The following is a 54,150-nucleotide window of genomic DNA, read 5'->3' as shown; positions in this document are numbered from 1 at the left end:
CGGATGGTGAGCTGGAGGATCGAGCGGATGTTGTCCGCCACCGTCAGCCCGCGGAAGATCGAGGCCTCCTGCGGCAGATAGCCGATGCCGATCCGCGCCCGGCGATACATCGGCAGCCAGGTGACATCGCGCCCGTCGACCATGACCGTGCCCGCATCGGGTGGCACGAGACCGGCGATGGCGTAGAAGCAGGTCGTCTTGCCCGCACCGTTCGGCCCGAGCAGCGCGGCCACCTCGCCGCGGTGTACCGAGAGCGAGACATCGCGCAGCACCGGCCGCCGCCGGTAGCTCTTGGCAAGCCCGATGACATGGAGGCCGCCGTCGGCCGCGTGGCTTTCCACCACCGGGTCGGGAACAGCCCTCATTGCGTGGTGCCCGGATTGAAGACGGTGCGCACCCGCCCCTCGAACCGCGCCGTGCCGGAGGTGAGATCGAGCTGCATCGATTCGCTTGCCAGTGCGTTCGGCCCCTGGGTCAGCAGGACATTGCCCTGCATGTCGATGACCCCCCGGGCCACCTCGTAGGTCGCGCGATCGGCCTCCGCCGCCTCCTGGCCATTGGTGACGGTGACCGTCCCTTCGGCCTCCAGCCGCGAGATCTGCCCGCCCTGGCCCGCCTCGGTCTCGGCATATTCGACCTGGATGCGATCGGCGCCCATCTTCAGAACCCCCTGCGCCACCCGCACGGTGCCGGTGAAGACCGCGGTTCCGGCGGCCTGATCGAGGTCGAGATGCTCGGCCGAGACCTCGACCGGCTTGCTCGTGTCGATCTTCTCCGTCCCGAAGGCGACCGATGTCTGCTGCGCGGCGACAGGGCCCCCGAGCAGGGAGAGCAGGGCAAGCGGGAGAAGGGCGTGTCGGGCGATCATCTGGGCGTATCCGTGTCCTGAGCTCCGGCGTCGGGCGGATCGTATATGACACGCACGCCATTTCCGAATGAAAAGAGGCGGATATCCTTTTCCGCCCCCGAGGGCGCGATCCGAAGCGTGCCCGAGGCGATATCGCCGAACGGCCCGGTGGTCTGGACCTCGTCGCTGCCCTCGATGATGCCCTTCGCGAGGTCGATCGAGAGCCGGTCGGCGGCGAGATCGTAGCCATTCGCGCCCTGGAGGCGCACATCGCCCGCAAGCTCCAGGATCTGGCTTGCGATCTCGAGTTCGCCGCCCTGCGCGGTCACGTCGAGCCGCTGGCCGTCGGCGAAGGTGATCTCGCCCGCGAGATTGGTGATCGAGGCCCGCGTCGGCGGCGCGGCATCAGGCTGCACCAGATCGGCGGTGAACCGGAACCGGTCGCCGGAGCGGGTGGTGCCGGTGAAGGTCGGGTTGCTGATCTGCAGACCCTGGCCGAGCCGGTCGAGATCGGTCTCGGAAAAGATGATCTCCCCACCCTGATCCCCATCCGGCTGGATCAGGAAGATGCTCAGCAGCATGGCTGCGGCGATGAGCGGAAGGCCCACCTTCAGGATGGCGACGATCCGTGTGTGCAGCCCCGGCCCCTGCGCCATGGCTCAGGTCACGCCGGCGCGCAGGCAGTCGTGCACATGCAGGATGCCCACCGGACGCTTGGGCGCGTCGCCGGCGACGGCGAAGAGACAGGTGATCTTCTTCGCGTTCATGACCCCAAGCGCCTCGGAGGCCAGCGCCTCGGCCGTGATCGTCGAGGGATGGCGCGTCATCACGTCCTCGACCCGCCGCTCGAGCAGCCCGTCGAGATTGCGCCGCAGGTCGCCGTCGGTGACGATCCCGGCCAGCGCCCCCGCGCCATCGGTGACGCCGACGACGCCGAAGCCCTTGCGCGTCATCTCGATCAGCGCCTCGCCCATGCCGGTGCCCGCGGGCACGAGCGGCAGTTCCTCGCCGCTGTGCATGAGATGGCCGACCGTCGCGAGCCGCGCTCCGAGCCGACCGCCGGGATGGAAGGCGCGGAAATCCTCCGGGGTGAACTCGCGATGCTCCATGAGGGCGACCGCGAGCGCATCGCCGAGCGCGAGCGTCATCGTCGTCGAGGTGGTGGGGGCGAGCCCGACCGAACAGGCCTCGGCTGCGGGCGGCAGGGTGAGCCGGATGTCCGACTGGCGCATGAGCGTGCTCTCGGCCCGGCTCGCGATGCCGATGAGCGGGATCCCGAAGCGGCGGCAATAGGCGATCATGTCGGAAAGCTCGGCCGTCTCACCCGAATTGGAGAGCAGCATCACCACGTCATCGGTGGTGATCATGCCGAGATCGCCGTGGCTCGCCTCCGCGGGATGGACGAACATCGCCGGCGTGCCGGTCGAGGCGAAGGTCGCGGCGATCTTGCGCGCGACATGCCCCGACTTGCCCATGCCCGAGACGATGAGCCGCCCCGGCGCGCGCAGCACGGCCTCGATCGCGCGGGCAAACGGTGCGCCGAGCCCGTCCGCCAGCGATTCGCTCAAGAGCTCGAGCGCAGAGGCTTCGACATCGATCACGCGGCGCCCGGTCGCGATGAGCCGTTCGGGATCGGGCAGGGTGGGCGCGTGCTTCATCGGCCCCGCTCCTTCAGGAATGTGCGAAGATGTCCTGCTCGTCCCAGCCCGCAATGTCGAGCGCGGCGCGATGGGGCAGGAAGTCGAAACAGGCCCGCGCGAGCTCCGTGCGGCCCTCGCGGGCGAGGCGGGCATCGAGCACCGCCTTCAGCCGGTGAAGGTAGAGCACGTCCGAGGCGGCATACTCGAGCTGCGCAGCCGTCAGATCCTTCGCGCCCCAGTCGCTCGACTGCTGCTGTTTCGAGATATCGACCTCGATGAGCTCGCGGGTGAGCTCCTTGAGCCCGTGCCGGTCGGTATAGGTCCGCACGAGCTTCGAGGCGATCTTGGTGCAGTAGACCGGCGTGGTCAGCACACCGAAGCGGTGCAGCAGCACCGCGATGTCGAACCGGCCGAAATGGAAGAGCTTGAGCTGCTTCGGATTGGCCAGCATCCTGCAGAGATTCGGCGCCTCGGTCTGGCCCTGACGGATCTGGACCATGTGCGCATCGCCGTCACCGGCGGAAAGCTGGACGAGGCAGAGACGGTCGCGGTGCGGCACGAGCCCCATGGTCTCGCTGTCGATCGCAACGACGGGGCTGAGATCGAGCCCGTCCGGCAGATCGCCCTTGTGAAGGTGGTTTGCCATGGAGGTCTCCGTCCGCTCCCTGTCGCCGCGCCCGTAATCAGCGGCGCGCGGGCCCGCGCGGAGATCTTGGTGCCCAGGAGAAGACTCGAACTTCCACTTCCTTTCGGAAACTGGCACCTGAAGCCAGCGCGTCTACCAATTCCGCCACCTGGGCAGGTGCCGTCAGTGGCGGGGATGTATCGCCCGCGCCGGGCAGTGTCAACGGGCCGCGCCCGGCTTCGCGCGGAAAAATCGTGCCTTTCCGCGGCGGGATTGACAGGCCGCCGGCTGCCGGCCCAGCCTCTGCGTCATGACGGATCACGAACTTCATTCGGCCTGGATCGATACGAGCGGCCGGACGGGCGGCGAAACCGGCGACCGGCCGGTCTTTCCCTGGTGGAGCCTCACGAAAACCGCGATCGCAACCTGCGTGATGCAGCGCGCGGAGGCGGGCAAGGCCGATCTCGATGCCGCGCTGCCCGATGCGCCCTATAGCCTGCGCCAGCTCCTCCAGCACCGCGCGGGCCTGCCCGATTATGGCGGGCTCGCGGCCTATCACCTCGCGGTGCGGCGTGGCGACCTGCCCTGGCAGCGCTGGCAGCTCCTCGCCGCCGCGGGCGCGGAAACGCAGGCCTGGCCCCCCGGCACGCGCTTTGCCTATTCCAACATTGGCTATCTCTACCTGCGCGAATGGCTCGAGGAACAGGAGAGCGCTCCGCTTGCCGAGATCCTTGCCCGCAGGATCGCGGCGCCGCTCGGGCTCGCTTCCACCCGACTGGCCGAAACGCCGGAAGCGTTTGCCGCGGTCCACTGGCCCGCGCTCGAAGGCTACGATCCCGGCTGGGTCTACCACGGCTGCCTGATCGGCCCGGCGCTCGAGGCGGCGCGTTTCGTGCACGGCCTTGCCACGGGCGCGCTGGTCGCGCCCGAAACCCTGGAGGAGATGCGCCGCCCGCTGCCCGTCGGCGGCCCGATGGGTGCACGGCCCTGGCGCACGCCCGGCTACGGCCTCGGGCTCATGGCGGGTGGCATGAGCGGGGCAGGGCGCGTCTTCGGTCATTCAGGCGGCGGCCCGTTCTCGACGAACGCGGTCTATCACCTGATGGACGCCACCCCGCCCCTCACCATCGCCTGTTTCGCAGGGGAAGAGGACGAGAGCTCCGCCGAGGCCGGCGTCGTGCGGGTGGGCCGCGCCATCGGCGCGCTCGCCTGAGCTCAGCGGCCGAAGAGCTTCATCACCGGCGGCACCAGCACATGCAGGATCGGGATCAGCAGCAGCCCGACCGCAAGCCCGATCGCACCGGCAGCCGCAGCCCCCACCAGCCATTCGACCACGGGTGTGAGTGATTCGGGCACGGCATGGCCCGCCTTCACCGCAAGCTCATGGATGAAATGCGCCGGGGCCGTGAGCCCGAAGGCCTCAACCCCATGGAGCAGGATGCCGCCGCCGACCCAGATCATGGCGGCGGTGCCGACCACCGCGAGCACGCGGAGGAAGACCGGCATCCCCCGCACCAGACCCACGCCCACCGCGCGCCCGATCCGGGTGAAGATCCCGTCCCCCTCGCGCCGCGCCAGCGCCAGCCCGATGTCGTCGGCCTTCACGATCAGCGCGACAGAGCCATAGACCCCGAGCGTGACGAATATCCCGACCAGCGCCAGCGCCGCGGCGCGGACGAGAAAGCTGCCGTCGGGGATCGCCGAAAGCGTGATCGCCATGATCTCGGCGGAGAGGATGAAATCGGTGTTGATCGCGCTCTTGACCTTCTGATCCTCGAGCGCTGCGGCATCCGCAGGCGCGGGTTCGGTCTTCGCCTCATGCGCATGGGCCTTGTGCGGCACCACCACCTCGTAGACCTTTTCCGCCCCTTCATAGGACAGGTAGAGCCCGCCGAGCATCAGAAGCGGCGTGATCGCCCAGGGCGCGAAGAGTGCGAGCAGGAGCGCGATGGGCAGCAGGAAGACGAGCTTGTTGCGCAGCGAGCCCTTGGTGATCTTCACGATGATCGGCAGTTCGCGTTCGGCGGCAAAGCCCACGACATAGCGCGGCGTGACCGCGGCGTCGTCGATCAGGACCCCGGCGGATTTCGCGCCAGCCTTGGCCGCATGGCCGATCACGTCGTCGACCGAGGCGGCCGCGACCTTGGCGAGCCCTGCGACATCATCGAGTAGCGCGAGCAGTCCGACGCTCATTCCTGTCCCTTCCCTCTTGCCCTCATGCCGAGCGCCCCGGCCCGCCGGTGGCGAGACTAGACCACCGCTCCGTCCCGAACCATATGGCGCGGGTTTTTCTTCCCGGCCGGCGTGCGCCCCGCTAGGCTGCCGAAGCTGCCGCCTGGCATCGAAAGGGAGAACGACGATGGGCCTTACAAAGTTTCTTGCTGCCGGAACGGCGGCGCTCACCCTTGCCGCCTGTGCGGGCGGTGGCGGCGCGGATGGCGCCAGCGGCCAGCAGGCCTGCACGGACCGATTCTCCGAATCGGTCAACATCCCGGCAAGCCACGTTCTTGCGACGTTCCTCGAGACGAATCAGGAAGGCAACGCCGTCTACAACCTGCAGAACACGGATGGCGACGAGCGCGGCACCTGCGAGGTCGACAGCTCGGGCACTGTGGTGAATCTCAGTCTGGGCGGCTGATCCGGATCGGTTGCGGCGGGGGCCTTCGGGCCTTCGGGCCTGCGCCGCTCCGGCGCAGGGCGCCGGACATGCGTCGGGGGGAATTCCCCCCTCAAGGAACCCCCCCGACAGCAACGTGCGGACTATAGACCCCAGTACGCGGCTTTCCAGGTGCGCGGCACAAGCTCGGCGAACCCCACACCCGCAGAGCTGCGCACATTCGCTTTTCCTGAAATTCCGCAGGCCCGCACGACCCTCGGATCCGAAGATCCTCGGTGCAATGGAATAGGCAATCCGTGCTGCTGTGGAGGGCGATGGTATGATAACAGGCTCTTCTGCCTTGGCCATCGATGCTGCCGACTATGCCAGAATCCGCAGAACAGTCAATGAACATCTCTCCGGCATTCGCGTCAAAATTGCGCTTTCGCAGCTGCATCAAATCGGCTTTCGGAAAGGTGTTGTTTGCTTCCACGCGCTAACGGTTTTCCGACAACGAACCGCGCCGGGGGCTGCCGGAAATGACGAGACGAAAACGACAAGGCTGCACGCGTGCCTTCCTTCGGGCACTGCGAACGCGCCCGGAGCCGCGCGACCTGCGGGCCGTGATGGCGCGGGTTCCCCAGGGGACAGCTGTCGGCGCGATCTCGGTGCTGGTCTTCGTCACATATGCCTGGCCGTCGGTCGGGGGTGGGCCGCTGGCGATCTGGGGCGGGCTGACACTCATCTGCGGCGCGCTGGCCGCCAGTGTCGCCTTGTCGCTTGCCCGCTATGACGACGATATCGTCTCGCGCCGCCTCTTGCGGAAGCTCGTCTTCGCCGCGATCCTGACGGCTTCGCCCTGGGCCGTGCTCGCGCTCGTCACCGCGACCGCCGGCACGCCGTCCGAGCTGCGCATGCTCGCGATCGTGCTCTGTATCGGCAGGGTTGCTGGCGCGACGCTCATCCTCCACCGGTTCTTTGCGGCCTGCCTCGCCTATCAGACAACGGTGCTCGCGGCCCTGCTCCTCTCTACCCTGCACGTGGGCCTTGCCACCGAATGGGCGCTCGCGGCGGTCTCGATGCTGCTCGGCGGGTATCTCGCGATCACGGCCTGGTGCGTCGGCGAGACCTCGCGCGAGCGGGATGCGTCGCACAAGGCGCTCGAGGAGGCCAATGACCGCATCGCGCGTCTCGCCTATGTCGATCACGTCACCGGCCTTCCCAACCGCAAGGCCTTCATGGACCGGCTCGTCGAAGCGATCGCGGAGGCCGAGGTCACCGGCACGAAATTCGCCGTCTTCATGCTCGATCTCGACCGGTTCAAGAACATCAACGACACGTTCGGCCACCAGATCGGCGACGCGCTGCTTGCGCTCGTCGGCCGGAGGCTTGCCGCCCGCCTCGGGCCGCGTGACGTGCTCGCCCGCCTCGGCGGCGACGAATTCGCCATCATCGTGCAGGACCGCTCCGATCCGGACGCCATAACCGCGCTTGCGCATAACCTCATCGAGGGCCTTGCGGAGCCCGCCTGGCTCGACAGCCGCCAGGTCTTTCCGGGCACCTCGATCGGTGGCGTGGTCTATCCCGGCAATGGTCGGGAGCCCGGCATGCTGCTGGCCAAGGCCGACATGGCGCTGGCGCGGGCCAAGGAGGCCGGGCGCGGGCATTTCACCCTCTTCGATGCCAGGCTGCGCGCCCATATCGAGCGGCAGGACTGGGTCGAGGTGCAGCTCCAGCAGGCGCTCGACCGCCGCGAGATCCGCCTCGCCTACCAGCCGATCTTCGAGCTCGCGACCGGCGCCTATGCCGGGGCCGAGGCGCTGGTGCGCTGGGAGCATCCCGAACGCGGGCCGATCACGCCCGCCGAGTTCCTGCCGGTCGCCGCCGAGCGCGGCCTGCTGCCCGCGGTCACCAATGCCGTGCTGCAGACGATCGGCGGCGACATTCTCGGCTGGCAGGCGGCCGGGATCGACCTCGGTCGCATCGCGATCAACCTCCACCCGCTCGACCTGAAATCACCGGTCGATCTGCTCGCAAGCCTCCGTGCGCTGGCTGTCAGCGGCGTCGGGCCCGAGCGCGTGGTGATCGAGGTGACGGAGGAAGCCTTCATGGGCCGCGGCACAGACACCGTGCCGCTCATTCTCGATGCCATTGCCGATCTCGGCTTCGAGATCTCGCTCGACGATTTCGGCATGGGTCACGCCTCGCTCGCACATCTCAGGAAGCTGCCGGTGAGCGAGATCAAGCTCGACCGCAGCTTCGTGATAGGCCTCGTCTCGAGCCGCCCGGACCGTGCTGTGGTGGCCGCGACCGTCGAGATCGCCCGAATCATGGGGATGCGTGTGGTGGCCGAAGGCGTCGAGACCGAGGGCCAGCGCCTCGCGCTCGAAACCCACGGTGTCGGCTTCGGCCAGGGTTTTCTCTGGAGCGGCGCCTTCGATGCCGCCAGCCTCGCCGACCTCTTCGGCCGCACCGCGGAGATGCCGGCGGAAACCGGTGCCGTGCCCGGCCCGAGACCCCGCCGCCGCGTGCGCGACGGCGGTGCCCTGGCCGCTCAGTAGCGGTAGTGTTCGGGCTTGAACGGGCCGTCCGGCGTCACGCCGATATAGGCGGCCTGTTCGGGTGAGAGCGTCGAGAGCTTCACGCCGATCTTGCCGAGATGCAGCCGCGCCACCTTCTCGTCGAGGTGCTTGGGCAGCACATAGACCCGGTTCTCGTACTGACCGCCCTTGGTGAAGAGCTCGATCTGCGCCAGCGTCTGGTTGGTGAAGCTCGCCGACATGACGAACGAGGGATGCCCGGTCGCGTTGCCGAGATTGAGCAGCCGCCCCTCGGAGAGCAGGATGATGCGCTTCCCGTCGGGAAACCCGATCATGTCCACCTGATCCTTGATGTTGGTCCAGACCATGTTGCGCAGCGCGGCAACCTGGATCTCGTTGTCGAAATGCCCGATGTTGCCGACGATCGCCATGTCCTTCATCGCCCGCATGTGATCGAGGGTGATGACATCCTTGTTGCCGGTGCAGGTGATGAAGATGTCGGCGCGCGGCGCGGCATCGTCCATCGTCACCACTTCATAGCCGTCCATCGCCGCCTGCAGCGCGCAGATCGGGTCGACTTCCGTCACCATCACCCGCGCGCCCGCGCCGCGCAGCGAGGCGGCCGAGCCCTTGCCCACGTCGCCGTAGCCGAGCACGACCGCGGTCTTGCCCGCCATCATCGTGTCGGTCGCGCGCCGGATGCCGTCGACGAGGCTTTCCTTGCAGCCGTACTTGTTGTCGAACTTCGACTTCGTCACGCTGTCGTTCACGTTGATCGCCGGGAAGGGCAGCAGGCCCTGTTCCATCAGGTGATAGAGCCGGTGAACCCCGGTGGTGGTCTCTTCCGAAACGCCGAGGATCTTGCCGCGCTGTTCGGTGAACCAGCCCGGCGTCTCGGCCATGCGCTTCCTGATCTGGGCGAAGAAGTGAATCTCCTCCTCCGAGCCCGGCGTCTCGATCAGCGCCGTCTCGCCCGCCTCGACCCGCGCACCGGTGAGGATATACATCGTCGCGTCGCCGCCATCGTCGAGGATGAGGTTGGCGCCGTCGGGAAACTGGAAGATCCGGTCGGTATAGGTCCAGTAGTCCGCAAGGCTCTCGCCCTTCACCGCAAAGACCGGAATGCCGGCCTTCGCGATCGCCGCCGCGGCGTGATCCTGGGTCGAGAAGATGTTGCACGAGGCCCAGCGGATGTCCGCGCCGAGCTCGCGGAGCGTCTCGATCAGCACCGCGGTCTGGATCGTCATGTGCAGCGATCCGGCGATCCGGGCGCCCTTCAGCGGCTTCGCTGCGCCGAACTCCGCGCGGAGCGCCATGAGGCCCGGCATCTCGGTCTCGGCGATATCGAGCTCCTTGCGCCCGAACTCCGCCAGCGCGATGTCCTTCACGACGTAATCTTGGCTCATGGAAAACTCCGTTCCTGGCAGTCCTCTGCTCCGCTCCGGCACCTAGCAGCCCCCGCCGCGCTCGACAACAGCCGCGGGGTTGTTTAGCACCCGTAACGCAACGACCCCCGCGCGGACCGGAGCAGCCATGACAACCACGCTCGATGCCTCACGCCCCGCCCGCCACGACAAGGCGATCGTCTTTGCGGCCGATGGCAAATATGAGAAGTTCGCGCTCTTCGCCGCCGAACAGATTGCCCGCCTGCATCCCGAGCGCGATTTCGACATCTGCCTCTGCGCCATGGGCGAGCAGACGCCGCTGCCCCCGAGCCTCGCCCATCTCGACATCCGCTACTGCCGCATCACCACCGGTGATCTCTTCGACGGCCTCCGCCTCGACGAGGGCCGGACCCAGGTGGTCTATCTCCGCCTCGCGCTCCCCCTCGCGCTCCGGGCCGACTACCGCCGGATGCTCTATCTCGACAGCGACATCTTCGTGCAGGGCGGCGATTTCTCCGCGCTGCTGGATGTCGATCTCGGGCCGCACATCCTCGGCGCGGTGCGCGACAACATGCAGTGGCGCACGCCCTCGCGCCGGCCGCTCCAGTTCCGCCGCCTGGGCCTGCCGGGGGTGCGCTACTTCAACGCGGGCGTGCTCCTCATCGACGTCGCGCGCTTCAACGACGGCGACCTTCTCGGCCGCTGCACCGCCTTCGGGCGCGAGAACCGCGAGAAGATGATCCGCCACGACCAGAATCTGCTCAATGGCACGCTTCAGGGCGCCTGGGCCGAGCTCAACCCGGTCTGGAACTGGCAGTACACCCGCTCCTCGCTGTTCTTCGAGGCGATGGAGGGGGCGAATGTCGTGCATTTCATTGGCCCGAAGAAGCCCTGGACCCATAGCGGAGGGGCGCTCCCGCGCCGTTTCCGCCGCGCCTACCGCGCCTTCTTCGCCGCGCATTTCCCCGACGCGCCGCCGATCGGCCCCGATGGCAAGGCGCCGCACGAGAACCGCGAATTCCTGCGCAGCGCCTTCTGGCGCCATCTGCTCGCCACCGGCCGCTTCTGCGACTATCTCGACCGCTTCCCCGACGAGCTGACCGTCCACCACTGATCCCGCCCGCAAACCCTTCCCGCCGCGGCCCCGCTTCGGCTATCAGCGGGCGTCCGGCCGCGCGGCGGCGATCAGGACGGGGGAAACAGGGATGGCGACGGCAGACGCGCAGGGTGGTGCAGAGACCTCCGGGCCGCAGACGGCGACGGGCATCGTGCTGATGCTGGCCGGCGTCATGTGCCTCTGTGGCAACGACACCTTCGCCAAGATCCTCACCGAGCGCTATTCGCCGCTCCAGATCCTCTTCATGCGCAACATCATCGCGCTGCCCTTCGCGCTCCTCCTGACGCTGCGGATGGGCGGGCCGGCCGCGCTGCGCTCCTACCGCCCGGCCGCGCATCTGCTGCGCGGGGTGCTCTGGATCGCCACCACGATCCTCTTCTTCTCGAGCCTCAGGCTGCTCGGCCTCGCCGAGGCGACCGCGCTCATCTTCGTCGCGCCCGTCTTCATCACCGCGCTCTCGGCGCTCTTCCTCGCCGAGGATGTCGGCTGGCGGCGCTGGCTCGCGGTCCTTGCGGGCCTTGCGGGCGTGCTGATCGTCGTCCGTCCGGGCGGCGCGACCTTCCAGCCCGCCTCGCTGCTGCCGGTGGCGGCGGCACTCGGCTATGCGCTGCTGATGCTCGGCAGCCGCTGGGTGGACCGCCGCGAGAGCATCTGGACCGTGCTCCTCTACCTCACCGGGGCGAGCGCGCTGCTGAGCGCCTTCATCGTGCCCTTCGTCTGGGTGCCGATCCGCCCCGGCGACCTCTGGCTCTTCGCCGGGATTGCCCTCTTCGGCACGGCGGGCATGACGATGATGACCCAGGCCTTCCGTGTGGCGCCCGCCGTCGTGGTCGCTCCGCTCGATTACAGCGCCCTCATCTGGGCCACGGCGCTCGGCTGGCTGATCTGGGGCGAGATCCCCGATCTCGCGACCTACATCGGCGCGGCGGTCATCATCGCGAGCGGCATCTATATTGTCGTGCGCGAATGGAAGGCGAAGCAGGCGGGCCGCCGGACCGCCGGCTTGATCTCGCCCCGGAAACAGGTTTAGCCCTCGTTCGCACAACCATCGGACGAAAACGGGAGGCAGCGGATGGCCAAGGCGCGGGCATGGCAAAGGATGCTGTCGGGGCGCAGGCTCGACCTGCTCGATCCCTCGCCGCTCGACATCGAGATCGAGGACATCGCCCATGGCCTCGCCTTCGTCGCGCGCTGGAACGGCCAGACCTTCGGCGAGCATCCCTATTCGGTCGCGGAACATTCCCTGCTTGTCGAGCGCATCTTCTGCGCGCTCTACCCCCGCGCGCCCGCCTGCTGGCGCCTCGCGGCCCTGCTCCATGATGCGCCCGAATACGTGATCGGCGACATGATCACCCCGGTGAAGGCCGCGATCGGCGCCGACTACGCCGCGCTCGACGCCCGCCTCGCGGCGGCGGTGCACCTCCGCTTCGGCCTGCCGGCGACGCTGCCGCGCACGGTCAAGACCCAGATCAAGCGGGCCGACCGCATCTCCGCCTTCGTGGAGGCGACCCGCATCGCGGGCTTCACCCAGGCCGAGGCGACCCGGCTCTTCGGTGCCCCGAAGCTCGAGGACGACGCCCTGCTCGCGGTGCATCTGCGGCCGCCCGCCGAGACCAAGCGCGATTTCCTCGCCCGCCACGCCGCCCTGCTCGACGAATCGGCCCTGCCGGGCTGAGGGGAAAGGCGCCGACCGGAGTTTCCCCGGTGCCGTCGCGCCTCGGCCCTCTTACGAGAACGTGGAGGGGCGGGGAGAAGACCGGGATCGGCAACGCTCGTCCGCAGAGCTGCCCACGCTTCCATGTATCGTCACAGAGGGGCAGGGCAGGCGAACATCGGGAAGGGCCGGGCCGCGCAAGGCGGGGCGCCGCGCGCCGATGGCGCACCGATCACGACTGCGCGCGGCACGACACCCCGAAACCGGTCAACCGACAGGCAGAAGGGGCGTCCTGCCGGATTTTCAGACGGCGCAAGCGGCGCGGAGTCGGGCAGAACCGGCGGATTGGGCGCCCGGGTGCAGCCGTGATTCGTGCATTGCGCTTGACGGGTGCCGGACGCTACACCACGTAGATCCTGCAGGAACGCGTCTCCGGCGCCCGGCGATGCGCCGGACCCCGGAAGGGAAGGAAGTCCGATGGAATTGAACCTTGCACCCCAGGGCAAGACCGACCTCATCAAGGAGGGCACCGAGGCCACCTTCATGGCCGACGTGATCGAGGCCTCCCGCGAGGTTCCGGTCATAGTGGACTTCTGGGCCACCTGGTGCGGCCCGTGCAAGTCGCTCGGCCCTGTCCTCGAGAAGGCGGTGACCGATGCGCGCGGCAAGGTGCGGCTCGTCAAGATCGACGTCGACCAGAACCAGCGCATCGCGGCCCAGCTGCAGGTCCAGTCGATCCCGGCAGTCTTTGCCTTCGTGAACGGCCAGCCGGTGGACGGCTTCATGGGCGCCCAGCAGCCCTCGCAGATCAAGGCCTTCATCGACCGCCTCGTGCAGATGTCGGGCGGGGATGCCGGGCTCGAGGAAGCGCTCGCCGCCGCCGAGGAAATGCTCGAGGAAGGCGCGCTCGCCGATGCCGCCCAGACCTTCGGCGCCATTCTCGGCGAGGAGCCCGACAATGTCGCGGCGCTCTCGGGCCTCGCGCGCGCCTATATTGCCGCCGGTGATCTCGTGAAGGCGCGGGACGTTCTCGATCTCGCGCCGCCCGAAAAGGCCGGGGATCCCGCGCTCGCCAGCGTTCGGGCCAAGATCGAGCTCGCCGAGGCGAGCGCCGGGGCGGCTTCCGCCGAGGGCGGCCTCCGCGAGGCCGTCGAAAAGGACCCGAACGATCACAAGGCGCGCTACGACCTCGCGCTCGCGCTCGTTGCCAAGGGCGACAGCGCCGGGGCGATCGATACGCTGCTCGAGCTCTTCCGCCGCGACCGCGAGTGGAACGAGGGTGCGGCGAAGGAGCAGCTCTTCAAGATCTTCGACAGTCTCGGGCCGAAGAGCGAGCTCGCCCAGAAGGGCCGCCGCCGCCTTTCCTCCATGATCTTCGCCTGACCCCGGGGGGGCGGGATGATGGTCAAGAAGTTCGGTCTTGCGGATCTGCCGGAGGTAATCCCGATCTTCCCGCTGCCCGGTGCGCTGCTCCTGCCGCGCGCCCGGCTTCCCCTCAACATCTTCGAGCCGCGCTACCTCGCGATGCTCGAGGACACGCTCAAGACGCCTGACCGCCTCATCGGCATGGTGCAGCCCATTGCCATGCCCGATCGCCGCGGCGCCGAGGGGCGGCTCCACCGCATCGGCTGCGCCGGTCGGGTGACGGCGATGCAGGAAACCGAGGACGGGCGTTATCTCATCACCCTCCACGGCGCCTGCCGCTTCCGTCTCCGCGAAGAGACCGAGGGTTTCACCCCCTATCGCCGCGCCGCCGTGGACTGGAGCTCGTTCGAGCGCGACCTCAACCGCAGCGAAAGTGACGAGACCTTCGATCGCGAGGCCTTCCTCGAGGTGCTCTCGCGCTACTTCGATGCCGCCCAGCTCGCGTCCGACTGGGACAGCATGAAGGAGGCCGATGCGGAGCTTCTCATCAACTCCCTCTCGATCCTCTGCCCGTTCGACCCGGAAGAGAAGCAGGCGCTGCTCGAGGCGCCGACCCTGACCAACCGGCGCGAGACGCTGGTGACCCTGATGGAATTCGCCCTCCGCGGCGGAGGCGGCGACGAAGGAGCGGTGCAGTGAACGGACCCATGGAACCCACAGAGCCGGCGGAAACCGTCGCGCCGCGCCCGGATACGCACCATATCGACCGCAGGCTGCTCGAGTTCCTCGTCTGCCCGGTCACCCGCGGCGCGCTTGTCTACGATGCCGAGCGGCAGGAACTCATCTCGAAGGGCGCGCATCTCGCCTACCCGATCCACAACGGCATCCCGGTGATGCTGGTGGACGAGGCACGGAAGCTCGAGGACTGAGGACACGGGGGCGCGCGCCATGGCCGCAGACGAGGACATCCGCGAGGGCGAGATCCGGGTCGAGCCGCCCGAAGGCTTCGATGCAAGCCTCCATTTCATCGGCCGCATCCACACCCCTTGGACCGATCGCGCGGACTGCCCGCGCCAGGGCGACCCCTCCGGGCCCGAATGCACCCTCGAGATCTTCGCGCCCTGGGTTCCGGCGCTCGAAGGCATCGAACGGCACGAGACCCTCGAGGTGCTCTACTGGCTCGACCGCGCCCGACGCGATCTCGTCCGCCAGAGCCCGCGCAACCACGGCTACAGCCGCGGCACCTTCGCGCTGCGCTCGCCGGTCCGGCCCAATCCGATCGGCACCGCGCGCGTCCGCCTTGTCCGTGTCGAGGGGCCGCGCCTGATCGTCCGGAGCCTCGACTGCCTCGACGGCACGCCCCTCATCGATCTCAAGCCCGCCCGCTGCGCCCATGGTGGGCCCGCCTGAGGCAGGCCCCGTGCGCCTCACCCGGCCGAGGGCTCCGGCGCGGGAAGCGCGACCAGATAATCGACGATCCGGCGCGCACTCTCGCTCGCCCAGTCGGCGCCGCCCATCAGCCGCGCGATCTCCATCCCCTCGCGGTTGAGCACCACCGTCACCGGCAGCCCCGGCACCTGCATCTCCGAGGCAAGCTCGCTCTTCGGATCGAGATAGGTGGTGAGCGCCACGATCCCCACCTCGTCGTTGAAGCGGTGGATCGCCTCGGGCGGGTTCCGCCCCGTCGCGATCGCGATCACCTCGAAATCCGGGCCGGCAAGCTCCGCCTCGAGCTGGTCGAGCGAGGGCTTTTCCGTGCGGCAGGGCGCGCACCAGGTCGCCCAGAAGTTCACCAGCCGCACCTGCCCGTTCGAGTCCGCCAGCTGGTGCGTCTCGCCGTCGAAATCGCTGTAGGCCGCCGTGCCCGCCGGCAGCGGCGCCTCGTGGATCACGAGCTTGCGCATGTCGCCCTCGCGGAGCTCCGAAAGCTCCGCCCGCTGCGCCGCGTCGAGCGCCTGCGCCCCCGCGGGGTTTGCGATGGCGGCAAGCCCGGTGTAGAGCAGGGCGCAAAGAAGAACGTTCAGGCGCTTCATCCGACTTTCCCGATATTCGACGGCGGAACAAATGACCGACACAAAGACCTCCAACGCCATGTGGGGCGGACGCTTCGCCGCCGGGCCCGACGCGATCATGGAAGCGATCAATGCCTCGATCGACTTCGACAAGCGTCTTGCAGCCCAGGACATCGAGGCAAGCCGCGCCCATGCCGCGATGCTCGCGGCGCAAGGCATCATCACTGATAGCGATGCCGCCGCGATCCGGGAAGGCCTGCTCACGGTGTTGTCAGAGATCGAGTCCGGCACCTTCCCGTTCTCCCGCGCGCTCGAGGACATCCACATGAACGTGGAGGCCCGCCTCAAGCAGCTCATCGGCGAACCGGCCGGGCGGCTCCACACCGCGCGCTCGCGCAACGACCAGGTGGCGACGGATTTCCGCCTCTGGGTGCGCGGCCAGTGCGACGCCGCCATCGTCGGGCTCGGGGCGCTGATGCAGGCGCTGCTCGGCCAGGCCGAGGCCGGCAAGGACCTCGTCATGCCGGGCTTCACCCATCTCCAGACCGCCCAGCCGGTGACCTGGGGCCACCACATGATGGCCTATGTCGAGATGTTCGCCCGCGACCGCGCCCGCTTCACCGATGCCCGCGCGCGCATGAACGAATGCCCCCTCGGCGCCGCGGCGCTGGCGGGCACCTCCTTCCCGATCGACCGCGCCGCGACCGCAGAGGCGCTCGGCTTCGACCGCCCGATGGCCAACAGCCTCGACGCGGTCTCCGATCGCGATTTCGCCCTCGAATTCCTCTCCTCCGCCAGCCTCTGCGCCACGCATCTCTCGCGCTTCGCCGAAGAGCTGGTGATCTGGTCCTCGGCCCAGTTCCGCTTCGTCATCCTCTCCGACCGCTTCTCGACCGGCTCCTCGATCATGCCGCAGAAGAAGAACCCGGATGCCGCCGAGCTCATCCGGGCCAAGGTCGGCCGGATCAATGGCGCGCTGGTGGGCCTGCTCACGGTGATGAAGGGCCTGCCGCTCGCCTATTCGAAGGACATGCAGGAGGACAAGGAACAGGTCTTCGACGCCGCCGACAGCCTGATGCTCGCGCTCGCCGCGATGAGCGGCATGGTGGGCGACATGAAGCCCAACACCCCCGCGCTCCGCGCCGCCGCCGGCTCGGGCTTCTCCACCGCGACCGACCTCGCCGACTGGCTGGTGCGCGCGCTCGGCCTGCCCTTCCGCGAGGCTCATCACGTCACCGGCGCGCTGGTGAAGATGGCCGAGGACAAGGGCGTCGATCTGCCCGATCTCTCGCTCGAGGAAATGCGCTCGGTCCACCCGGACATCGTCGCGGAGGTATTTGACGTCTTGGGAGTGGACAATTCCGTCTCGAGTCGGGCAAGCTATGGCGGCACGGCGCCGGTCCAGGTGGAGGCCCAGATCCTTCGCTGGAAAGATATGTTGAAATAATGGCTTTGCGTATGTGCCGCCTCGGCTTCTGCCTCGCCCTCCTCCTGCTCGCGGCCTGCGGCATCAAGGGGGATCCGGTCCCGCCGGAAGACGCGCAGCAGCAGACCGACGCGGGGTGATCAAGGCGTGGTGCGGAACCGTTGATCGCAGATTGAGGCCCAGCCGATGATCCCGTCCCGCCGCCGCTTCGCCCCCGTACTGGGGTTTTTCCTCCTGCTCGGCTCTCTCGCGCCCGCCTGGGCCGGAGGGCCCGTGCTCCTGACCCTGACCGGGTCGATCGAGACCCCCAACCGCGGGCCGATGGACCCGGAGTACGACAAGCTCTTCGCCTTCAACGACATGACGTTCGAGACCGCGATGGCCTTCGACACCGACGCCCTCGCCGCGCTGCCCCAGGCGGAAGTCCGCGCCGATTTCCCCAGGGGCGGCCCGGAGCGCACATTCACCGGCCCGAGCCTCGCCGCGGTCCTCGAGGCCGCGGGCGCGACGGGCGAGACCGCGACCCTTGTGGCGATGGACGGCTACGCGGTCGAGGTCCCGGTCGCGGATCTCACCGCCAGGGGCGCCGTCGTGGCGCTTGCCCGTGACGGCCGCGCCTTCGGCATCGGCGATTTCGGCCCGACCCAGATCGTCTTTCCCCGCGCCGAACGTGACGATCTTGCCGGGATGAACGACGACTGGTGGATCTGGCAGGTCTTCAACATCGCGATCGAATAGCGCGCGGATCGGCGGCCCGGCGGGGCAGCCATCCCATCCTGCGCGGCGAAAGCGATCAGGCCCTGCGCCGCGCCCATCGGGGCGTGCGCGCCCTGCGGGAAAAAACGCTTGAAACCGGCGAGGTCCCGCCCGCATCATCCCGGCCGATCCGGTCCGGACAAGCCACCCGCGGCGTTTGCGGCCGGCCCGGCCGCCGTGTCACCCGACCGAGACCGAGAGGGCGCCTCCCGTTGTATTACCTGATCCTCCATGTCGTTGTCGTCGTGGTCTGCGCCCTGCACATCCTGCTGCGCCGTCACCGCCAGCCCGAATCCCGCATGGCCTGGCTGCTGGTCGTCCTGATCCTGCCCTATGCCGGGGCGCTCGCCTATCTGCTGTTCGGCCAGACCAGTGTCGGGCGGCGGCGCGTCGCGCGGCTGAAGTCCGATTTCAGCGGGTTGCCGCGCCCCGAGGCCGCCGCAGGCTGGGCGGCGCCGGAAAACGCCGCCGATCTGAAACCCGAATACGCGCCGCTCTTCCGTGTCGGCCAGTCGATCTCGGGCTATCCGGCCGTGGGCGGCAACGCGGCCGTGCTGATGGAAAGCCCGGATGTCGCGATCGACGAGATGGTGGCGGCGATCGATGCGGCGCGCGATCATGTCCACCTGCTCTTCTACATCTGGCTCGACGACCACAACGGCCGGAAGGTTGCCGAGGCGCTGATGCGGGCCGCGGCGCGCGGCGTGGTCTGTCGCGCCATGGTGGACGACCTCGGCTCGCGCGCGCTGCTCAAGAGCGCGCTCTGGCGGCAGATGACGGCGGCCGGCATTCGCACCCGCTCGGCCCTGCGCATCGGCAATCCGTTTTTGCGGGTCCTGAACGGCCGGATCGACCTGCGCAATCACCGCAAGATCCTGGTGATCGACAACAGCGTGACCTTCTGCGGCAGCCAGAACTGCGCCGATCCCGCCTTTCTGCCCAAGGCGAAATACGCCCCCTGGGTCGATGCCGTGATGCGGTTCACCGGGCCGGTCGTGCGCGAGAACCAGCATCTCTTCGCCAGCGACTGGATGGGCAATGGCGGCGACGACATCTCCGCCCTGCTCGCCGTGCCGATGTCGCCCGCCGTGCCGGGATTCCCGGCGCAGGTGGTCGGCACCGGCCCGACGTTCCGCAACTCGGCCATGTCCGAGATGTTCACCTCGCTGGTCTTCGCCGCGCGCCGGACGCTCTTCATCACCACGCCCTACTATGTGCCGACACCCAGCCTGCAACAGGCGCTCTGCGCCTGTGCGGCGCGCGGGGTGGACACGACCATCATCTTCCCGGCCCGGAACGACGATTTCGCCGTGGGCGCGACCAGCCGCAGCTATTACGAGAGCCTTCTGGAAGCGGGCGTGAAGATCCACGAATTCCAGCAGGGCCTCCTGCACACCAAATCGCTCACCATGGATGGCGAGATCACCCTGATCGGCTCGGCCAACATGGACCGCCGCAGCTTCGATCTGAACTACGAGAACAACATCCTGCTGCAGGACGCCGCGACGACCGCCGCGATGCGCGCCCGCCAGGAGCAGTATCTGGCGCAAAGCAGCCCCGTCCTGCTCGAGCATGTCCGTGACTGGGGCCCCGGCCGCAGGCTCTGGAACAACGCCCTCGCCATCATCGGCCCGCTCCTCTGATCCTGCGCGCCAGCCGACTCCGGGCCGGGACCGGGGCGTGTCGAAGCGGCGCCCCATCTCCCCGCCAAGTCCCGCGCGGGCCCCGTGCATCTACGCCCAATCCCCTGACCGAGGGTCAGCGACGGAGCAATTCCCCGCATCCCGAAACAGGCCCCAAGCGTGAAAAGACAAGCCCATTCATGAGTTATCAACCACTTATTCTCGCGTTTTCAATAACTTGATTTTCGTTTCACGGTGAAAAGCCCGATTTTCACCGCAAGGGCATCCTCGCCGCGCCCGCTTGAACTGCGCCGGTCCGGCAGGCTAGGACGGCGCGATCCAATCCGTGAGCGGTGCCTGTCCGATGTCTGAAAACCCCTGCCCGGGCCCCGTTCCGCCTCACCTCCGCCGGGGAGCCTGACCCATGGACCATTTCAACTACCGGAACGGCATCCTCCACGCCGAGGACGTGCCCCTCCCCGAGATCGCCGCCGAGGTCGGAACCCCGGTCTATGTCTATTCCGCCGCGACCCTCACCCGGCATTACGAGGTGTTTTCCGAGGCGCTGGCGGGCATGCCGCACCTCATCTGCTTCGCGATGAAGGCCAATTCGAACCTCGCCGTGCTGAAGCTCATGGGCAGCCTCGGGGCGGGCATGGACGTGGTCTCGGGCGGCGAATACCGCCGGGCGAAGGCCGCGGGCGTGCCGGGCGAGCGCATCGTCTTCTCGGGCGTCGGCAAGACCCGCGAGGAAATGGCGCTGGCCCTTGAGGGCGGCATCCGCCAGTTCAACGTCGAGAGCGAGCCCGAGCTTCTCGCCCTCGACGAGGTCGCCCGCGGCCTCGGCCTCCGCGCGCCCATCGCGATCCGGGTGAACCCGGACGTGGATGCGAAAACCCACGCCAAGATCGCCACCGGCAAGTCCGAGAACAAGTTCGGCATCCCGATCGCCCGCGCCCGTGACGTCTATGCCGAGGCGGCCGCACTCAAGGGGATCGAGGTCGTCGGGATCGACGTCCACATCGGCAGCCAGCTCACCGAGCTCGAGCCCTTCGAGCGCGCCTTCTCCAAGGTCGCCGAGCTTACCCTCGCGCTCCGTGCCGATGGCCACGACATCCGCCGCCTCGATCTCGGCGGCGGCCTCGGCATTCCCTACCGCCGGGCCAACACCGCCCCGCCGCTTCCCTTTGATTATGGCGAGGTGGTCCGCCGCACCGTCGGGCATCTCGGCTGCGAGATCGAGATCGAGCCCGGCCGGCTCATCGCAGGGAATGCCGGGATCCTGCTCAGCCGCGTCCTCTATCTCAAGAAGGGCGAGGGCCGCGATTTCCTCATCCTCGACGGCGCGATGAACGATCTGGTGCGCCCGGCGATGTACGAGGCCTGGCATGACATCGTTCCGGTGATCGAACCCGCCGCGGGCGGCCCGCTCGCACCGGTCGATGTGGTGGGGCCGGTCTGCGAGACGGGCGACACCTTCGCCCGCGCCCGCGACCTTCCGCCGCTGGGTCCGGGCGATCTGCTGGCTTTCCGTTCGGCGGGCGCCTATGGTGCGGTGATGGCCTCGGAATACAACTCGCGCCCGCTGGTGCCGGAGGTTCTGGTTTCCGGAGATCAATTCGCTGTGGTGCGGGCACGTCCGAGCTTTGAAGAAATGCTGGGTCGCGATACGATCCCCGAATGGATCGGCTGAAGGCCGGGCTCGGCCCCGGTTTGCGCGGTCCGGCATGCTGGACCGGTTGACAGGGGCTGATGGCGAAAAAGGCGCGGATCGACGAGACGGAACGCCGGATTGAGCGGGTGCTTCGCGCAACCCGGGCCGCCATGGTCCTCGAATCGGCGCTTCAGGCCTTCTGGCCCTTCCTCGCCCTGCTTGCCGCCCTCTGGGCCGCACTTGCCTTCGGCGCGGCCGAGCTCGGCAACCGTCTTCAGGTTGGTCTCGCTCTTGCCGCCGCCGCGGCGCTTCTCCTGCGTTTCCTCTGGCGCGGGGTGCGGCGGTTTCGCTGGCCGAGCCGCGCGGCCGCCATCGCCCGGCTCGATGCCTCGCTTCCGGGCCGCCCGCTCGCCGCACTCGACGATGCCCCGGCCCTCGGCGGCGAGGATCCGGCCGTCCGCGCGCTCTGGTCGGTTCATCAGGCCCGCATGCTCGCGCGCGCGGCGAAGGCCGAACGGGTGCCCGCCGATCTCCGGCTCGCGAGCCGCGATCCCTGGGCCCTGCGGCTCGCGGTGCTGGTCTTCTTTGGTGCCGCGCTGATCTTTGCCGGATCGAGCGGGGTCGAGAGCCTGCGCACAGCCATGGCTCCGGGCGCCGGAGCCGCGCCCAAGACCGGGCCGAGCTACGAGGGCTGGGCCGAGCCGCCCGCCTATACCGGCCGCGCGACGCTCTATCTGCCCGAGCTTGCCGGCGGCGATGCACCGGTTTCTCTGCCGAAGGGCACCAGGATCACGCTCCGGACCTATGGCGACGAGACGCAGTTCCGTCTCAGCGAGAGCGTTTCCGGGGTGGAAGGCACGGGTTTCACCCGGGCCGCGGACGGCATCGCGCTGGCAGAGTTCGATCTCGCGCAAAGCGGCGAAATCCGTCTCCGCCGCGGCGGCCGCGATCTCGGCCACTGGAGCTTTGCCATCGAACCCGATCTTCCGCCCGAGATCGCCGTCGCGGGCCCGGTCGAGCGTGCCCCCGGCGGGCTTGCCCGCATCCCCTACCTCGCCCGGGACGATCACGGCATCACCGCGGCGCGGGCAGAGATCGCGCTCGACCTTCCCGCCGTCGACCGCCGCTACGGCCTCGCGCTCAGCCCCGACCCGCGGGACAAGATCGTCATTCCGCTGCCGCTCCCGGTGTCCGGGTCCGCGGCCGAGGTGTCGGAGACGCTCGAGGAGGATTTCTCGGGCCATCCCTGGGCCGGGTTGCCGGTGACCATCACCCTCGTCGCAGAGGATGCGCTCGGCCAGACCGGCCGGTCCGAGACGGTGCATGCCGCGCTGCCGGGCCGGAAGTTCTTCGATCCGGCGGCGGCGGCGCTGGCCGAGCAGCGCCGGGATCTGCTCTGGGCGGCGGCGAACGGGTCGCGGGTGAGCCAGGTGCTCCGGGCGGTTACCTTTCATCCCGAAGGGCTGTTCGACCGGGCGGGGGCCTATCTCATGACCCGCATTGCGATCCGGCGGCTCGAGGTGGCGGTCGAGGCCGATCAGGTCGCCGCCGCCCGCGACGATATCGCCGCCGGGCTCTGGCGCGCGGCCCTCCTGCTCGAGGACGGCAGCCTCGGCGATGCAGCGGATCGGCTGGCGCGCGCCAAGGAGCGGCTTTCGGAGGCGCTCAAGGGCGACGCGACCGACGAGGAGATCGCCGAGCTCATGCAGGAGTTGCGCGACGCGACCCGCGATTACATGGAGCAGATGGCCCGCGAGGCGATCGAGCGCGGCGAGATGGAGACCGCCGAGGCGCCGCAGGAGGGCCAGAGCCTCAATCAGGATCAGCTTCAGGAGCTGATGGACCGGATCCAGGAGCTTTCGGAACAGGGCCGCCGGGCCGAGGCCGAAGCGCTGCTCGAAATGCTGCAGCAGATGCTCGAGAACATGGAGATGCGGCTTACCCAGGGCGGTGAGGGCGGCAGCCAGGGCGAGCAGAGCATGCAGGGCCTTTCCGATGCGCTGCGCGAGCAACAGGGGCTGGCTGACGACAGTTTCCGCGAGCTTCAGCGCGAGTTCCGCGAAGGCAGCGGCCAGCCCGGTGCCGAGGGCGAGACGCAGGGCGCGCCTCGGGGCGAGGGGCGGGCGCAGGGCGAGGGCACCGATCCGGGCTCGCTCGCCGAACGCCAGGAGGCGCTGCGCGACCTGATGGACGAGCTGCAGCAGAACCTACCGGGCGAGGCCGACAGCGAGACGCGGCAGGCGCTCGAGGATGCACAGCGGAGCATGGAGGACGCGCGCGACGGGCTCCGCGATGGAAATACGGCCGAGGCGCTCAACGATCAGGCTGACGCGATCGACCAGCTGCGCGAGGGGATGCGCGGGCTCTCGGAAGATATGCGCCAGGCCGAAGGCGAGCAGGGCGGTGAGGACAGCGAGGGCGGCACGTCGCAATCCCGCAGCAATGCCGATCCGCTGGGTCGCCCGCTCGGGGCGATGGGCGGCGCGCGCACCGATTCCCGCATGCTGCCGGAGGGCAGCGGCTCGGCGGCGGCACGGGCGCGCGAGATCCTTGACGAGATCCGCCGCCGCTCCGGCGACCGCTCCCGACCGCAGGTCGAGCTCGACTACCTGCGCCGTCTGCTCGATCGGTTCTGAGGCAGGGGTTCAGCCCTGTGGGCTCAGGAGCGCCGCCACGTCATGCGGCATCCTGTCGAGAAGGCTTGCGGCGGGCAGGCCGGCAGCCTCGGCGCGGGTGGCGAAATAGATCGCCAGCAAGACCGCAACGACCGCGACCGCGGCGGTGAAGCCCAGCCAGAACCGGATCGGGGATGTTTCCTCGATGATGATGACAGGCTCGACCGGGGCTGCGGTTCTCGGCCGGGGCTCGGCCTCCTTCAGCGCTGTCGTCGCCGGGGCGGCCGCCTCGCGTGTCGGTTCCGGGGCGGGCGGGACCGGCGTGGAGGGAGCGGCCTCCGGCGCTTCGGCCACCTCGTCGGTCGCGGCGGCTGTTTCGGGCGCCGCGGGTGTCTCGTCGGCAACAGGATCGGGGGCCTCGGCTGTTTCGGGTTTCGCCGCGGGTTCGGCCCAGGCAAAGTCCGTCTCGGCCGCGGCCGGTTCGTCCGCATCGGTCCGGAACGCACTCGGCGCCTCGGCAAAGGCGGATGCCGGAGCGGTTTCCGGCGTTTCCCAGGAGAAGTCTTCTTCGGCGGTTTCGGGCGCGCTTTTCGGCGCGTCCTTTGCCGCGAAGGGTGTGACCTTCGCCCCGGCGGGCGCCGCAGCCGGTTCGGCCTGCAGCTTCGGCTTCTTCCAGGGGGCGGCCACCGGCTCCTCGATCACCCTGAGGTTGGGCGTGCGGGATTCCAGACGCTGGATGATCTGGTCTTCGGTGAGCAGCGGGCGGCTTTCGTTTCTGGCAAACCATCGCGTGTGGCAGGCCGAGCACTGCACATGGCGCCCGCCGGAGGGCATCATGTTCCGCGGGGGTTCATATTCCGCACCGCAATTCGGGCAGGTCAGACGCATTTGGTTCCCTGTCTCATCCCTCGGCGCGGCGCGTTTTGCCGGACCGGTCGGTTTCTTCTAGCGGTGCACGGCTCCGTTTCCAAGAGACCGCCGTTGCGCCCGCACACAGGCGCGGTATAACCGCCGGCGCATGGTTCAGGAGGGCCCGGTGATCGAATTCGAGGAGGCTGCGTTCAGCTACGGGCAGAAGGCGGTCCTGAGGAAGGTCAATCTCGGGCTCGAGGCGGGAAGCTTCACCTTCCTCGTCGGCCCTTCGGGTTCGGGCAAGACGACACTGCTCCGGCTCTGCTACCACGATCTCGTGCCGACCGGCGGCACGATCCGCCACTTCGGCCGCCAGATCCGCGAGAATGCTCGCAACGAGATTGCCGATCTCCGCCGCGCGGTCGGCGTCGTGCACCAGGATTGCAGCTTCATCGACCACCTCTCGCTCGTCGAGAACATCGCGCTGCCGCTGCAGGTGAGCGGGATCGACCTCGCCGAGCGGGCGGATGATCTGCGGGCGCTGCTCGACTGGGTCGATCTCGGCAACCGGGTCGATGCGCTGCCCTCCGAGATGTCCGGGGGCGAGCGCCAGCGGGCGGCGGTGGCGCGGGCGGTGATCCTGAGCCCGGCGATGATCCTTGCGGACGAGCCGACCGGCAATGTCGACTGGGACATGGCGATGCGCATTCTCTCGCTCTTCATCGAGCTCAACCGCATGGGCAAGACGATCCTGATCGCGACCCATGATGTCAATCTGATCCGGGCGGCGCGCACTCGGATCGAGGCCCGGGTCTTCGCGATCGACGGCTATCGCGTCGTGCCGGTGGAGGATGCGTTTTGAGCGGCCGTTTCCGGCTCCGGGATCGGGCGGCCGACCGGCTGGTGCCGCGCAGGGCGGGCGAGCAGACGCCGCTTGCCGCGGTGACGGCGATCCTCGCCTTTCTCGCCGCGCTGGCGCTGGCGCTCGGGCTTGCGGGCGGGCGGCTGGTGGAGAACTGGGGCGGCAAGCTCGCCGGGACGGCAACGCTGCAGATCGTTGCCGAGGGCGCGGTGGTCGAGCAGGAGGCGCGCGCGGCCCTCGAGACGCTGCGGGCGACCCCCGGCGTGCGGAGTGTGCGCATCGTCGAGCTCGGCGAGCAACGGGGGCTGCTCGAGCCCTGGCTCGGCACCGAGGCCGATATCGAGAGCCTGCCGCTGCCGCTGCTGATCGACGTGGGCATCGATCCCGGCAGGCTCAATGTGGGGGCGCTCAACCTTGCGTTGGCGAAGAGCGCGCCGCACGCGGTCTTCGACGACCACGGCAGCCTCAGGAGCGGGCTTGTGACCGCGGCCGAAGGGGTGCGGATCTTTGCCTTTGCAACGCTTGGAATTCTCGCGGTGGCCTTCGCCGCCGTCTATGTCCTGGCCGCGCGCGCAGCGGCGCTGGCCAATGCGCCGATCATCCGAACCCTGCGTCTTGTCGGTGCCCGGGACAGCTTCGTTGCGGCGATCTTCGCCCGACGGCTCGGCTGGCTCGCGCTGGCGGCGGGCGCGGTCGGCACGGCAGCGGGGCTCGCCCTTCTCTCCATCCTGCCGCGCGAGAGTGCGCAGGGGTTCTATCTGGTCGCGATCGGGCCGGAGGGGCGGGGCTGGCTGCTGCCGCTGCTTGTGCCGGTCGCGGCGACGCTGCTGGGCTGGGCTGCGACGCGGGCGACGCTCGCCCGTCTGCTCCGCCGCTGGACCTGACAGGCAAGGAGGCCCGATGCTGATCGTCCGCTCGCTCGTCTTCGATTTCTTGATCTACAGCCTCATGCTGGTGATGGGGATCCTCTGCATGCCGCTGGCGATCTGGTCGGCAAAGGGCGCCTACTGGTCGGTTCACGCCTATTGCCGCATCGTGCTCTGGCTGCTCGAGCGGATCTGCGGGCTGCGGACGGAGATCCGCGGCGAGGTGCCGCGCGGCGAGGTCATCATCTGTTCCAAGCACCAGTCCTTCCTCGACATCATCATGATCTGCTCCGTGGTGCCGCGCGCGCGTTTCGTGATGAAGAAGGAGCTGCGCTGGACGCCGGTTCTCGGCTTCTATGCCATGCGGATGGGCTCGACGCCGGTCGACCGCGGCCAGAAGGCCAAGGCGATGAAGGACATGGTCGCCCATGCCGAGCGGAGCAACGACGAGCCGGGGCAGCTGGTGATCTATCCCCAGGGCACCCGCGTCGCGCCCGCCGCGCGGCTTCCCTACAAGGTTGGAGCCGGCGTGCTCTATCAGCGTTTCGGCAACACCTGCATCCCGGCCGCGACGAATGTCGGCGTGTTCTGGGGGCGGCGGAGCCTCAGGAAGCATCCGGGCCTTGCGGTGCTCGAGTTCCTCGCACCGATTCCGGCGGGCCTGTCGATCCACCGTTTCATGCGCCAGCTCGAGGAGGTGGTGGAGGAAAACTCCGACCGGCTCATGCGCGAGGCCGGGTTCGATCCCGGCCCACGGCCCGCGCCGAAGCCGATTGTCTCACGCGACGAGTGATTTCGATCCCATGTCGAGATACTTGCGCCGGCGCGCGGCGCGGCGGCTCTCGCGGTCCATCTGGTCGACCTCGCCGAGCATGCCGCGGATGGCCTCGCCCACGCGCGAGATCGTCTCGTCCTTGTCGCGCTGCGCTCCGCCCACCGGCTCGAAGATGATCCGGTCGCAGATGCCGAGGGCGAAGAGATCCTGGGCGGTGAGCTTCAGCGCCTCGGCCGCCTCGCGCATCTTCTCGGCGTCCTTCCAGAGGATCGAGGCGCAGCCTTCCGGCGAGATCACCGAATAGATCGAGTGCTCGAGCATGGCGAGCCGGTCGGCGGTGGCGAAGGCCACGGCGCCGCCGGAGCCGCCTTCGCCGATCACCACGGAGACGAGCGGAACGCCGATCGCGAGGCATTTCTCGGTCGACCGCGCGATCGCCTCGGCCTGTCCGCGCTCCTCGGCGCCCTTGCCGGGATAGGCGCCGGGCGTATCGACCAGCGTTATCACCGGGAGGTTGAAGCGGTCGGCAAGATCCATCAGCCGGATCGCCTTGCGATAACCCTCGGGCCGCGCCATGCCGAAATTGCGTTCGATGCGGCTCTTGGTGTCGTTGCCCTTTTCGTGGCCGATCACCACCACGGGTCGGTCGTCGAAGCGGGCGAGACCGCCCATGATCGCCTGATCGTCGGCGAAGTTGCGGTCGCCCGCCAGCGGGGTCCACTCGGTGAAGAGCCCCTCGACATAATCCTTGCAGTGCGGCCGGTCCGGATGGCGGGCAACCTGACATTTCCGCCAGGGATTGAGGTTCTTGTAGAGCTCGACCAGCAACGCGGCGGCCTTGGCGTCGAGCGCGAGCGCCTCCTGGTCCACGTCCATCTCGGAATTCGCGCGCGCGAGCGCCCGGAGTTCCTCCGCCTTGCCCTCGATCTCCGCGAGGCCCTTTTCGAAATCGAGGTAAGTCATCTGCGTTCCTGCTCCGGCACCGCTGTCGTAGCGGGGTTTATGCCCGCCGCTTCCGGGGTTTGCAACTCAAGCGCGGCCTGCACCTGTTCGGCGAGGAAATCCATCACGAGCCGGACGGCGGGCGCGCGCCTGAGATCGTCGTGTACCAGCATCCAGATCTCGCGCAAGGGCGGCGTCTCTCGCGACTGGAGGCGGACGAGGCCGGGGTCGGTCGCGGCAATCACATCGGGCAGCAACGCGACGCCGAGCCCCGCGCGGGCGGCTCCGGCCTGGATCAGGCTGTCATCGCTCCGAAACGCCACCGGGCGGCCCGCAAGGCGGGCCTCGAACCAGCGGAATTGCGGCAGGCTCGCCTGCGCCGAATCGCCGGCGATCAGGGTCCAGCCGGTTTCGTCGGGCGGCGTGCCTGGCGCGCCGTAGAAGCCGAAGGCGAGATCGCCAAGCTTGCGGGCGATGAGCCCGGTTTGCTTTGGCCGGGAGAGGCGGAGCGCGAGATCGGCCTCGCGCCGGTCGAGATCCGCCGCGCCGATCTGGCCACAGAGGGTCACGACGATCTCCGGCTGGCGGGCCCGCAGCAGGGAAAGGCGCGGCGCTATGACACAGGCCGCGAGCGCCGGGGGTGCGCTTACCCGCACGGGCGCCGCCGGCCCGGAACGGGCGCCTTGTGCTGCGCGCAGCACCGCAAAGGCTGCGTCCTCCGCACCCTCGGCGAGCTCCGCGATCTCGGCGCCCGCCTCTGTCAGGACGACGCTGCGCGGCAGGCGGTCCACAAGGCGCAGGCCGAGCGCGGCTTCGAGCGCGCTCACCCGCCGCGCGACGGTCGTGTGATCGACGCCGAGGGCGCGGGCGGCGGCGGAAAAGCTCCCCTGCTGCGCAAGCGTGCGGAAGTGGTGGAGGTCTTCCCAGTTCATATGTGCATTTCCACTCATGAGATGGGCAGATTTCTGGAATTCTGCAGGACCTGCAAGCGTTCTAGGTCTGGCGGAAACCGCAAGAGGAGAAACGCATGGCACGTGTTCTGGAATTCGAGAGCTTCGGGGCGGGCGCGCCGCTTTTTCTGCGTGACAGGCGCGACGGCCCGCTCGGGCCGGGACTGGTGCGGGTGCGGCAGAGCGCCATCGGGGTGAATTTCGTCGACATCTATCAGCGCAATGGCCTCTATCCGCTCGGGCCTGTCCCTGGCGTGGAGGCGGCGGGGATCGTCGAGGGGGTGGCATCGGATGTCGAGGGCTTCGCACCGGGCATGCGCGTGGCCTACGCCGGACCTCCGGCGGGCAGCTATGCGGAGCTCCGCGATCTCCCGGCTGCGCGGCTTGTGGCTGTTCCCGACGGGCTGGATGAGCGGCAGCTGGCGGGATCGTTCCTGCGGGGACTGACGGCCGGCCTGTTGCTTGACCGCGTCCTGCCGGATGTCGGCGGGAAGCCCGTGCTGGTTCACGCAGCGGCCGGTGGGCTCGGTCTCATCCTGGTGCAGTGGCTGAAGCGGCGCGGCGCGACGGTGATCGGAACGGTCGGCAGCCCGGCCAAGGCCGAGCTGGCGCGCACCCGGGGTCTCGACCACGCGATCCTCTATCGCGACGACGATTTTCGCGAGGGCGTGCGGGAGATCACCGGGGGCGTAGGCGTCGTCGCGGCGATCGATGGCATCGGCGGAGAGACGCTGCTCCGGAGCCTCGAGGCGCTCGCGCCCTTCGGTACTGCGGCGAGCCTCGGGCAGGTGAGCGGCGGCCTGCCGGCAATAGACCCCGCCCTGCTTGTGAACCGCTTTCTCGTCCGGCCGAGCATACTCGCGTTCCTCGCAGACGAGACACGCTTCCGCCCGGCGGCCGAAGCCTGGTTCGCGGCGCTTCAGGACGGGCTCTGCATCGAGGGCGGTCACAGTTATCCCTTCACGGAAGCGGCGCACGCCCTTGACGACATGGAGGCGGGCCACACCAGTGGTCCGGTGCGGCTGCTGGTGGAGGGCTGAGCTGTCCCGCGCTCAGCGGTTGTGGCCTGCGCGCGCACGACGTCGAGGCCTCGCCGTGAAATCCGGTAGGGTCCGCCGCCGCGAGAGGCGATGAGCTGCTTGCGGCGGAGGCGGGCGAAGACGTCGAGTGTGCAGTCCGAGAGGATTGCGCCATCGCGGGTGACACAGAGGATGCTGGTGATCTTGCGGCCGTCGCCGCGTTCATGACGGACGGAGCCGCCCTGCGCGAGCGCGTGCAGAACGCGCTGTTCGGGTCTGGAGATGTTCACTGGAAAGATCCGAGGCAAATGGGCTTGGTTCAGCGCCGCCATCTGACGGTCGCTGCGGGGTGTCACTCGGTCCTTCGCGCAGGCGAAGGACGGCGATCACACAAGCTCGGACATCCACTCTCCATCGGGGGGATGCATGGCGCATCCCGGAAACGAAATCAGATATAGGAATGCAGGCGATTCGGGGCAAGGCGCAGGAAGGCGCCCCGCCCCGGCGCAGAAGGGTCAGCCGCCGATCATCTCGGCCTGTTTCACGATCACCTGGGCCTGGCGGACCGAGGCGATGTCGACGAGGCGGCCCTTGTAGACGGCGGCGCCCTGTCCCTTCGCTTCGGCTTCCTTCATCGCGGCAAGGATCTCGCGGGCCTCCGTCACGGCCTTTTCCGAAGGGGTGAAGACATCGTTGGCGAGTGCCACCTGCTTCGGATGGATCGCCCATTTGCCGACCATGCCCATGGTTGCGGAACGGCGGGCCTGGGCGATGTAGCCGTCCTCGTCGGAGAAATCGCCGAACGGTCCGTCGACCGGCAGGATGCCATGCGTGCGGCAGGCCGATACGATGGCCGCGACCACGCCATGCCAGGGATCGCCGTAGACCGGCGCGCGCGGGCCCTCGGCATCCTTCGGCGGCAGCATGTAGTAGTTTTCCTGCGTGCCGCCGATGCCGGTCGTCGCCATGCCCATGGAGGCGGCGAAATCGGCCGCGCCGAGGCTCATCGCCTGCATGCGGGGGCTCGAGGCCGCGATTTCCTCGGCATGGGCGAAGCCTGCGGCGGTCTCGATGATGACCTCGAAACCCACCTTCTTCTGGCGGCCCTTCGCCCACTCGATGGCGGAGCAGAGCGCGTCCACCGCGTAGATGTCCTTGGCGTTGCCGGCCTTGGGGATCATGAACAGGTCGATGCGGTCACCCGCCTGCTCCAGCACCTCGACCACGTCGCGATACCAGAACTCGGTGTCGAGCCCGTTGATGCGCACCGAGAGGGTCTTGGTGCCCCAGTCGATCTCGTTGATTGCCCTGATGATGTTCTGCCGTGCCGCGGGCTTGTCGGCGGGAGAGACACTGTCCTCGAGGTCGAGATTGATCACATCCGCCGCCGATGCCGCCATCTTGGCGAAGAGCTCTGGCCGGGATCCGGGGCCGAAGAGCTGGCAGCGGTTCGGGCGGGCAGGCGGGCTCGGCGGAATGGTGAAGCTCATGGCAGCGCGGTCCTCGTGCAAGCATGTTACGGAAATTACCGGCGCGGTGATAGGATATTACCCGAGCTCGCGTCAAATGCATTTGGGGCTGGTGGGCGAGTGCAGGTGCGGCTGCCCGAAAAATCGCGGCATTGCGCTCATTTTCCGGGCGGATGCGACGCGCTTTGCGCAGGTGCAACCTTTTGAAACTTGTCTGGCGCGGCGGCAGGCCGTATGTCGGGAGGCGGTCGGAGAAGGAGATCGCGCATGCCGAGTCCCACACCCATCGTCACCATCTTCGGCGGATCCGGATTCATCGGCCGCTACGTCACCCAACGGATGGCGCGCGCCGGATGGCGGGTGCGCGTGGCCGTACGCCGGCCGAATGAGGCGCTGTTCGTGCGCCCCTACGGTGCGGTGGGCCAGGTCGAGCCGGTTCAGGCCAATATCCGCGACGAGATCTCGACGCGCGCGGCGATCCGGGGGGCCGATGCGGTCGTCAACTGCGTCGGAATTCTGGCGGAGAGCGGTCGGCAGAGCTTCGAGGCTGTCGTCGCCGAGGGTGCGGGGCTGATCGCGCGCCTTGCGGCCGAGGAAGGCGTCGGGCGGCTCGTCCACATTTCCGCGATCGGTGCGGACCCGGCGAGCGAGAGCGGCTATGCTCGCGCCAAGGCCGCGGGTGAGGCGCTGGTGCAGACGGCTTTCGCCGATGCGATCATTCTGCGCCCCTCTGTCATTTTCGGCACCGAGGACGAGTTCTTCAACCGCTTCGGCAACATGGCCCGGATGAGCCCTGTCCTGCCGCTTGTCGGGCCGGACACGAAATTCCAGCCGGTCTATGTCGATGATGTGGCGGCCGCAGCGGCGAAGGCGGCGATGGGCGAGGTCGCGCCGGGGATCTACGAGCTTGGCGGGCCGGATGTCGCGACTTTCCGGGAGTTGATGCAGAAGCTTCTCGATGTCATCGAGCGGCGTCGGGCGCTGATCGCGCTGCCTTTCGGTTTCGCGCGGCTTCAGGGCCGCATTCTCGATACGCTGCAGAGCCTGAGCTTCGGGCTTTTCACCAACACGGTGCTGACGGCCGATCAGGTCGAGTTGCTCAAGCGTGACAATGTCGTGTCGGAGGGGGCGAAGGCGTTCGGCGAGCTCGGTATCAGCCCGACGCCGATGGATGCGGTGCTCGAGGGCTACCTCTATTCCTTCCGGCCGCATGGCCAGTATGACGCGATCACCGCGTCGGCGGCAAACCTGCGTCAGTAGTTCGGGAAAGCCCCGGCACCTGGATGCGGGTGCCGGCTGGCGTTCGGGCCTTACCTGTAGGCGATCGCCAGCAGGAAGAGGCCGAGCACGACGCGGTAGATCACGTAGGGCGTATAGCTCACGCTCCGCAGCAGGCGCATCATCAGCGACAGCGCGAGATAGGCCGCGGCGAAGGCAAGCACGGCGCCGATCGCGCCGTCACGCAGTGTCTGCCAGTCGGCCTGGCCGATCACGTCGAGCCCGAGCAGGGTGCCGGAGGCGATGATCGTCGGGATCGACATCAGCATCGAGATCCGGGCGCCGTCTTCGCGTTTGTAGCCGAGCAGGCGGCTTGCGGTGATCGTCGCGCCCGAGCGGGACGTGCCCGGAATGAGTGCAAGCGCCTGCCAGAACCCCATGATCATCGCATCGCGAAGGTTCCATTCGGGCGCCTTGCGCTCGACCGGGCCCTTCTGGTCGGCCCAGTAGAGCACGATGCCGAAGAGGAGCATGGTCCAGCCGATTACCGCGACGGAGCGCATCGCGTCGGCAAGGCCGGTCATCTGAAGAATGAAGCCGACAACGACCACGGGAACCGTGGAGATCGCGAGCAGCAGGAGAAGCCGCGCGTCCGGTGTGGCGAAGCGCCGGCCGAGCACGTCACCCGCGCCATGCACCATGCGCGCCACATCCGCACGGAAGAAGGCCATCACGGCGCCGAGGGTGCCGACATGAACGGCGACGTCGAGCGCAAGTCCCTGATCCGCCTCACCAAGCAGATGCGGCAGGAGGATCAGATGGCCGGAAGAAGAAATCGGAAGAAACTCGGTGATACCCTGTACTATGGCCAGGATCGCAAGCTGGAACAGCGACATTTACCTACTACCCGAAGTGCGAATCGACTTGCCCGTAACGTAGCGTGTGCAGGCGCGAAGGGTAAGCGGCGAGTTAATGGGTCCGGTATCGGACCCATTTTTTTGCCGAGCGGCGCAGAAAGCCGCTCAAATGTCATGTGATTTCGAAATTTGGTCAGTGCTTTTGACTTTTATATGCTCAAGCTTTGGTTTACGTCTATGCATCGGAAAAGGTCACTGGCCAGTGAAGTCGGGGGAAAGCGATGGCTCAGCAGCGAATGCTGAAATTCGTCAAGATCGCGCGAGATATGCCGGAGAAACGGTCCGCGGGAGAACGGCGCGAGGATTTCGACGAAATCTATCGGCAATTTGCGGCAGAGAAGGCAGCCGAGCAGGCCGGCCGGTGCTCGCAATGCGGTGTGCCGTATTGCCAGTCGCATTGTCCGCTGCACAACAATATCCCGGACTGGCTGAAGCTGACCGCCGAGGGGCGGCTGCGCGAGGCCTATGAGATCAGCCAGGCGACCAACACCTTCCCCGAGATCTGCGGCCGCATCTGCCCGCAGGACCGGCTCTGCGAGGGCAATTGTGTCATCGAGCAGTCGGGCCATGGCACCGTCACCATCGGGGCGGTGGAGAAATACATCACCGATACGGCCTGGGCCGAAGGCTGGGTAACGCCGGCTGTGCCTGAGGAAGAGCGACCGGAGAGCGTCGGGATCATCGGCGCGGGCCCCGGCGGGCTGGCCGCGGCTGATGCGCTGCGCCGTGCCGGGCTCAAGGTCACGGTCTATGACCGGCATGACCGCGCGGGTGGGCTGCTTGTCTACGGCATTCCGGGGTTCAAGCTCGAGAAGCCCGTCGTCATGCGCCGCAACGAACAGCTCGAGGCCAGTGGCGTCGAATTCGTGCTCAACTGCAACGTGGGCGAGGACATCTCCTTCGACGAGATCCGCACCAAGCACGATGCGGTGCTGATCGCGACGGGCGTCTACAAGTCGCGCGACCTCGGCGGCCCGGGTGCGGGTCTGCCGGGCATCGTGAAGGCGATCGACTACCTCACGGCGTCCAACCGCAAGAGCTTCGGCGACGACGTGCCGGAGTATGACAGCGGCGTGCTCAATGCCACGGGCAAGCGCGTCGTGGTGATCGGCGGCGGGGATACGGCAATGGACTGCGTGCGCACGGCGATCCGTCAGGATGCCAAAGCGGTCACCTGTCTCTATCGCCGCGACCGCGCCAACATGCCGGGATCGCAGCGCGAGGTGGCGAATGCCGAGGAGGAGGGCGTGACCTTCGCCTGGCTCACCGCGCCCAAGGGTTTCACCGGCGAGGACAGCGTTTCGGGCGTGATGGTGTCGCGGATGCGTCTCGGCGCGCCGGATGCGTCCGGCCGCCAGAAGCCGGAGGAAATCCCCGGTGCGGACTATGTCGAGCAGGCCGATCTCGTCATCAAGGCGCTCGGTTTCGAGCCGGAGGAGCTTCCGAAGCTCTGGGGCACGGACGGGCTCGAGGTCACCCGCTGGGGCACGGTCAAGGCGAACTTCCAGACCCATGCGACGAGCCTCGACGGGGTTTTCGCGGCGGGCGACATCGTGCGGGGCGCGAGCCTCGTCGTCTGGGCGATCCGGGACGGGCGCGATGCGGCGGACAGCATCCTGAGCTATCTCGGCTCCAAGGCCGGTGCACGTCTCGCGGCGGAGTGAGGAGCGTTCGAAACGCAATATGGAATCCGTATGGAATCGATATGGAATCCCGCCATACGATTGCCATACGCTTCCAGCGTTCGGAGCGATGAAATGGAAGCGGAACTGACCCAATTTTCCATGTTGACGGCCGTAGCCACTACCGCGACCGGCCCGAGGAGCGGAACATGATCCGGAAGACCGGAGGCTGTCTTTGCGGTGCGGTGAAGTTCGAAGCTGAGATGGAAGACCTCAGCTTCGGCGCCTGCCATTGCGGCATGTGCCGCCGCTGGGTCGGCGGGCCGTTCCTGGCCAAGGAGGCCGAGACGGTCACGGTGACGGACGGTGCGGATGAGCTCAATGCCTATCGCTCTTCGGACTGGGCCGAGCGGGTGAGCTGCGCAAGCTGCGGCTCCGCGCTTTGGTATCACCTCTTGGAGCCGGAAATGTTTGCGGTTTCCGTGGGCGCGCTCGATGATGCCTCGGACATGACGCTCACCGCGGAGATCTTCATCGACCACAAACCGGCGGGATATGCGCTTGCCGGTGATCACAAGCGGATGACGGAGGCGGAGTTCATGGCAGCCTTTGCACCGCCCCCGGCGACTGAATGACGACGGGCCGGAGCCTTCCGGCCCCGGACACCCACTGAGACAAGATACTGGCGCGGCGGAGGCCGCTCGCTGGACAGCAGGAGAACCGGCATGACGACCTTTGACGACGCCTGGGTTGCGAAGACCGAAGCGGAGTTCGCCCGTCTGGAGGCCGAAGGCATGTACAGTGCCGAGCACGAGCATTCGTCGTGCGGCGTCGGCCTTGTGGTGGCGATCGACGGAACACCGCGGCGCCAGGTCGTGGAGAGCGGCATTCAGGCGCTGCAGGCAATCTGGCACCGGGGCGCGGTGGATGCGGACGGCAAGACCGGCGACGGCGCGGGCATCCATGTGCAGATCCCGCCCGCCTTCTTCGAGGAGCAGGTGCGCCGCACCGGCCACGAGCCGCGCCAGGGCAAGACCGCCGTCGGCATGATCTTCCTGCCGCGCAGCGACTTCGCCGCGCAGGAAGCGGCCCGGACCATCGTGGAGACCGAAGTGCTCCGCATGGGCTATTATATCTATGGCTGGCGCCACGTGCCGGTGGATATCACCTGCCTCGGCGAGAAGGCCAACGCGACGCGACCCGAGATCGAGCAGATCCTGATCTGCAATTCGAAGGGCGTGGACGAGGAAACCTTCGAGCGCGAGCTCTATGTCATCCGCCGCCGCATCGAGAAATCCGGTTCGGGAATCCGCGATTTCTACATCTGCTCGATGTCCTGCCGCTCGATCATCTACAAGGGCATGATGCTCGCCGAGCAGGTCGCGGTGTTCTATCCGGATCTGATGGATCCGCGTTTCGAGAGCGCCTTCGCGATCTATCATCAGCGTTATTCCACCAACACCTTCCCGCGCTGGTGGCTGGCGCAGCCGTTCCGGATGCTCGCCCATAACGGCGAGATCAACACGCTCAAGGGCAACCTCAACTGGCTCAAGAGCCACGAGATCCGCATGAGCTCGGACTATTTCGGCGAGCTCGCCGAGGACATCAAGCCGATCGTCGCGCCGGGCTCCTCGGACTCGGCTGCGCTCGACAACGTCTTCGAGGTGCTCGTGCGCGCCGGGCGCTCGGCGCCGATGGCGAAGACCATGCTGGTGCCGGAAGCCTGGTCGAAGCTTGCGACGAAGATGCCGCAGGCCTGGCTCGACATGTATTCCTATTCCAATGCCGTGATGGAGCCCTGGGACGGCCCGGCGGCGCTCGCGATGACCGACGGGCGCTGGGTCTGTGGCGGGCTCGACCGCAACGGGCTCCGGCCGATGCGCTATGTCGTGACCGGCGACGGGATGCTCATCGCCGGGTCGGAGGCGGGCATGGTGCCGCCCGATGAGGCGAGCGTGATCGAGAAGGGCGCGCTCGGTCCGGGCCAGCTCATCGCGGTCGACATGGCCAAGGGCACGCTCTACCACGATTCCGAGATCAAGGACCTCATGTCCTCCAGCCAGCCCTTCGGTGACTGGATCGCCTCGGTGACCGATCTCGAGGACGCGACCCAGGGCATGGAAGAAAAGCCCTGGTTCGAGGGCGAGGAGCTGCGCCGGCGCCAGATTTCCGCCGGCTACTCGATCGAGGAGCTTGAAACCGTCATCCAGGCGATGGCGGAGGACGGCAAGGAGGCCATCGGCTCGATGGGCGACGACACGCCCGCCGCCGTGCTCTCCGAGAAGTACCGGCCGCTCAGCCACTATTTCCGGCAGAACTTCAGCCAGGTGACCAACCCGCCGATCGACAGCTTGCGCGAGCATCGGGTGATGAGCCTCAAGACGCGGTTCGGCAACCTCAACAACGTGCTCGACGAGGACAACAGCCAGACCAACATCCTGACGCTGGAGAGCCCGTTCCTCTCGAACGCGCGCTTCGAATATCTCGCGAGCCACGAGGCGGCGGATGCGGTCGAGCTCGACTGCACCTTCGGCAAGGACGCCGGGCCGAACGCGCTGCATGACGCGCTGGAGCGGATCCGCCACGAGGCGGAGGAAGCGGTGCGCGCCGGGGCGAACCATATCGTGATGACGGATCATCACCAGGGCCCCGAAAAGGTCGGGATGCCGATGATCCTCGCCACGAGCGCGGTGCATTCCTGGCTCACGCGCAAGGGGCTCCGGACCTTCACCTCGCTCAACGTGCGCTCGGCCGAGTGCATCGATCCGCATTACTTCGCGGTGCTGATCGGTTGCGGCGCGACGACGGTGAATGCCTATCTGGCCGAGGATTCGATCGCGGACCGGGTGCGGCGCGGGCTGATCGCCTACGATCTCACCACGGCGGTGCAGAAGTATCGCGAGGCGGTGGATCAGGGCCTGCTGAAGATCATGGCGAAGATGGGGATCTCGGTGATCTCCTCCTATCGCGGTGGTCTCAACTTCGAGGCGGTGGGGCTCTCGCGCGCCATGGTCGCGGAGTATTTCCCCGGCATGCTGAGCCGGATCTCCGGCATCGGCGTCTCGGGCGTGCAGCAGCAGGTCGAGCGGGTGCATGCCAAGGGCTGGGGCGGGTCCAATTCGATCCTGCCGATCGGCGGGTTCTACAAGGCACGGCGCTCGGGCGAGACCCATGCCTGGGAAGCGCAGTCGATGCACATCCTGCAGGCGGCCTGCGCCAAGGGCTCCTACGAGCTCTGGAAGCAGTACAGCCGGGCGATGCAGTCGCGGCCGCCGATCCATCTGCGCGACCTGCTCGACTTCAAGCCGAAGGAAGAGCCGGTGCCGCTCAAGCATGTCGAGAGCATCACCGCGATCCGCAAGCGGTTCGTGACGCCCGGCATGTCGCTCGGGGCGCTCTCTCCGGAAGCGCACAAGACGCTCAACATCGCGATGAACCGGATCGGCGCGAAATCCGACTCCGGCGAAGGCGGCGAGGATCCGGCGCATTTCCACCCCGAGCCCAACGGCGACAACCCCTCGGCCAAGATCAAGCAGGTGGCCTCCGGGCGCTTCGGGGTGACGGCGGAGTATCTCAACCAGTGCGAGGAGCTCGAGATCAAGATCGCCCAAGGTGCGAAGCCCGGCGAGGGCGGACAGCTTCCGGGCATGAAGGTGACCGAGCTCATCGCGCGGCTCCGGCATTCGACGCCGGGCGTCACGCTGATCTCGCCGCCGCCGCACCATGACATCTACTCGATCGAGGACCTTGCCCAGCTCATCTACGACCTCAAGCAGATCAACCCGCGGGCGCGGGTCTGCGTGAAGCTGGTGAGCCAGTCGGGTGTGGGCACGATCGCGGCGGGTGTCGCCAAGGCGAAGGCCGACGTGATCCTGATCTCGGGGCACAACGGCGGCACGGGCGCGAGTCCGATGACCTCGATCAAGTTCGCGGGCCTGCCCTGGGAGATGGGGCTCTCGGAAGCGCATCAGGTGCTCACGATCAACAAGCTCCGCGACCGGGTCGTGCTGCGGACCGACGGCGGGCTGCGCACCGGCCGCGACATCGTGATCGCCGCGATGCTCGGCGCGCAGGAGTTCGGGGTCGGCACCGCGGCGCTGATCGCGATGGGCTGCATCATGGTGCGCCAGTGCCAGTCGAACACCTGCCCGGTGGGGGTCTGCGTGCAGGACCCGATCCTGCGCGAAAAGTTCACCGGCACGCCCGACAAGGTGGTCAACCTCATCAGCTTCTATGCCGAGGAGGTGCGCGAGGTGCTGGCCTCGATCGGGGCGACGTCGATCGACGAGGTGATCGGCCGGGCCGACCTGCTGGCGCAGGTGAGCCGCGGCGCCGAGCATCTCGATGATCTCGACCTCAACCCGATGCTCATCAACGTGAACGAGGGCCAGAAGATCACCTATTCCGGCAAGACGGAACGCCAGGTGGTGCCGGATACGCTGGACGCGCAGATCGTTGCGGATGCCGAGCCGTTCTTCAAGGACGGTGAGAAGATGCAGCTGAGCTACTCGGTGCAGAACACGCTGCGCTCGATCGGCACGCGGGTGTCGAGCCACATCGTCCGGCGCTTCGGGATGCGCAACAACCTGCAACCCGACCATCTGACGGTGAAGCTCGCGGGCTCCGCCGGTCAGGCACTCGGCGCGTTCGGGGCGCCCGGCCTCAAGATCGAGGTCCGTGGCGAGGCGAACGACTATGTCGGCAAGGGGCTTTCGGGGGCAACGATCGTGGTCCGGCCGGCGCTCGGCTCGCCGCTGGTGCCGCATGAGAACGCGATCATCGGCAACACCGTGCTCTATGGCGCAACCGACGGCTATCTCTTTGCCAACGGGCGCGCGGGCGAGCGGTTCTGCGTGCGCAACTCGGGCGCGAAGGTGGTGATCGAGGGCTGTGGTTCGAACGGCTGCGAATACATGACCGGCGGCATCGCGGTCATCCTCGGCAGCTTCGGCGACAACTTCGGCGCCGGGATGACCGGTGGCATGGCCTATCTCTATGACCCCGCTGATGACATCGAGATGCGCCTCAACGAGGAGACGGTGATCGCGGTGCCGGTGGCGGCTGCGGCCTGGGAAGCGGAGCTTCGCGGCCTGATCGAGCGGCATGTCGAGGAGACCGGCAGCCCGCGCGCGGCGGATATCCTGCGGCACTGGGAGGAGGAGCTGCCGAAGTTCCGCCAGATCGTGCCGAAGGAAATGCTCTCGCGTCTGACGCATCCGCTCAGCGACGAGGCGGAAGCCGCGACCGCCTGAGGGCTGCGCGCCTGCGAGCGACACTTTGGGGGCCCGGCGCGGGAATGCGCCGGGCCCTTTCGCTTGAGGGTGAGCCGGGACCAGCCGCGGGGAACGAGGATGTCGCGGCCGGGATGATGGAAGAGAAGCAGCAGTGTATCGATGGCTTGAACAGCCTCGACTGCCGCCACGAGGGCAAGCTGGCGGCGATGCACGTGGGCCCGCGCGAGAGCCATGGCAGCACCGATGCCTGCGGCCCTCCGGTCCAGGAGGTTTGATGGCGGCCCCCATGCGGGCCGCCCCCGATTTTCGGTCGTGTCAGGAGTCGGAGGAGCGGGCCCAGAGGTTGATGTTCTCTTCCGTCGCGATGGCGTCGATCTCGCGAAGCTCCTCGTCGGTGAACTCGAGCCGGGCCACGGCGCCGGCGCAATCGGTCACCTGCTCGGGGCGGGAGGCGCCGATCAGCGCCGAGGTGATGCCGCCGCCGCGCAGCACCCAGGCGATCGCCATCTGTGCGAGCGTCTGGCCACGCGCCGCGGCGATGTCATTGAGCCGGTTGAGATGCGCGATCACCGGGCCTTCGAGCATGCCGGGCGAGAGGCTCTTGCCCTGGGTGGCGCGGGAGCCTTCCGGGATGCCCTTGAGGTATTTCCCGGTCAGCATGCCCTGGGCCAGCGGGGTGAAGGCGATGGAACCGACGCCGAGCTCGGCGAGCGTCTCCTTCAGCCCGTCATGTTCGACCCAGCGGTTGAGCATGTTGTAGCTCGGCTGATGGATCAGCAGCGGCACGCCCATCTCGCGCAGGAGCCGTGCCGCTTCGCGGGTGCGTTCGGAATTGTAGGAGGAGATGCCAACATAGAGCGCCTTGCCCTGATGGACGAGGCTTGCGAGCGCGCCCATGGTTTCCTCGAGCGGGGTCTCGGGGTCGACGCGGTGGGAGTAGAAGATGTCCACATAGTCGAGGCCCATGCGGCGGAGCGACTGCTCGCAGGAGGCGATGAGGTATTTGCGGCTGCCCCATTCGCCGTAGGGGCCGGGCCACATGTCGTAGCCGGCCTTGGAGGAGATCACGAGCTCGTCGCGCAGGCCGCGGAAATCCGTGCGCAGGATCTCCCCGAAGGCGGTTTCGGCGCTTCCGGGCGGCGGCCCGTAATTGTTGGCGAGGTCGAAATGGGTGATGCCGCGGTCGAAGGCTTCACGGCAGATCGCGCGCTTGGTCTCGTGCGCCGTGTCCTCGCCGAAATTGTGCCACAGCCCCAGCGAGACAGCGGGCAGCTTCAGCCCCGAGCGGCCGCAGCGGCGGTAGGGCATGGTGTGGTAGCGGGTGTCGGAGGGGGTCCAGGTCATGGTCATATCCTTCGGGCGGGCCTCAGCCTTCCTCATCCATGTAGCGGCGGAAGGCCTCGGCATGATCGGGGTGCCAGCGCGAGAGGGCGGGGCGGTTCTCGAGGATGTCACTGAAGCCCCAGCCCATCCGCTTGAGGTCGGTGGCGCGGTCCACCTCGTTGTCGGGGCAGAGGATGTAGAAATCGCCCGCGCCCATGCCCTCGAGCAGCGCATCGGCCACCTGCCCGGATGTCCAGGCTCCAGCGGGCTTCTCCTCAACGCCCTTGGCGCGGGTGAACCCGGTGAAGGTGAAGCCCGGGATCAGCAGATGTGCCGTGATGCGGGAGCCTGTCTGCTCGACGAGTTCATGGGCGAGCGATTCGGTCAGCGCCTTCAGACCCGCCTTGCTGACATTGTAGGCGGTATCGCCGGGGGGGAGCGTGATGCCCTGTTTGGAGCCGGTGCAGATGATCGCGCCGGGCAGTCCGCTTTCGATCATGCCGGGGGCGAAGACCTGGATGCCGTTGATCGGGCCCCAGAGATTGGTTTCGAGCGTCGTGCGCCAGATCGCGGGGTCGGCGAAAAGCCTGCCGCCGCCCTCGCGTCCGGCGTTGTTCATCAGTATGGTCACGGGGCCGAGCGCATCGGCGGCGGCTCGAAGCGCCTCGACCTGGCCGCGGTCGGCGACATCCGTCGGGAGGCCCTCGGTCTCGATGCCTGCGGTGCGGAGCGTGCTGGTGGCGGCCTCGAGAGCCGCGCGATCGAGATCGGCAATCACGACTTTCATGCCCGCCGCGCCGAAGCGCCGGGCGGCGGCAAGGCCGATGCCGCTCGCCGCGCCGGTGACGACGGCGACATGGCCGGGTTTGAGTGCCGGATGTGTGGTCATGTGGAGATCTCCCTTCCGGCCCGCCCGGCGCCGGATGATGCCGGGCGGACCTTCGGGATGAGTCTAGCCCGGCAGGCCGGGTTGTAAACGCGAGGCGCGCGCCGTATCAGGGCGCGGTGGCGTGTGCGGGCACAGCCTTGAGATAAGCCGCAATCGATTCGCGATCCCAGCTTTCGAGTTTCGCCATGTTCTCCTGCACCGCGACCATCGAGCCGCCGACGGAATCGAAATCCGGCGTGAAGCCCGACTCGAGGTAGTAGGCGATGTCGCTCTCCGACCAGGAGCCGATGCCGCCCTCGCCGCCGGTGATGTTGGGGATGCGGCCCCGGCCATCCGGGTTGGGCGCGCCTGCGAGCCAGAGGCCGTAGTCGAGGCCGCCCGCGATGTCGCGCGAGGTGTGGCATTCGCCGCAATGGCCGGGGCCTTCCACCAGATAGCGGCCGCGCACCAGCTTGGGATCGCTGGTGTCGATCGCGATCACCGGCGCATCGGAGAGGAAGGCGAGCTTCCAGAGGCCGATGCCGCGGCGGATGTTGAAGGGAAAGGCCAGCCGGTGCCCCGGCGCCTTGCCCTCGACCGCGGGCAGGGTCTGCCAGAAGGCCCAGAGATCCGCGATGTCGCCGTGGTTCATGCGGGTGAAGGAGGTATAGGGAAAGGAGGGGTAGAAGTGCTCCCCCTCCGGCGAGACGCCGCGCAGCATCGCGTTGGCGAAATCGGCCTCGCTCCAGGAGCCGATACCATCCTCGCGGTCCATCGAGATGTTTGGCGCGACGAAATCGCCGAAATCGGAGGCCAGCACCCGGCCACCGCCGAGCGAGAGCTTGTCGTCGCCCTTGGCATCGGGGGCTGCGTGGCAGGAGGCGCAACCCCCGGCCCAGAACACGGCTTCGCCGCGCGCCGCGTCGCCTTCGGGCAGCGCAGCGATCTCGGCGGCGGAGAGGCCGCGGGGGGCGGAGGCGAACCATCCCGCCACCGCGGCGATCACGCCGAGAAGGCCGAGGCCGACGGCGATCCTGAGGAGTAGCATTGCGGCGTCGCGTCAGTCGTCGAGGCGATAGGTTTCGTGGCAGCTCTTGCAGGTCGCAAGCACGGGCTGCATCGCGGCCTTGAAGGCCTCGGCATCGGCCGGACCGCTCTTGCCGGAGGCCGAGACGGCGCCCGCGGTGGCGGCCTGAAGTTTGGAAATCTGTTCGGCGAAGCCCGCCGGGTCTTCCCAGATCTTCGGGCTTGCCTCGGTATTGCCACCGGTGTCGCTGCCCTCGGGGAAGTAGTCGGCATAGGCCTCCGCGACGCCTGCCGTGGCGGTGATCGCTGCCTTGCCGATGGCCGGGCTGTAATCGATCTCGCCCTTCAGGACGCCTGCTGTGAGGCCGGCGGCTCCGCCCATGCTCTCCATGAGCGTCTGGCGCACGGCGATCGGATCCTCGGCGGCAAGAGCCGGAACGGCGCCCGCGAGCAGGGCTGCGGCAATCAGGGCTGTCGTCTTCATGGAATTCCTCCAAATGGCTTTTTGCCCCGTCACGCGAGAGGCTTATGGCGGTGGAAGGCCGCAGGGACCGGCCAGGCAGGATGCTCATCCTGTTCGGTCGCGGTGCGATTGGTCAAGCCTGCCGTCGGGTCGAGCCCCCAACTCTCACCCGCTTTTGAACTCCGGTCTGAAGAAGTGGAAAGCGACGCGGCCGTGCCTGTCGCGTCTCCGCATCAGGCCAGATCCTCGGGGGGATGCCCCGGAGCCAGCGCGCAAGACGGGGACTCGGCGCACTCTTCCTCGGGATTGCGTTCGAAGACGACGGTGAGGCGGAAGCTCTCTTCTGTCTGGCACCGCTCGGCGCGTCCGCCAAGCTGCGCGGCAAAGGCGTCGATGAGGTTGCCGCCGAGGCCGGAGCCGGTGGCGGTGTCCTCGACCGGCTCGCTCCCGAGCGTATTCTCGACGGAAAATTCCAGCGTCTCTCCATCGCGTCGCACGAGACGGACCTTGATCCATTCCGCGCCCGCCTCCGTCCGGCCGCCATATTTCAGTGCGTTGGTCATCGCCTCGACGGCAAGGAGCGAGAGCGGCACGGCCTGATCCGGATCGAGGGTAACAGGGGCGAAGGCGGTGTCGATCGCCATATCGTTCGGCCCATTGCCGCCAACCACCATGATCTGGCGGATCATCTCGCCCAGCAGCACGTCTGCATTCACCCGCGCGAGATTCTCGCTCTGATAGAGATTGCGGTGGATCGCAGCCAGCCCCAGCACGCGCTCCTGAAGCTGGACCAGCGCCGCGCGGCCCTCGCGTGAGCGGATCTGGCGGATCTGCATGTTCATGATCGAGGAGATGAGCTGGAGATTGTTCTTCACCCGGTGGTGGACCTCGCGCAGCAGCACGTTCTTCTCGCGCATCGCGTCTTCCATCTTGGCCTCGTCATAGATCACCGTCTCGGCCATGTGCTCGAAGGTCTCGAAGATCGCACCGAACTCGGCGGGCATGTCCTTGCGCCTGCGGTGCGGTGGCAGGCGGCGGTCGAGCTCGAAGCGCTGCATCGCCCGCTGGAGCTTACGCACATGGCGGATGGCGAAGCGGTGGACGGCGGCATAGGCGACGCCGAGGCTGATGAGCCACATCATCACCGGAAAAACCGGTGCCGGGATGGTGAAGGGCAGGAAGGCATTGGCCGAGAAATAGGGCCGCGCGGCGCGGCTGCCGATCGCATAAACCGTGCCGGGCAGGATCGCGACGACGGCGAAGTTGCGCAGCTGTCCTTGCGCGTTGCGGGTGGTGAAGGTCTGGGTGCGTGCGCCATAGAGCCCGGTCAGGCGGGCGTCGGCCGGCATGGCGTCGAGCAGCGTTTCGTCCTCGCCATTGGCCGTCATCAGCACATCGCCCGTCGCCGTGACGGTGACGAGGCTGATCGGACCGCCCGATTCGGGGCCGGGCTCGTCCCAGAGCACGGAGGCATGGGCCATGGAGATGAATATGTAGCCGCGGAAGACGCCGTCGACCATGATCGGGCGGCGGATGCTGATGACGGGCCGTCCGCCGAAGGGCGAGCCGAAGAGATCGCCCGAGCGCACGTCCACATTCGGCTTGGGGTCCTGCATGAGCGGGCCGATTGCGCCGCTCGAGGACCAGTCGCGGGTCTCGCCGGTCGAAAGGCAGCTGACGTGGCCGTCCGGGGAGAGAACACCCGCCTCGAGAAAGACCCGTGCGGCCTTCACATAGTCGCGGAAGAGGGCGGAGCAGCGCGCCGGATCGTCGAGCAGCGGTTTGACCGCGGGATCGAGCGCTTCGGTCGCACCGAAGGCCTGCTGGATCAGACGGCGTTCGCGCTGCACGGCTTCGGCCGTGGTTGCGGCGAGCGCCGCCTCGGCCTGCTGGCGGAACTGCTCGCCGACCTCGCGGGTCTGGATGACCGCGATGAGCCCGACCGGCGTGAGGGCGAGCATGAGAAAGAGCACGATGCGCCCGCCGATCGTGCGCCAGAACCACATGCCGCTCCTCCGCTCAGCGGGTGGTTGCGGCATTGGCGGTGATCACCGCCATGGTCGCCTGATCGGTCATCTCGAGGCTTTCGTTTTCGGAAAGCCCGAGGATTTCGCCGAGCCGGGTCCTGCCGCGATTGACGCGGCTCTTCACCGTGCCGACGGCCACCCCGCACATGTCTGCTGCCTCCTCGTAGGAAAAGCCCGAGGCGCCCACGAGGATGAGCACTTCGCGTTGCTCGTCCGAAAGCTGGTTGAAGGCGACGCGGAAGTCGTTCATCTGGAGCCGGCCATCATGGGCGGGTTTTTCGGAGAGACCGGCGGCCATAATCCCGTCGGGGTCGGGCACCTCGCGGCGGCGTTTCCGCCGGTCGGAGTAATAGGTATTGCGCAGGATCGTGAAGAGCCAGGCGCGCATGTTGGTGCCGGGCTGGAACTTGTCGAGATTGGTCCAGGCCTTCACCACCATGTCCTGGACGAGATCATCGGCCGCGGATCCGTTGCGGGTGAGGCTGAGCGCAAAGGCGCGCAAAGCGGGAAGGTGCGTGACGAGCTCGTCACGCGGATCGGGCGGCGAAACGCCCGCATCAGTTTTTCCCATCACCGCTCTCCTGGCCGCGAAGCTTCGCGAGAAGATCCTTGAAACGGTCGGGAAGCTCCTCTTCCACGACCTCCTGGTATATCTTGCGGATATTTTCGTCGATCTCGCGACTCACAACCTTCGGCGGCGGCTTGCGTGAGGTCATGTCTCTACCCATCATGTCCATAAGCGTCCTGCACGATCCTTACGACACTTCAACCGTCTTGTGGAACCAAACGACTTCAAAAACGTTTTGTTCCGGCGTCAGCGAAAAAAGCGAGAAACCATGACATCACGATCATCAGAAGCTGGTGTGGCAGAGGCCATCGGCCTCTACCTCCCCTTTCTGCGCCGGTATGCACGTGCACTGACGGGCAACCAGACCGATGGGGACAACTATGCTGCGGCGACGCTCGAGGCGATCATTTCGGATCCTTCTATCCTCACTATCGGTGACAATCCGCGGATCGGGCTCTTCCGGGCGTTTCATGCGATCTGGCAAAGTTCCGGCGCACCGGTGGGCGATGGCGAAAGCGGCCTCGTGGAGCGGGCGCAGGCCAGGATGCGCGATCTGACCCCGGGCACGCGCGAGGCACTGTTGCTTCACACGCTCGAGGAGTTTTCCATCGAGGAGATTGCCGCGATCCTCGGCGTCGATGCGGAAGAGGTTCGCGTCCGGCTCGAGATCGCCAACCGCGAGATGGAAAGAGGCCTTGCCGGCCGTGTGCTCATCATCGAGGACGAGACGATCATCGCCATGGACCTTCAGGGCATCGTGACTGCGATGGGCCATGAAGTAACCGGTATTGCCCGCACGGCGACGCAGGCGGTCGAGACGGGAACTGCGAAGCGGCCCGATCTGGTGCTGGCCGACATTCGGCTCGCCGATGACAGTTCGGGTATCGATGCGGTGAACGTGCTGCTGGAGACCTTCGGGAACCTGCCGGTCATCTTTGTGACGGCCTATCCGGAGCGCCTTCTGACCGGGGAACGGCCGGAACCGGCATTCCTGATCGCCAAGCCCTATTCGGAAGAACAGGTGCGTTCGGCGGTCAGCCAGGCGATGTTCTTCTCCTCGGTCGAAACCCTGGAGGCCTGAACCCAACAACGGAGGCCTTTGCCTCGAAACTGACGCCGGAAATGTCGACGCCGGACGGGAAACCGTCCGGCGTGCGTTTTTCATGTTCTTCATGGCGTCTGCAGATCAGGGCGCCCGGCCGCGCATGGCGCGCGCGACAAGCGCGACGACGAAGAGAATGAGGAAGATGAAGAACAGGATCTGCGCGATACCCGCGGAGGCGCTGGCGATGCCGCCGAAGCCGAAGAGTCCCGCAATGATCGCGACGACCAGGAATACGAGTGCCCAATAGAGCATGACGTTTGTCCTTTCCGATTACGGGAGGCTGTTTTTTGCGCCTCCTATGCCGAAAAAACGCTCACCCTTGCGGAAAGTTCCGCGAATCCGGGCCGGTTGGAAGAATGGAGAAGAAAATTTTCGGAGGGCGTTAGGAGTCGCATGGTAGCGTCCGGGATGCGCTTCGGCGGTTCCGGAGCGGCCTTTCGTGTAACCCTGTTTCCCTTGCCGGCGGAATATGCCCTGCGCCGTGCCCTGAGACGACCGGGAGAGCGCCATAAGACTGCCGCTTCTTCTTGCCGCCATTCTGTGCCTGGCCGCCCCCTCGTGGAGCGCGCCGTTCCGGCTGCTCGAGATCGACGGGCTCCGGGTGAAATGGGGGGCGCCGGAGCCCGGCACCGGCGCCACCGCAACCTGGGGCCTGCTGCGCGCCGAGGCGGAGTTTCCCGATGCGGTGAATTGCCGGGCGATGGCGCCGGTGGAGCGGGTTCCGCTTCTGGGCGCGATGCCTCGGCTCGCGCTCGAGCGCCTCGTGCGTGAGGCTTTTGCGCTCTGGTCGGAGGCTGCGGGCATCCGGTTTCGTCAGGCCGCCCCCGGTGTGAAGCCCGATATCCTGATCGGCACGCAGGCCGAGCCGCGCAAGATTGCCTTTGCCAATGTCTGGTGGAATGCCGATGCCGCCGAGGCGGGCATGGCGCCGCTCACGGCGGCGACGATCTGTCTGAACCCGGAGGCGGACTGGCGCCTCGGCGGGCTTGGGTCGCGCGCGCCGAATGCGGTCGACCTGCGCCATGCGCTCGCGCATGAGATCGGCCATACGCTCGGCCTCGACCATCCCGGTCCGACTGGTGCGCTCATGGGCTATCGCAGTTCGGGTGAAGGCCGGTTGATGGCAGGGGATGTCGAGGGCGCGCAGCGCCTCTACGGTCCCGCACCGCCCGGAGTGATTGTAACGGCAAGACGCCCGGACCTTCCGGTCCGGGCGTCCGCGAGGGAGAGTACTCGCGCCGTGGATCGCGAGATTATTCGTCCTTGATCTCCGGACGGTTCTTGAGATCATCCGGCTGCAGCGAAGTCACCGCATAGAGCGTGTCGCCTTCGTCACGCATAAGTTGAATCTCGTCCGGCATGAGTTCGACCGTATTCTCGCCGAAGCCGAGGAACCCGCCGAAGCTCACGGCAACGCCGCCCACAGCGCCATCCTCGGACAGCATGGCGTCGGTGATGTCGCCGAGCTTCTCGCCGTCACTGTTGCGCACCTCGATGCCGATCAACTCGTCGGCGGTAACGCTTGCCATGTCGACGGGCATGCCATGCTCATCGCCGGCAGCATGGTCCATGGTGGTTTCCGTGGCCGCGGGCGCGGTGGCGGTGCCATCCATCGTGCCGGTTTCGGTCGCGGGATTCTCCGCCACCGGCGGCGGGGCGACCTGGTCGGTTGCGTTCTCGTTCTCGGCCTGGGCGAAAGCGGCGCCGCCGATAAGGGTGAGCGAAAGAGCGGTGGTAGCGGCAAGCTTCTTCAGCATGTCTGTCTCCTTTTTTTCCTGCTCCTCACAGCCGGTTGCGGCGAATGGCCTTGTCGACTGCGGACGTGAAGGAAACATCGCTACCCCCTCTCGGGTTCCATGCTCATGCCGATGCTCACGGAATGGTCAGCGGATCGGTGCTGCGGGCCGCCGGCACATCGGTGGCCGAGATCAGGCACCGAGCAGCTCGATCCCGGCAAGCACCCAGACGGCCAGGAAGAGGGACTCGCAGACGATCAGCGCGATCGCCTGGCCGCCGACCTCGAAGATGCTCTTGAGCGAGGTCTTCATGCCGACGGCAGCGATGGCGGTGAGAAGCGCCCAGCTCGAAAGGTCGGTAAGCCGGGGGATGAGGGCGGCCGGCAGAAGGCCGAGGGAGTTCACGCCCGCGAGCCCGATAAAGGCGAGAACGAAGCCCGGAACGAGGGGTGGGCGGCGGCCCGAGGTGGTTGGACCGGCTTCGCCGCGGGCGGCAATGGAAAGGATCAATACGACCGGAGCGAGCATCGTGACGCGGATGAGCTTCACGAGTGTTGCCGCGTCGCCGGTTTCTTCCGAGACGCTGAAACCCGCACCGACGACCTGCGCCACATCGTGGATCGTGCCGCCGAGGAAAACGCCGGTGGCAAGCCCGTCGAGCCCGAGCTGCTGGGCGACGATGGGATAGAAGATCATCGCCACGGTGCCGAGCACGGTGACAGACAGCACGGTGAAGATCAGCGTCTGCTCGTTGCGGGCGCGCTCGGGCAGGGCAGCGGCAATCGCCATGGCGGCGGAGGCGCCACAGATCGCCACCGCCCCGCCGGTCAGCATGCCGAAACCGCGCCGTCGACCGATGAGCCGCGCCCCCCCGAGACCCACCAGGATGGTCATTGCAACGCCTGAGATCACAAGCGTGATGAGGCCGGGTCCGAGGCCGATCAGAAGCTCGACGCTGATCCGCGCGCCCAGAAGCGCGACACCGATCCGGAGCACCGAACGCGCGGCCAGTTCGATTCCGGGCACACAGGCGCCCTCCTCGGCGAGGAAGTGGAAGGCGATGCCGAGCAGCAGCGCCATGAGCATGGCAGGCGCGCCGTAATGCTCGGAGAGAAATCGGGCCGCGAGGGCAATCACCACCGAAACGAGCAGGCCAGGCATGAAGCGCGACACAGCCGCGCGGAGTCTCTGGAACAGCGGGCGGGTCGCCGGGGTGGGATCTGACATGGGGGCCGGGCTCCGGGTCTGCGGGCGGGCCACCAGTTTCATGCGCCCGTGGCGGGCGGGTCAATCGCGGGCAGGGCGCGCCGCGAAAATTTCGCAGGCGGGGCATTGAAAGCGGGCAGGGCATCGCCAATCTATGTGAATGTAATTAACATTTACATTGAAAGGAGCGCCCGATGAATACCGTCACCCTCTGGCTTGAGCGGTCGCGCGACTGGCTCGACGAGCGGGGAAGGCCGGCCTGGATCGCCGCCATGGTGGTTGGCTTTATCCTGTTCTGGCCGATTGGCCTCGCCCTTCTCTTTTACACGATCTGGAGCAAACGCATGTGCAGCCATTCCTGGAAGTCCCGCCGCATGTCCTGCCGCAGCGGACACCGCGGCTTCGAGAAGACCGGCAACACCGCCTTCGACGCCTATCGCGAGGAGACGCTGAAGCGCCTGGAAGAGGAGCGTGACGCCTTTGTCTCCTTCCTCGAGGAGCTGCGCTCGGCGAAGGATCGCGCGGAGTTCGATCAGTTTATGTCGAGCCGGCGCACCGGCACCGGCGAGGTTGTCGCCTGAGGCTGATACCACTGTGCGACACCGGGCCGGACGGGGAAACCTGTCCGGCCCCTTCGCATGCATGGCCGGCCTTCGTTGTGCTATGATCGAATGGGGCGGCATCTGCGCAGGGAACCGGGCTCAAGGAGGCTGGAACAATGATCTTGCGCATCTTTCAGGTCGTGACCCGTCCGGGGAAGGAGGCCGCGTTCGACCGCTTCTTCCACGAGACTGCAATTCCGCTGATGAAGAATACCGAAGGCATGGTCTCGGTTCTGCCGGGAGCGGCGCGGGCCGAGAGCCCGCGGGACTTCGCCTTCGCGATGATCTGGCGCGATATCGCCGCGCTCAAGGCCTTCGCGGGCGAAGACTACGCACGCCCGCACATCGATCCGGCCGAGGCAGAACTGGTGGAGAGCCGGATGGTCCGGCACTACGATCTTGTGGTGATCTGATTTCTGGTGACCTGACTGGCCATGCGGAGCCTTGCCCCTGCTCCGCCATGGGGGCAGCGGAGCAGGGTCCGGGCCTCATGCGCCGAAGGTCATCCGGCGCAGGACGCGATCGCGGTCCACGAAATGGTGTTTGAGCGCGGCGCCGGCATGCAGAGCCAGCAGCCCGAGGAGGAGGAAGGCCGAGAGCTCGTGGATCTCCGCCGCCGCGCTCGCGATGCTCTTCACACCCGGAACCCAGGGGTCGGGCATCGCAAACCAGTTGAAGACCATGTTGTCGATGTTGAGCAGATCCTGGTTGGGCGAGGCCGAGGCCATCACCCAGCCGGAGATCGGCAGGACGAACATGAGCAGATAGAGGAGCTTGTGCGTGATCGAGGCCACCCGGTCCTGCCAGGCGGGAATATTCTCGGGCGCCGCCGGGCTCGTGCGGTTCGCGAGCCGCCAGACGATGCGGACGCAGGCGAGCGCGAAGACCACGAAGCCCCAGCTCTTGTGGAGCTGCACGAGAGCGAATTGCCGGAACAGGTCCGACACCCAGTCGCTCATGTAGAAGCCGAGCCCGAGCTGGAAGAGGATCAGCCCGGCAATCGCCCAGTGCAGCAGGCGGGTGACCCAGCCCCAGCTCTCGGTGGTGTTTCCGGCCTTCATGCAATCTCCTCCTGACGCTCTGGCTCGGCTCCGGGGCTTACTCGGCCGGGCCGATCAGCTCGACATTGATGGTGACCGGGATCACCGCCGACACCGCCGGTGCGGCGTAATCGACACCGAACTCGGTGCGGTCAATCTCGCCGGTCATCGTGAAGCCGGCGTTGCGCTTGGAGGCATCGAAGGGGTTCGCATCGAGCTTGTTGAGCACGGCATCGAAGGTCACGGGCTTGGTCTCGCCGTGGAGCGTGAGATCGCCGGTGATCTTCGCGGTGTTCTCGCCGGTGAGCTCGACGCCGGTCGAGACAAAGGTGATTTCGGGATAGGTGGCAACGTCGAGCATGTCGGCGCTCTTGATGTGCTCGTCGCGCGCTTCCCAGAAGGTATCGATGCTGGTCGCGTCGATCGTCACCTTTGCGGTGGTGGCGGCCAGATCTTCAGGATCGAAATTCACGTCGGTCTCGAAGCTCCGGAACGCGCCCTGCACGTTGGAGAAACCGAAGTGCTCGACCGAGAAGAGAATGCTGCTATGCGAAGGATCGACTTCCCAATCGGCTGCAAGCGCGGGAAGGGGGGCCAGAAGGATGGCGGCACCAAGAAGCAGGGAACGCGGCGTCATGTGGGTGTCTCCGTAAACAGCTAACAGGGTTACATGTCTTGATTGCCATATTTGACAAAAATACTCCGGTAGCTAGCCATCTCATATGGAACATATTGTTTCCTAATATAGGATAATAACACCCACGAAACCGTGATTGCGCGTGATTCAGATGTCAGAAGTCAGCAGAAGCTGGACGTGGAAGCCAAGCTCGGCAGGGATCTCCGGCAGGCCCGCGGTCGATCCGAACTCGGTGCGGTCGATGCTGCCCTCGATCGCGAACCCGGCCTCGAAGCGCTTGGGGTTGTCCTTCGCGGGTGCGTAACGGATGACGCGCGCATCGAGCGAGACCGGCTTCGTGACCCCTCTGAGCGTGATGCGGCCCTCGACATTGGCGGTTTGCTTCGATGTCGGCGTGAGCCGGTCGAGGCGGAAGGTAATGCTCGGATAGCGTGCGGTCTCGAGATAGCCCGGCCCACGCAGCAGCGAATCCGCGATCGCTATGCCGGTGGTGGCGTCCCCCGTCCGGGCAGTGATCGCGGCCTGGGCCCGCTCGGGATGAACTTCGTCGAAATCGACAGTGCCGGAGAGCGTGGGAAACCGCACCTCGACCCGTCCGCCCCGCCAGGGCACATCGACGGACACCTGCGTTCCCCGATCGATGCGCCATTCGGCGGCGCCCGCCGCAACCGGCAGGCTCAGGGCAAGAAGCAGAGTGCAAACCAATCGCGACACCGGCCATGGCCCTCCCCGGCCATGGCGAGATGATAGCGCGTTTTCGACGCGCGGGTAATCACGCCCGTGGGGGTGGGTGGATCAGCGGGTCGGGACCGGGGTCTCGCCGCGGTAGTCATAGAAGCCGCGCTTGGTCTTGCGGCCGTGCCACCCGGCCTCGACATATTTCACCAGGAGCGGGCAGGGGCGGTATTTGGTATCCGCGAGCCCTTCGTGCAGGACATTCATGATCGCGAGGCAGGTGTCGAGGCCGAT

The 54,150-nt window shown here is 67.4% G+C and carries 57 protein-coding genes and 1 tRNA gene (2 of these 58 only partly in view); 29 read left to right on the top strand and 29 right to left on the bottom strand.

From position 1 onward, the window contains the following. The 6 genes from lptB to ACF66B_RS11970 form a co-directional block, all read right to left on the bottom strand. On the bottom strand, positions 1 to 365 hold the 5' portion of the coding sequence (gene lptB, locus ACF66B_RS11995; protein ID WP_111429451.1) for an LPS export ABC transporter ATP-binding protein. The gene continues 400 nt to the left of window position 1, outside the view; 365 of the gene's 765 nt are visible here — the first part of the coding sequence; it begins with the start codon at positions 363 to 365; its stop codon lies off the left edge, out of view. Then, entirely contained in the window at positions 362 to 868 is a 507-nt protein-coding gene (locus ACF66B_RS11990; RefSeq protein ID WP_111429452.1) for an LptA/OstA family protein, read from the bottom strand. Before ACF66B_RS11990 ends, lptB begins: the two co-directional genes overlap by 4 nt. After that, positions 865 to 1,503, bottom strand: a complete 639-nt coding sequence (lptC, locus tag ACF66B_RS11985; protein ID WP_111429453.1) for an LPS export ABC transporter periplasmic protein LptC — start codon at positions 1,501 to 1,503, stop codon at positions 865 to 867. The genes ACF66B_RS11990 and lptC overlap by 4 nt, the downstream gene beginning before the upstream one ends. Before the next feature lie 3 nt (positions 1,504 to 1,506). Beyond that, positions 1,507 to 2,505 (bottom strand): KpsF/GutQ family sugar-phosphate isomerase, encoded by a 999-nt coding sequence (locus ACF66B_RS11980; RefSeq protein WP_111429454.1) that lies wholly within the window; start codon positions 2,503 to 2,505, stop codon positions 1,507 to 1,509. A gap of 13 nt (positions 2,506 to 2,518) precedes the next feature. Further along, complete coding sequence (locus ACF66B_RS11975; protein WP_111429455.1) at positions 2,519 to 3,133, bottom strand: ribonuclease D; 615 nt, start codon at positions 3,131 to 3,133, stop codon at positions 2,519 to 2,521. 67 nt (positions 3,134 to 3,200) lie between these two features. Continuing rightward, positions 3,201 to 3,287: transfer RNA gene (locus tag ACF66B_RS11970), tRNA-Leu, on the bottom strand. Between the two features lie 135 nt (positions 3,288 to 3,422). Here ACF66B_RS11970 and ACF66B_RS11965 point away from each other — a divergent pair. Continuing rightward, positions 3,423 to 4,325 (top strand): serine hydrolase domain-containing protein, encoded by a 903-nt coding sequence (locus ACF66B_RS11965; RefSeq protein ID WP_111429456.1) that lies wholly within the window; start codon positions 3,423 to 3,425, stop codon positions 4,323 to 4,325. 2 nt (positions 4,326 to 4,327) lie between these two features. Here the strand turns inward: ACF66B_RS11965 and ACF66B_RS11960 are convergent, their stop codons facing one another. Beyond that, positions 4,328 to 5,305: a DUF808 domain-containing protein gene (locus tag ACF66B_RS11960; protein ID WP_111429457.1), complete on the bottom strand. Its 978-nt coding sequence runs from the start codon at positions 5,303 to 5,305 to the stop codon at positions 4,328 to 4,330. Positions 5,306 to 5,471: 166 nt separating this feature from the next. Here ACF66B_RS11960 and ACF66B_RS11955 point away from each other — a divergent pair, with 166 nt between their 5' ends. Together ACF66B_RS11955 and ACF66B_RS11950 are read left to right on the top strand one after the other, a co-directional pair. Further along, a complete protein-coding gene (locus ACF66B_RS11955; RefSeq protein ID WP_111429458.1) occupies positions 5,472 to 5,750 on the top strand; it encodes a hypothetical protein in 279 nt (92 codons plus the stop codon). A gap of 584 nt (positions 5,751 to 6,334) precedes the next feature. Then, positions 6,335 to 8,269 (top strand): EAL domain-containing protein, encoded by a 1,935-nt coding sequence (locus ACF66B_RS11950; RefSeq protein ID WP_162683224.1) that lies wholly within the window; start codon positions 6,335 to 6,337, stop codon positions 8,267 to 8,269. Here ACF66B_RS11950 and ahcY read toward each other — a convergent pair. After that, positions 8,263 to 9,654, bottom strand: coding sequence for an adenosylhomocysteinase (gene ahcY, locus ACF66B_RS11945; protein WP_111429460.1), 1,392 nt, complete (start codon positions 9,652 to 9,654; stop codon positions 8,263 to 8,265). The genes ACF66B_RS11950 and ahcY overlap by 7 nt on opposite strands. Positions 9,655 to 9,781: 127 nt before the next feature. Between ahcY and ACF66B_RS11940 the strand changes: the two genes are divergently transcribed. From ACF66B_RS11940 to tsaA, 7 genes are all read left to right on the top strand, one after another. Continuing rightward, positions 9,782 to 10,747, top strand: a complete 966-nt coding sequence (locus tag ACF66B_RS11940) for a glycosyltransferase family 8 protein (protein WP_111429461.1) — start codon at positions 9,782 to 9,784, stop codon at positions 10,745 to 10,747. A 91-nt stretch (positions 10,748 to 10,838) separates the two neighbouring features. After that, a complete protein-coding gene (locus tag ACF66B_RS11935; protein WP_111429462.1) occupies positions 10,839 to 11,780 on the top strand; it encodes a DMT family transporter in 942 nt (313 codons plus the stop codon). Positions 11,781 to 11,822: 42 nt separating this feature from the next. Then, positions 11,823 to 12,425, top strand: a complete 603-nt coding sequence (locus ACF66B_RS11930) for an HD family hydrolase (protein WP_111429463.1) — start codon at positions 11,823 to 11,825, stop codon at positions 12,423 to 12,425. Positions 12,426 to 12,881: 456 nt separating this feature from the next. Continuing rightward, a complete protein-coding gene (gene trxA / locus ACF66B_RS11925) occupies positions 12,882 to 13,787 on the top strand; it encodes a thioredoxin (RefSeq protein WP_111429464.1) in 906 nt (301 codons plus the stop codon). 15 nt (positions 13,788 to 13,802) lie between these two features. After that, positions 13,803 to 14,468 carry an LON peptidase substrate-binding domain-containing protein gene (locus ACF66B_RS11920; RefSeq protein ID WP_392662695.1) on the top strand — a complete coding sequence of 222 codons (666 nt, stop codon included), beginning with the start codon at positions 13,803 to 13,805 and terminating at the stop codon, positions 14,466 to 14,468. Between the two features lie 8 nt (positions 14,469 to 14,476). After that, positions 14,477 to 14,698 (top strand): Trm112 family protein, encoded by a 222-nt coding sequence (locus ACF66B_RS11915; protein ID WP_111429465.1) that lies wholly within the window; start codon positions 14,477 to 14,479, stop codon positions 14,696 to 14,698. A gap of 19 nt (positions 14,699 to 14,717) precedes the next feature. Beyond that, entirely contained in the window at positions 14,718 to 15,179 is a 462-nt protein-coding gene (tsaA, locus tag ACF66B_RS11910; protein ID WP_111429466.1) for a tRNA (N6-threonylcarbamoyladenosine(37)-N6)-methyltransferase TrmO, read from the top strand. Positions 15,180 to 15,196: 17 nt separating this feature from the next. On the opposite strand, the gene ACF66B_RS11905 is transcribed toward tsaA, so the two are convergent. Then, complete coding sequence (locus ACF66B_RS11905) at positions 15,197 to 15,802, bottom strand: TlpA family protein disulfide reductase (RefSeq protein ID WP_392662692.1); 606 nt, start codon at positions 15,800 to 15,802, stop codon at positions 15,197 to 15,199. A 31-nt stretch (positions 15,803 to 15,833) separates the two neighbouring features. On the opposite strand from ACF66B_RS11905, the gene argH reads away from it, so the two are divergent. From argH to ACF66B_RS11875, 6 genes are all read left to right on the top strand, one after another. Further along, positions 15,834 to 17,228, top strand: coding sequence for an argininosuccinate lyase (gene argH / locus ACF66B_RS11900; RefSeq protein ID WP_111429468.1), 1,395 nt, complete (start codon positions 15,834 to 15,836; stop codon positions 17,226 to 17,228). Then, on the top strand, positions 17,228 to 17,347 hold the full coding sequence (locus ACF66B_RS11895; protein WP_392662689.1) for a lipoprotein: 120 nt from the start codon (positions 17,228 to 17,230) through the stop codon (positions 17,345 to 17,347). Before argH ends, ACF66B_RS11895 begins: the two co-directional genes overlap by 1 nt. 46 nt (positions 17,348 to 17,393) lie before the next feature. Then, entirely contained in the window at positions 17,394 to 17,945 is a 552-nt protein-coding gene (locus ACF66B_RS11890) for a hypothetical protein (RefSeq protein WP_111429469.1), read from the top strand. A 230-nt stretch (positions 17,946 to 18,175) separates the two neighbouring features. Further along, on the top strand, positions 18,176 to 19,606 hold the full coding sequence (gene cls / locus ACF66B_RS11885) for a cardiolipin synthase (RefSeq protein WP_111429470.1): 1,431 nt from the start codon (positions 18,176 to 18,178) through the stop codon (positions 19,604 to 19,606). A gap of 403 nt (positions 19,607 to 20,009) precedes the next feature. Continuing rightward, entirely contained in the window at positions 20,010 to 21,278 is a 1,269-nt protein-coding gene (gene lysA, locus ACF66B_RS11880; protein WP_111429471.1) for a diaminopimelate decarboxylase, read from the top strand. Between the two features lie 59 nt (positions 21,279 to 21,337). Then, complete coding sequence (locus ACF66B_RS11875; protein ID WP_111429472.1) at positions 21,338 to 23,875, top strand: TIGR02302 family protein; 2,538 nt, start codon at positions 21,338 to 21,340, stop codon at positions 23,873 to 23,875. Between the two features lie 9 nt (positions 23,876 to 23,884). On the opposite strand, the gene ACF66B_RS11870 is transcribed toward ACF66B_RS11875, so the two are convergent. Continuing rightward, on the bottom strand, positions 23,885 to 24,742 hold the full coding sequence (locus tag ACF66B_RS11870; RefSeq protein WP_111429473.1) for a zinc-ribbon domain-containing protein: 858 nt from the start codon (positions 24,740 to 24,742) through the stop codon (positions 23,885 to 23,887). A gap of 148 nt (positions 24,743 to 24,890) precedes the next feature. On the opposite strand from ACF66B_RS11870, the gene ACF66B_RS11865 reads away from it, so the two are divergent. From ACF66B_RS11865 to ACF66B_RS11855, 3 genes are read left to right on the top strand one after another with little or no spacing between them, the layout of a single operon-like run. Beyond that, complete coding sequence (locus tag ACF66B_RS11865; RefSeq protein ID WP_111429474.1) at positions 24,891 to 25,568, top strand: ATP-binding cassette domain-containing protein; 678 nt, start codon at positions 24,891 to 24,893, stop codon at positions 25,566 to 25,568. Then, positions 25,565 to 26,452 carry a cell division protein FtsX gene (locus tag ACF66B_RS11860; RefSeq protein WP_111429475.1) on the top strand — a complete coding sequence of 296 codons (888 nt, stop codon included), beginning with the start codon at positions 25,565 to 25,567 and terminating at the stop codon, positions 26,450 to 26,452. The genes ACF66B_RS11865 and ACF66B_RS11860 overlap by 4 nt, the downstream gene beginning before the upstream one ends. Before the next feature lie 16 nt (positions 26,453 to 26,468). Next, entirely contained in the window at positions 26,469 to 27,227 is a 759-nt protein-coding gene (locus ACF66B_RS11855; protein ID WP_111429476.1) for a lysophospholipid acyltransferase family protein, read from the top strand. Here the strand turns inward: ACF66B_RS11855 and ACF66B_RS11850 are convergent. After that, on the bottom strand, positions 27,213 to 28,172 hold the full coding sequence (locus ACF66B_RS11850; RefSeq protein ID WP_111429477.1) for an acetyl-CoA carboxylase carboxyltransferase subunit alpha: 960 nt from the start codon (positions 28,170 to 28,172) through the stop codon (positions 27,213 to 27,215). The genes ACF66B_RS11855 and ACF66B_RS11850 overlap by 15 nt on opposite strands. Next, the gene (locus tag ACF66B_RS11845; RefSeq protein ID WP_111429478.1) at positions 28,169 to 29,083 is read right to left on the bottom strand and encodes a LysR family transcriptional regulator; all 915 of its coding nucleotides are present in this window, start codon (positions 29,081 to 29,083) and stop codon (positions 28,169 to 28,171) included. The genes ACF66B_RS11850 and ACF66B_RS11845 overlap by 4 nt, the downstream gene beginning before the upstream one ends. 95 nt (positions 29,084 to 29,178) lie before the next feature. Between ACF66B_RS11845 and ACF66B_RS11840 the strand changes: the two genes are divergently transcribed. Next, positions 29,179 to 30,141 carry a quinone oxidoreductase gene (locus ACF66B_RS11840; RefSeq protein WP_111429479.1) on the top strand — a complete coding sequence of 321 codons (963 nt, stop codon included), beginning with the start codon at positions 29,179 to 29,181 and terminating at the stop codon, positions 30,139 to 30,141. Here the strand turns inward: ACF66B_RS11840 and ACF66B_RS11835 are convergent. Together ACF66B_RS11835 and ACF66B_RS11830 are read right to left on the bottom strand one after the other, a co-directional pair. Then, positions 30,054 to 30,452 (bottom strand): YjhX family toxin, encoded by a 399-nt coding sequence (locus tag ACF66B_RS11835; RefSeq protein ID WP_392662681.1) that lies wholly within the window; start codon positions 30,450 to 30,452, stop codon positions 30,054 to 30,056. The genes ACF66B_RS11840 and ACF66B_RS11835 overlap by 88 nt on opposite strands. Before the next feature lie 183 nt (positions 30,453 to 30,635). Further along, positions 30,636 to 31,610, bottom strand: coding sequence for a CoA ester lyase (locus ACF66B_RS11830; protein ID WP_111429480.1), 975 nt, complete (start codon positions 31,608 to 31,610; stop codon positions 30,636 to 30,638). Positions 31,611 to 31,856: 246 nt separating this feature from the next. On the opposite strand from ACF66B_RS11830, the gene ACF66B_RS11825 reads away from it, so the two are divergent. Beyond that, on the top strand, positions 31,857 to 32,849 hold the full coding sequence (locus ACF66B_RS11825) for a complex I NDUFA9 subunit family protein (RefSeq protein WP_111429481.1): 993 nt from the start codon (positions 31,857 to 31,859) through the stop codon (positions 32,847 to 32,849). A gap of 50 nt (positions 32,850 to 32,899) precedes the next feature. On the opposite strand, the gene ACF66B_RS11820 is transcribed toward ACF66B_RS11825, so the two are convergent. Continuing rightward, entirely contained in the window at positions 32,900 to 33,703 is an 804-nt protein-coding gene (locus ACF66B_RS11820; protein WP_111429482.1) for an undecaprenyl-diphosphate phosphatase, read from the bottom strand. A gap of 242 nt (positions 33,704 to 33,945) precedes the next feature. Here ACF66B_RS11820 and ACF66B_RS11815 point away from each other — a divergent pair, with 242 nt between their 5' ends. The 4 genes from ACF66B_RS11815 (at position 33,946) to ACF66B_RS11800 (ending at position 40,855) form a co-directional block, all read left to right on the top strand. Then, positions 33,946 to 35,388 carry an NAD(P)-dependent oxidoreductase gene (locus ACF66B_RS11815; protein ID WP_111429483.1) on the top strand — a complete coding sequence of 481 codons (1,443 nt, stop codon included), beginning with the start codon at positions 33,946 to 33,948 and terminating at the stop codon, positions 35,386 to 35,388. A 167-nt stretch (positions 35,389 to 35,555) separates the two neighbouring features. Further along, on the top strand, positions 35,556 to 35,981 hold the full coding sequence (locus ACF66B_RS11810; RefSeq protein WP_111429484.1) for a GFA family protein: 426 nt from the start codon (positions 35,556 to 35,558) through the stop codon (positions 35,979 to 35,981). 90 nt (positions 35,982 to 36,071) lie between these two features. Continuing rightward, positions 36,072 to 40,598 (top strand): glutamate synthase large subunit, encoded by a 4,527-nt coding sequence (gltB, locus tag ACF66B_RS11805; protein WP_111429485.1) that lies wholly within the window; start codon positions 36,072 to 36,074, stop codon positions 40,596 to 40,598. Positions 40,599 to 40,711: 113 nt separating this feature from the next. Continuing rightward, positions 40,712 to 40,855: a hypothetical protein gene (locus tag ACF66B_RS11800; RefSeq protein ID WP_162683225.1), complete on the top strand. Its 144-nt coding sequence runs from the start codon at positions 40,712 to 40,714 to the stop codon at positions 40,853 to 40,855. A gap of 40 nt (positions 40,856 to 40,895) precedes the next feature. Here the strand turns inward: ACF66B_RS11800 and mgrA are convergent, their stop codons facing one another. From mgrA to ACF66B_RS11765, 7 genes are all read right to left on the bottom strand, one after another. Beyond that, a complete protein-coding gene (gene mgrA / locus ACF66B_RS11795) occupies positions 40,896 to 41,924 on the bottom strand; it encodes an L-glyceraldehyde 3-phosphate reductase (RefSeq protein ID WP_111429543.1) in 1,029 nt (342 codons plus the stop codon). Between the two features lie 22 nt (positions 41,925 to 41,946). Continuing rightward, positions 41,947 to 42,792, bottom strand: a complete 846-nt coding sequence (locus ACF66B_RS11790; protein WP_111429487.1) for an SDR family NAD(P)-dependent oxidoreductase — start codon at positions 42,790 to 42,792, stop codon at positions 41,947 to 41,949. Positions 42,793 to 42,898: 106 nt separating this feature from the next. After that, positions 42,899 to 43,819 carry a cytochrome c gene (locus ACF66B_RS11785; RefSeq protein ID WP_111429488.1) on the bottom strand — a complete coding sequence of 307 codons (921 nt, stop codon included), beginning with the start codon at positions 43,817 to 43,819 and terminating at the stop codon, positions 42,899 to 42,901. A 12-nt stretch (positions 43,820 to 43,831) separates the two neighbouring features. Beyond that, on the bottom strand, positions 43,832 to 44,281 hold the full coding sequence (locus ACF66B_RS11780; protein WP_111429489.1) for a cytochrome c: 450 nt from the start codon (positions 44,279 to 44,281) through the stop codon (positions 43,832 to 43,834). A gap of 212 nt (positions 44,282 to 44,493) precedes the next feature. Continuing rightward, positions 44,494 to 46,266, bottom strand: a complete 1,773-nt coding sequence (locus tag ACF66B_RS11775) for a histidine kinase dimerization/phosphoacceptor domain -containing protein (protein WP_162683226.1) — start codon at positions 46,264 to 46,266, stop codon at positions 44,494 to 44,496. Between the two features lie 13 nt (positions 46,267 to 46,279). Further along, on the bottom strand, positions 46,280 to 46,858 hold the full coding sequence (locus ACF66B_RS11770; RefSeq protein WP_111429491.1) for an RNA polymerase sigma factor: 579 nt from the start codon (positions 46,856 to 46,858) through the stop codon (positions 46,280 to 46,282). Then, positions 46,845 to 47,003, bottom strand: a complete 159-nt coding sequence (locus tag ACF66B_RS11765; protein WP_162683227.1) for a NepR family anti-sigma factor — start codon at positions 47,001 to 47,003, stop codon at positions 46,845 to 46,847. Before ACF66B_RS11765 ends, ACF66B_RS11770 begins: the two co-directional genes overlap by 14 nt. Before the next feature lie 120 nt (positions 47,004 to 47,123). Here ACF66B_RS11765 and ACF66B_RS11760 point away from each other — a divergent pair, with 120 nt between their 5' ends. Then, a complete protein-coding gene (locus ACF66B_RS11760) occupies positions 47,124 to 47,936 on the top strand; it encodes a response regulator (RefSeq protein ID WP_111429492.1) in 813 nt (270 codons plus the stop codon). 105 nt (positions 47,937 to 48,041) lie between these two features. On the opposite strand, the gene ACF66B_RS11755 is transcribed toward ACF66B_RS11760, so the two are convergent. Then, positions 48,042 to 48,212: a DUF1328 domain-containing protein gene (locus tag ACF66B_RS11755; protein ID WP_111429493.1), complete on the bottom strand. Its 171-nt coding sequence runs from the start codon at positions 48,210 to 48,212 to the stop codon at positions 48,042 to 48,044. Positions 48,213 to 48,561: 349 nt separating this feature from the next. Here ACF66B_RS11755 and ACF66B_RS11750 point away from each other — a divergent pair, with 349 nt between their 5' ends. Further along, positions 48,562 to 49,227, top strand: a complete 666-nt coding sequence (locus ACF66B_RS11750) for a matrixin family metalloprotease (protein WP_111429494.1) — start codon at positions 48,562 to 48,564, stop codon at positions 49,225 to 49,227. On the opposite strand, the gene ACF66B_RS11745 is transcribed toward ACF66B_RS11750, so the two are convergent. Together ACF66B_RS11745 and ACF66B_RS11740 are read right to left on the bottom strand one after the other, a co-directional pair. After that, positions 49,214 to 49,717, bottom strand: a complete 504-nt coding sequence (locus ACF66B_RS11745) for a PRC-barrel domain-containing protein (protein WP_162683228.1) — start codon at positions 49,715 to 49,717, stop codon at positions 49,214 to 49,216. The genes ACF66B_RS11750 and ACF66B_RS11745 overlap by 14 nt on opposite strands. 171 nt (positions 49,718 to 49,888) lie before the next feature. Further along, positions 49,889 to 50,923, bottom strand: coding sequence for a YeiH family protein (locus tag ACF66B_RS11740; protein WP_111429496.1), 1,035 nt, complete (start codon positions 50,921 to 50,923; stop codon positions 49,889 to 49,891). Positions 50,924 to 51,096: 173 nt separating this feature from the next. Between ACF66B_RS11740 and ACF66B_RS11735 the strand changes: the two genes are divergently transcribed. Beyond that, positions 51,097 to 51,483, top strand: a complete 387-nt coding sequence (locus ACF66B_RS11735) for a DUF2852 domain-containing protein (RefSeq protein WP_111429497.1) — start codon at positions 51,097 to 51,099, stop codon at positions 51,481 to 51,483. A gap of 137 nt (positions 51,484 to 51,620) precedes the next feature. Next, a complete protein-coding gene (locus ACF66B_RS11730; RefSeq protein ID WP_111429498.1) occupies positions 51,621 to 51,917 on the top strand; it encodes a hypothetical protein in 297 nt (98 codons plus the stop codon). 75 nt (positions 51,918 to 51,992) lie between these two features. Here ACF66B_RS11730 and ACF66B_RS11725 read toward each other — a convergent pair whose 3' ends face one another. The 4 genes from ACF66B_RS11725 to ACF66B_RS11710 all read right to left on the bottom strand — a co-directional run. Further along, positions 51,993 to 52,565, bottom strand: coding sequence for a cytochrome b (locus ACF66B_RS11725; protein WP_111429499.1), 573 nt, complete (start codon positions 52,563 to 52,565; stop codon positions 51,993 to 51,995). A gap of 37 nt (positions 52,566 to 52,602) precedes the next feature. Then, complete coding sequence (locus tag ACF66B_RS11720) at positions 52,603 to 53,181, bottom strand: YceI family protein (RefSeq protein WP_111429500.1); 579 nt, start codon at positions 53,179 to 53,181, stop codon at positions 52,603 to 52,605. Positions 53,182 to 53,328: 147 nt separating this feature from the next. Further along, positions 53,329 to 53,895: a YceI family protein gene (locus ACF66B_RS11715; RefSeq protein ID WP_111429501.1), complete on the bottom strand. Its 567-nt coding sequence runs from the start codon at positions 53,893 to 53,895 to the stop codon at positions 53,329 to 53,331. 81 nt (positions 53,896 to 53,976) lie between these two features. Next, positions 53,977 to 54,150: the end of a 3-hydroxybutyryl-CoA dehydrogenase gene (locus ACF66B_RS11710; protein WP_111429502.1), read on the bottom strand. The gene runs 702 nt beyond the window's last position; the window shows 174 of its 876 coding nt (coding positions 703–876); the start codon falls outside the window, past its right edge; its stop codon occupies positions 53,977 to 53,979.

The organism is Amaricoccus sp. B4 (genome assembly GCF_043226085.1).
Taxonomy (GTDB): Bacteria; Pseudomonadota; Alphaproteobacteria; order Rhodobacterales; family Rhodobacteraceae; genus Amaricoccus.
This window is presented reverse-complemented; position numbering and strand designations above follow the sequence as displayed.

Excerpts from the sequence above, each read along its gene's own strand:
- ACF66B_RS11990 (WP_111429452.1), bottom strand. The coding sequence starts at position 868 with ATGATCGCCCGACACGCCCTTCTCCCGCTTGCCCTGCTCTCCCTGCTC.
- lptC (WP_111429453.1), bottom strand. The coding sequence starts at position 1,503 with ATGGCGCAGGGGCCGGGGCTGCACACACGGATCGTCGCCATCCTGAAG.
- ACF66B_RS11980 (WP_111429454.1), bottom strand. The coding sequence starts at position 2,505 with ATGAAGCACGCGCCCACCCTGCCCGATCCCGAACGGCTCATCGCGACC.
- ACF66B_RS11975 (WP_111429455.1), bottom strand. The coding sequence starts at position 3,133 with ATGGCAAACCACCTTCACAAGGGCGATCTGCCGGACGGGCTCGATCTC.
- ACF66B_RS11965 (WP_111429456.1), top strand. The coding sequence starts at position 3,423 with ATGACGGATCACGAACTTCATTCGGCCTGGATCGATACGAGCGGCCGG.
- ACF66B_RS11960 (WP_111429457.1), bottom strand. The coding sequence starts at position 5,305 with ATGAGCGTCGGACTGCTCGCGCTACTCGATGATGTCGCAGGGCTCGCC.
- ACF66B_RS11955 (WP_111429458.1), top strand. The coding sequence starts at position 5,472 with ATGGGCCTTACAAAGTTTCTTGCTGCCGGAACGGCGGCGCTCACCCTT.
- ACF66B_RS11950 (WP_162683224.1), top strand. The coding sequence starts at position 6,335 with ATGGCGCGGGTTCCCCAGGGGACAGCTGTCGGCGCGATCTCGGTGCTG.
- ahcY (WP_111429460.1), bottom strand. The coding sequence starts at position 9,654 with ATGAGCCAAGATTACGTCGTGAAGGACATCGCGCTGGCGGAGTTCGGG.
- ACF66B_RS11940 (WP_111429461.1), top strand. The coding sequence starts at position 9,782 with ATGACAACCACGCTCGATGCCTCACGCCCCGCCCGCCACGACAAGGCG.
- ACF66B_RS11935 (WP_111429462.1), top strand. The coding sequence starts at position 10,839 with ATGGCGACGGCAGACGCGCAGGGTGGTGCAGAGACCTCCGGGCCGCAG.
- ACF66B_RS11930 (WP_111429463.1), top strand. The coding sequence starts at position 11,823 with ATGGCCAAGGCGCGGGCATGGCAAAGGATGCTGTCGGGGCGCAGGCTC.
- trxA (WP_111429464.1), top strand. The coding sequence starts at position 12,882 with ATGGAATTGAACCTTGCACCCCAGGGCAAGACCGACCTCATCAAGGAG.
- ACF66B_RS11920 (WP_392662695.1), top strand. The coding sequence starts at position 13,803 with ATGATGGTCAAGAAGTTCGGTCTTGCGGATCTGCCGGAGGTAATCCCG.
- ACF66B_RS11915 (WP_111429465.1), top strand. The coding sequence starts at position 14,477 with ATGGAACCCACAGAGCCGGCGGAAACCGTCGCGCCGCGCCCGGATACG.
- tsaA (WP_111429466.1), top strand. The coding sequence starts at position 14,718 with ATGGCCGCAGACGAGGACATCCGCGAGGGCGAGATCCGGGTCGAGCCG.
- ACF66B_RS11905 (WP_392662692.1), bottom strand. The coding sequence starts at position 15,802 with ATGAAGCGCCTGAACGTTCTTCTTTGCGCCCTGCTCTACACCGGGCTT.
- argH (WP_111429468.1), top strand. The coding sequence starts at position 15,834 with ATGACCGACACAAAGACCTCCAACGCCATGTGGGGCGGACGCTTCGCC.
- ACF66B_RS11895 (WP_392662689.1), top strand. The coding sequence starts at position 17,228 with ATGGCTTTGCGTATGTGCCGCCTCGGCTTCTGCCTCGCCCTCCTCCTG.
- ACF66B_RS11890 (WP_111429469.1), top strand. The coding sequence starts at position 17,394 with ATGATCCCGTCCCGCCGCCGCTTCGCCCCCGTACTGGGGTTTTTCCTC.
- lysA (WP_111429471.1), top strand. The coding sequence starts at position 20,010 with ATGGACCATTTCAACTACCGGAACGGCATCCTCCACGCCGAGGACGTG.
- ACF66B_RS11875 (WP_111429472.1), top strand. The coding sequence starts at position 21,338 with ATGGCGAAAAAGGCGCGGATCGACGAGACGGAACGCCGGATTGAGCGG.
- ACF66B_RS11870 (WP_111429473.1), bottom strand. The coding sequence starts at position 24,742 with ATGCGTCTGACCTGCCCGAATTGCGGTGCGGAATATGAACCCCCGCGG.
- ACF66B_RS11855 (WP_111429476.1), top strand. The coding sequence starts at position 26,469 with ATGCTGATCGTCCGCTCGCTCGTCTTCGATTTCTTGATCTACAGCCTC.
- ACF66B_RS11850 (WP_111429477.1), bottom strand. The coding sequence starts at position 28,172 with ATGACTTACCTCGATTTCGAAAAGGGCCTCGCGGAGATCGAGGGCAAG.
- ACF66B_RS11845 (WP_111429478.1), bottom strand. The coding sequence starts at position 29,083 with ATGAACTGGGAAGACCTCCACCACTTCCGCACGCTTGCGCAGCAGGGG.
- ACF66B_RS11840 (WP_111429479.1), top strand. The coding sequence starts at position 29,179 with ATGGCACGTGTTCTGGAATTCGAGAGCTTCGGGGCGGGCGCGCCGCTT.
- ACF66B_RS11835 (WP_392662681.1), bottom strand. The coding sequence starts at position 30,452 with ATGGCGGCGCTGAACCAAGCCCATTTGCCTCGGATCTTTCCAGTGAAC.
- ACF66B_RS11830 (WP_111429480.1), bottom strand. The coding sequence starts at position 31,610 with ATGAGCTTCACCATTCCGCCGAGCCCGCCTGCCCGCCCGAACCGCTGC.
- ACF66B_RS11825 (WP_111429481.1), top strand. The coding sequence starts at position 31,857 with ATGCCGAGTCCCACACCCATCGTCACCATCTTCGGCGGATCCGGATTC.
- ACF66B_RS11820 (WP_111429482.1), bottom strand. The coding sequence starts at position 33,703 with ATGTCGCTGTTCCAGCTTGCGATCCTGGCCATAGTACAGGGTATCACC.
- ACF66B_RS11815 (WP_111429483.1), top strand. The coding sequence starts at position 33,946 with ATGGCTCAGCAGCGAATGCTGAAATTCGTCAAGATCGCGCGAGATATG.
- ACF66B_RS11810 (WP_111429484.1), top strand. The coding sequence starts at position 35,556 with ATGATCCGGAAGACCGGAGGCTGTCTTTGCGGTGCGGTGAAGTTCGAA.
- gltB (WP_111429485.1), top strand. The coding sequence starts at position 36,072 with ATGACGACCTTTGACGACGCCTGGGTTGCGAAGACCGAAGCGGAGTTC.
- ACF66B_RS11800 (WP_162683225.1), top strand. The coding sequence starts at position 40,712 with ATGATGGAAGAGAAGCAGCAGTGTATCGATGGCTTGAACAGCCTCGAC.
- mgrA (WP_111429543.1), bottom strand. The coding sequence starts at position 41,924 with ATGACCTGGACCCCCTCCGACACCCGCTACCACACCATGCCCTACCGC.
- ACF66B_RS11790 (WP_111429487.1), bottom strand. The coding sequence starts at position 42,792 with ATGACCACACATCCGGCACTCAAACCCGGCCATGTCGCCGTCGTCACC.
- ACF66B_RS11785 (WP_111429488.1), bottom strand. The coding sequence starts at position 43,819 with ATGCTACTCCTCAGGATCGCCGTCGGCCTCGGCCTTCTCGGCGTGATC.
- ACF66B_RS11780 (WP_111429489.1), bottom strand. The coding sequence starts at position 44,281 with ATGAAGACGACAGCCCTGATTGCCGCAGCCCTGCTCGCGGGCGCCGTT.
- ACF66B_RS11775 (WP_162683226.1), bottom strand. The coding sequence starts at position 46,266 with ATGTGGTTCTGGCGCACGATCGGCGGGCGCATCGTGCTCTTTCTCATG.
- ACF66B_RS11770 (WP_111429491.1), bottom strand. The coding sequence starts at position 46,858 with ATGGGAAAAACTGATGCGGGCGTTTCGCCGCCCGATCCGCGTGACGAG.
- ACF66B_RS11765 (WP_162683227.1), bottom strand. The coding sequence starts at position 47,003 with ATGACCTCACGCAAGCCGCCGCCGAAGGTTGTGAGTCGCGAGATCGAC.
- ACF66B_RS11760 (WP_111429492.1), top strand. The coding sequence starts at position 47,124 with ATGACATCACGATCATCAGAAGCTGGTGTGGCAGAGGCCATCGGCCTC.
- ACF66B_RS11755 (WP_111429493.1), bottom strand. The coding sequence starts at position 48,212 with ATGCTCTATTGGGCACTCGTATTCCTGGTCGTCGCGATCATTGCGGGA.
- ACF66B_RS11745 (WP_162683228.1), bottom strand. The coding sequence starts at position 49,717 with ATGCTGAAGAAGCTTGCCGCTACCACCGCTCTTTCGCTCACCCTTATC.
- ACF66B_RS11740 (WP_111429496.1), bottom strand. The coding sequence starts at position 50,923 with ATGTCAGATCCCACCCCGGCGACCCGCCCGCTGTTCCAGAGACTCCGC.
- ACF66B_RS11735 (WP_111429497.1), top strand. The coding sequence starts at position 51,097 with ATGAATACCGTCACCCTCTGGCTTGAGCGGTCGCGCGACTGGCTCGAC.
- ACF66B_RS11730 (WP_111429498.1), top strand. The coding sequence starts at position 51,621 with ATGATCTTGCGCATCTTTCAGGTCGTGACCCGTCCGGGGAAGGAGGCC.
- ACF66B_RS11725 (WP_111429499.1), bottom strand. The coding sequence starts at position 52,565 with ATGAAGGCCGGAAACACCACCGAGAGCTGGGGCTGGGTCACCCGCCTG.
- ACF66B_RS11720 (WP_111429500.1), bottom strand. The coding sequence starts at position 53,181 with ATGACGCCGCGTTCCCTGCTTCTTGGTGCCGCCATCCTTCTGGCCCCC.